Source organism: Streptomyces sp. NPDC052040 (assembly GCF_044548405.1).
Lineage (GTDB): Bacteria > Actinomycetota > Actinomycetes > Streptomycetales > Streptomycetaceae > Streptomyces.
In genome coordinates, this window is sequence record NZ_JBIUBV010000015.1 from 92335 (window position 1) to 149356 (window position 57022).

51 protein-coding genes, 1 tRNA gene, 2 pseudogenes and 1 riboswitch (1 of these 55 cut by a window edge) are annotated in these 57022 nt (G+C 69.9%); of the genes and pseudogenes, 27 read left to right on the forward strand and 27 right to left on the reverse strand.

The genetic code is table 11. From position 1 onward, the window contains the following. Window positions 1–130: 130 nt before the first annotated feature. Window positions 131–451 (reverse strand): hypothetical protein, encoded by a 321-nt coding sequence (locus ACIHAA_RS25445; RefSeq protein WP_399820973.1) that lies wholly within the window; start codon window positions 449–451, stop codon window positions 131–133. A gap of 306 nt (window positions 452–757) precedes the next feature. Here ACIHAA_RS25445 and rpsF point away from each other — a divergent pair, with 306 nt between their 5' ends. The 4 genes from rpsF to rplI all read left to right on the forward strand — a co-directional run bounded on the left by rpsF (window position 758) and on the right by rplI (window position 2488). After that, window positions 758–1048: a 30S ribosomal protein S6 gene (rpsF, locus tag ACIHAA_RS25450; protein ID WP_004985983.1), complete on the forward strand. Its 291-nt coding sequence runs from the start codon at window positions 758–760 to the stop codon at window positions 1046–1048. Between the two features lie 72 nt (window positions 1049–1120). After that, window positions 1121–1705, forward strand: a complete 585-nt coding sequence (locus ACIHAA_RS25455) for a single-stranded DNA-binding protein (protein WP_399820975.1) — start codon at window positions 1121–1123, stop codon at window positions 1703–1705. Window positions 1706–1786: 81 nt separating this feature from the next. Next, a complete protein-coding gene (gene rpsR, locus ACIHAA_RS25460; RefSeq protein WP_003949403.1) occupies window positions 1787–2023 on the forward strand; it encodes a 30S ribosomal protein S18 in 237 nt (78 codons plus the stop codon). An 18-nt stretch (window positions 2024–2041) separates the two neighbouring features. After that, complete coding sequence (gene rplI, locus ACIHAA_RS25465; protein WP_129308049.1) at window positions 2042–2488, forward strand: 50S ribosomal protein L9; 447 nt, start codon at window positions 2042–2044, stop codon at window positions 2486–2488. 210 nt (window positions 2489–2698) lie between these two features. On the opposite strand, the gene ACIHAA_RS25470 is transcribed toward rplI, so the two are convergent. After that, window positions 2699–4036 (reverse strand): MATE family efflux transporter, encoded by a 1338-nt coding sequence (locus ACIHAA_RS25470; RefSeq protein ID WP_399820978.1) that lies wholly within the window; start codon window positions 4034–4036, stop codon window positions 2699–2701. Window positions 4037–4495: 459 nt separating this feature from the next. Between ACIHAA_RS25470 and dnaB the strand changes: the two genes are divergently transcribed. Beyond that, window positions 4496–5971 carry a replicative DNA helicase gene (gene dnaB / locus ACIHAA_RS25475; RefSeq protein WP_399820979.1) on the forward strand — a complete coding sequence of 492 codons (1476 nt, stop codon included), beginning with the start codon at window positions 4496–4498 and terminating at the stop codon, window positions 5969–5971. 193 nt (window positions 5972–6164) lie between these two features. Continuing rightward, window positions 6165–6491, forward strand: a pseudogene (locus ACIHAA_RS25480) (TnsA-like heteromeric transposase endonuclease subunit); the annotation flags it as partial. 232 nt (window positions 6492–6723) lie between these two features. Here ACIHAA_RS25480 and ACIHAA_RS25485 read toward each other — a convergent pair. Further along, window positions 6724–7949: pseudogene (locus tag ACIHAA_RS25485) on the reverse strand (hypothetical protein). Window positions 7950–8258: 309 nt separating this feature from the next. On the opposite strand from ACIHAA_RS25485, the gene ACIHAA_RS25490 reads away from it, so the two are divergent. Then, window positions 8259–8855 (forward strand): hypothetical protein, encoded by a 597-nt coding sequence (locus tag ACIHAA_RS25490; protein WP_399820981.1) that lies wholly within the window; start codon window positions 8259–8261, stop codon window positions 8853–8855. A gap of 207 nt (window positions 8856–9062) precedes the next feature. On the opposite strand, the gene ACIHAA_RS25495 is transcribed toward ACIHAA_RS25490, so the two are convergent. Next, entirely contained in the window at window positions 9063–9251 is a 189-nt protein-coding gene (locus ACIHAA_RS25495; RefSeq protein WP_399820984.1) for a hypothetical protein, read from the reverse strand. Between the two features lie 114 nt (window positions 9252–9365). On the opposite strand from ACIHAA_RS25495, the gene ACIHAA_RS25500 reads away from it, so the two are divergent. Together ACIHAA_RS25500 and ACIHAA_RS25505 are read left to right on the forward strand one after the other, a co-directional pair. Then, window positions 9366–9659, forward strand: a complete 294-nt coding sequence (locus tag ACIHAA_RS25500; RefSeq protein WP_399820985.1) for a TetR/AcrR family transcriptional regulator C-terminal domain-containing protein — start codon at window positions 9366–9368, stop codon at window positions 9657–9659. Between the two features lie 144 nt (window positions 9660–9803). Next, window positions 9804–11195: a serine hydrolase domain-containing protein gene (locus ACIHAA_RS25505; protein ID WP_399820987.1), complete on the forward strand. Its 1392-nt coding sequence runs from the start codon at window positions 9804–9806 to the stop codon at window positions 11193–11195. A gap of 133 nt (window positions 11196–11328) precedes the next feature. On the opposite strand, the gene ACIHAA_RS25510 is transcribed toward ACIHAA_RS25505, so the two are convergent. Together ACIHAA_RS25510 and ACIHAA_RS25515 are read right to left on the reverse strand one after the other, a co-directional pair. After that, complete coding sequence (locus tag ACIHAA_RS25510) at window positions 11329–11781, reverse strand: GNAT family N-acetyltransferase (RefSeq protein ID WP_399820989.1); 453 nt, start codon at window positions 11779–11781, stop codon at window positions 11329–11331. Window positions 11782–11790: 9 nt separating this feature from the next. Further along, window positions 11791–12291 carry a MarR family winged helix-turn-helix transcriptional regulator gene (locus ACIHAA_RS25515; RefSeq protein WP_399820990.1) on the reverse strand — a complete coding sequence of 167 codons (501 nt, stop codon included), beginning with the start codon at window positions 12289–12291 and terminating at the stop codon, window positions 11791–11793. Window positions 12292–12432: 141 nt separating this feature from the next. Here ACIHAA_RS25515 and ACIHAA_RS25520 point away from each other — a divergent pair, with 141 nt between their 5' ends. Next, window positions 12433–13641, forward strand: a complete 1209-nt coding sequence (locus tag ACIHAA_RS25520; RefSeq protein WP_399820991.1) for an MFS transporter — start codon at window positions 12433–12435, stop codon at window positions 13639–13641. A 69-nt stretch (window positions 13642–13710) separates the two neighbouring features. On the opposite strand, the gene ACIHAA_RS25525 is transcribed toward ACIHAA_RS25520, so the two are convergent. Next, window positions 13711–14577 (reverse strand): GNAT family N-acetyltransferase, encoded by an 867-nt coding sequence (locus ACIHAA_RS25525; protein WP_399820994.1) that lies wholly within the window; start codon window positions 14575–14577, stop codon window positions 13711–13713. Window positions 14578–15875: 1298 nt separating this feature from the next. On the opposite strand from ACIHAA_RS25525, the gene ACIHAA_RS25530 reads away from it, so the two are divergent. Further along, window positions 15876–17048 (forward strand): globin domain-containing protein, encoded by a 1173-nt coding sequence (locus ACIHAA_RS25530; RefSeq protein WP_399821103.1) that lies wholly within the window; start codon window positions 15876–15878, stop codon window positions 17046–17048. Window positions 17049–17079: 31 nt separating this feature from the next. Here the strand turns inward: ACIHAA_RS25530 and ACIHAA_RS25535 are convergent, their stop codons facing one another. The 5 genes from ACIHAA_RS25535 to ACIHAA_RS25555 all read right to left on the reverse strand — a co-directional run bounded on the left by ACIHAA_RS25535 (window position 17080) and on the right by ACIHAA_RS25555 (window position 20884). Further along, window positions 17080–17562, reverse strand: coding sequence for an NUDIX domain-containing protein (locus tag ACIHAA_RS25535; RefSeq protein ID WP_399820996.1), 483 nt, complete (start codon window positions 17560–17562; stop codon window positions 17080–17082). A gap of 106 nt (window positions 17563–17668) precedes the next feature. Further along, a complete protein-coding gene (locus ACIHAA_RS25540) occupies window positions 17669–18574 on the reverse strand; it encodes a LysR family transcriptional regulator (protein ID WP_399820998.1) in 906 nt (301 codons plus the stop codon). Between the two features lie 284 nt (window positions 18575–18858). Further along, window positions 18859–20016 (reverse strand): cystathionine gamma-lyase, encoded by a 1158-nt coding sequence (locus ACIHAA_RS25545; protein WP_399821000.1) that lies wholly within the window; start codon window positions 20014–20016, stop codon window positions 18859–18861. Next, complete coding sequence (locus ACIHAA_RS25550; RefSeq protein WP_399821002.1) at window positions 20004–20495, reverse strand: low molecular weight protein-tyrosine-phosphatase; 492 nt, start codon at window positions 20493–20495, stop codon at window positions 20004–20006. Before ACIHAA_RS25550 ends, ACIHAA_RS25545 begins: the two co-directional genes overlap by 13 nt. A gap of 8 nt (window positions 20496–20503) precedes the next feature. Beyond that, window positions 20504–20884, reverse strand: a complete 381-nt coding sequence (locus tag ACIHAA_RS25555; RefSeq protein WP_399821004.1) for a phage holin family protein — start codon at window positions 20882–20884, stop codon at window positions 20504–20506. A gap of 59 nt (window positions 20885–20943) precedes the next feature. Between ACIHAA_RS25555 and ACIHAA_RS25560 the strand changes: the two genes are divergently transcribed. The 4 genes from ACIHAA_RS25560 to ACIHAA_RS25575 all read left to right on the forward strand — a co-directional run bounded on the left by ACIHAA_RS25560 (window position 20944) and on the right by ACIHAA_RS25575 (window position 23271). Continuing rightward, the gene (locus ACIHAA_RS25560; RefSeq protein WP_399821005.1) at window positions 20944–21261 is read left to right on the forward strand and encodes a cupin domain-containing protein; all 318 of its coding nucleotides are present in this window, start codon (window positions 20944–20946) and stop codon (window positions 21259–21261) included. Between the two features lie 164 nt (window positions 21262–21425). Further along, complete coding sequence (locus tag ACIHAA_RS25565) at window positions 21426–21638, forward strand: DUF5326 family protein (protein WP_399821007.1); 213 nt, start codon at window positions 21426–21428, stop codon at window positions 21636–21638. A 250-nt stretch (window positions 21639–21888) separates the two neighbouring features. Beyond that, window positions 21889–22734, forward strand: a complete 846-nt coding sequence (locus tag ACIHAA_RS25570; protein WP_399821008.1) for an IclR family transcriptional regulator — start codon at window positions 21889–21891, stop codon at window positions 22732–22734. Between the two features lie 99 nt (window positions 22735–22833). Next, entirely contained in the window at window positions 22834–23271 is a 438-nt protein-coding gene (locus tag ACIHAA_RS25575; RefSeq protein WP_399821011.1) for an SsgA family sporulation/cell division regulator, read from the forward strand. Between the two features lie 122 nt (window positions 23272–23393). Here the strand turns inward: ACIHAA_RS25575 and ACIHAA_RS25580 are convergent, their stop codons facing one another. Next, complete coding sequence (locus tag ACIHAA_RS25580) at window positions 23394–24785, reverse strand: YibE/F family protein (RefSeq protein ID WP_399821013.1); 1392 nt, start codon at window positions 24783–24785, stop codon at window positions 23394–23396. A 71-nt stretch (window positions 24786–24856) separates the two neighbouring features. Then, window positions 24857–25013, forward strand: a riboswitch (TPP riboswitch). Between ACIHAA_RS25580 and thiC the strand changes: the two genes are divergently transcribed. Further along, window positions 25006–26808 carry a phosphomethylpyrimidine synthase ThiC gene (gene thiC / locus ACIHAA_RS25585; protein ID WP_399821015.1) on the forward strand — a complete coding sequence of 601 codons (1803 nt, stop codon included), beginning with the start codon at window positions 25006–25008 and terminating at the stop codon, window positions 26806–26808. It overlaps the preceding riboswitch by 8 nt. Before the next feature lie 176 nt (window positions 26809–26984). Here the strand turns inward: thiC and ACIHAA_RS25590 are convergent, their stop codons facing one another. The 3 genes from ACIHAA_RS25590 to ACIHAA_RS25600 all read right to left on the reverse strand — a co-directional run bounded on the left by ACIHAA_RS25590 (window position 26985) and on the right by ACIHAA_RS25600 (window position 30542). Next, the gene (locus tag ACIHAA_RS25590) at window positions 26985–27872 is read right to left on the reverse strand and encodes a hypothetical protein (RefSeq protein WP_399821017.1); all 888 of its coding nucleotides are present in this window, start codon (window positions 27870–27872) and stop codon (window positions 26985–26987) included. A gap of 194 nt (window positions 27873–28066) precedes the next feature. Continuing rightward, a complete protein-coding gene (locus ACIHAA_RS25595) occupies window positions 28067–29176 on the reverse strand; it encodes a metallophosphoesterase (RefSeq protein ID WP_399821018.1) in 1110 nt (369 codons plus the stop codon). Window positions 29177–29429: 253 nt separating this feature from the next. Further along, entirely contained in the window at window positions 29430–30542 is a 1113-nt protein-coding gene (locus ACIHAA_RS25600; RefSeq protein ID WP_399821021.1) for a LacI family DNA-binding transcriptional regulator, read from the reverse strand. A 452-nt stretch (window positions 30543–30994) separates the two neighbouring features. Here ACIHAA_RS25600 and hisC point away from each other — a divergent pair, with 452 nt between their 5' ends. The 5 genes from hisC to ACIHAA_RS25625 all read left to right on the forward strand — a co-directional run bounded on the left by hisC (window position 30995) and on the right by ACIHAA_RS25625 (window position 39803). After that, window positions 30995–32074 (forward strand): histidinol-phosphate transaminase, encoded by a 1080-nt coding sequence (gene hisC, locus ACIHAA_RS25605; protein WP_399821022.1) that lies wholly within the window; start codon window positions 30995–30997, stop codon window positions 32072–32074. A 336-nt stretch (window positions 32075–32410) separates the two neighbouring features. Then, window positions 32411–33916: a cytochrome ubiquinol oxidase subunit I gene (locus ACIHAA_RS25610; RefSeq protein ID WP_399821024.1), complete on the forward strand. Its 1506-nt coding sequence runs from the start codon at window positions 32411–32413 to the stop codon at window positions 33914–33916. A 20-nt stretch (window positions 33917–33936) separates the two neighbouring features. Continuing rightward, entirely contained in the window at window positions 33937–34956 is a 1020-nt protein-coding gene (gene cydB / locus ACIHAA_RS25615) for a cytochrome d ubiquinol oxidase subunit II (protein ID WP_399821025.1), read from the forward strand. 60 nt (window positions 34957–35016) lie between these two features. Further along, complete coding sequence (gene cydD, locus ACIHAA_RS25620; protein WP_399821026.1) at window positions 35017–38550, forward strand: thiol reductant ABC exporter subunit CydD; 3534 nt, start codon at window positions 35017–35019, stop codon at window positions 38548–38550. Window positions 38551–38699: 149 nt separating this feature from the next. Beyond that, window positions 38700–39803, forward strand: a complete 1104-nt coding sequence (locus ACIHAA_RS25625; RefSeq protein ID WP_399821028.1) for a M23 family metallopeptidase — start codon at window positions 38700–38702, stop codon at window positions 39801–39803. Between the two features lie 37 nt (window positions 39804–39840). On the opposite strand, the gene ACIHAA_RS25630 is transcribed toward ACIHAA_RS25625, so the two are convergent. The 4 genes from ACIHAA_RS25630 to ACIHAA_RS25645 form a co-directional block, all read right to left on the reverse strand. Then, a complete protein-coding gene (locus tag ACIHAA_RS25630; RefSeq protein ID WP_399821031.1) occupies window positions 39841–40710 on the reverse strand; it encodes a Cof-type HAD-IIB family hydrolase in 870 nt (289 codons plus the stop codon). Window positions 40711–40859: 149 nt separating this feature from the next. Beyond that, window positions 40860–41762 (reverse strand): LLM class flavin-dependent oxidoreductase, encoded by a 903-nt coding sequence (locus tag ACIHAA_RS25635; protein ID WP_399821033.1) that lies wholly within the window; start codon window positions 41760–41762, stop codon window positions 40860–40862. Window positions 41763–41840: 78 nt separating this feature from the next. Further along, a complete protein-coding gene (locus tag ACIHAA_RS25640) occupies window positions 41841–42401 on the reverse strand; it encodes an RNA 2'-phosphotransferase (RefSeq protein WP_399821034.1) in 561 nt (186 codons plus the stop codon). Window positions 42402–42696: 295 nt separating this feature from the next. Then, window positions 42697–44451, reverse strand: coding sequence for an SDR family oxidoreductase (locus tag ACIHAA_RS25645; RefSeq protein WP_399821036.1), 1755 nt, complete (start codon window positions 44449–44451; stop codon window positions 42697–42699). A gap of 317 nt (window positions 44452–44768) precedes the next feature. On the opposite strand from ACIHAA_RS25645, the gene ACIHAA_RS25650 reads away from it, so the two are divergent. From ACIHAA_RS25650 to ACIHAA_RS25675, 6 genes are all read left to right on the forward strand, one after another. Further along, a complete protein-coding gene (locus ACIHAA_RS25650) occupies window positions 44769–45731 on the forward strand; it encodes an ABC transporter ATP-binding protein (protein ID WP_399821105.1) in 963 nt (320 codons plus the stop codon). Further along, window positions 45721–46629, forward strand: a complete 909-nt coding sequence (locus ACIHAA_RS25655) for an ABC transporter permease (RefSeq protein ID WP_399821038.1) — start codon at window positions 45721–45723, stop codon at window positions 46627–46629. The genes ACIHAA_RS25650 and ACIHAA_RS25655 overlap by 11 nt, the downstream gene beginning before the upstream one ends. A 49-nt stretch (window positions 46630–46678) precedes the next feature. After that, on the forward strand, window positions 46679–47590 hold the full coding sequence (locus tag ACIHAA_RS25660; protein WP_399821040.1) for an ABC transporter ATP-binding protein: 912 nt from the start codon (window positions 46679–46681) through the stop codon (window positions 47588–47590). Window positions 47591–47600: 10 nt separating this feature from the next. Continuing rightward, window positions 47601–48320 carry an ABC transporter permease gene (locus tag ACIHAA_RS25665; protein WP_399821041.1) on the forward strand — a complete coding sequence of 240 codons (720 nt, stop codon included), beginning with the start codon at window positions 47601–47603 and terminating at the stop codon, window positions 48318–48320. A 106-nt stretch (window positions 48321–48426) separates the two neighbouring features. Then, the gene (locus tag ACIHAA_RS25670) at window positions 48427–48666 is read left to right on the forward strand and encodes a hypothetical protein (protein WP_399821044.1); all 240 of its coding nucleotides are present in this window, start codon (window positions 48427–48429) and stop codon (window positions 48664–48666) included. 247 nt (window positions 48667–48913) lie between these two features. Beyond that, window positions 48914–49035, forward strand: a tRNA-OTHER gene (locus ACIHAA_RS25675). Between the two features lie 25 nt (window positions 49036–49060). Here the strand turns inward: ACIHAA_RS25675 and ACIHAA_RS25680 are convergent. The 7 genes from ACIHAA_RS25680 to ACIHAA_RS25710 all read right to left on the reverse strand — a co-directional run. Beyond that, window positions 49061–49879, reverse strand: a complete 819-nt coding sequence (locus ACIHAA_RS25680; protein ID WP_399821045.1) for an HAD family hydrolase — start codon at window positions 49877–49879, stop codon at window positions 49061–49063. Further along, window positions 49876–51153, reverse strand: a complete 1278-nt coding sequence (gene serS / locus ACIHAA_RS25685; RefSeq protein WP_399821048.1) for a serine--tRNA ligase — start codon at window positions 51151–51153, stop codon at window positions 49876–49878. Before serS ends, ACIHAA_RS25680 begins: the two co-directional genes overlap by 4 nt. 519 nt (window positions 51154–51672) lie before the next feature. Then, window positions 51673–52605, reverse strand: a complete 933-nt coding sequence (gene pheA / locus ACIHAA_RS25690) for a prephenate dehydratase (RefSeq protein WP_399821050.1) — start codon at window positions 52603–52605, stop codon at window positions 51673–51675. A gap of 135 nt (window positions 52606–52740) precedes the next feature. Further along, window positions 52741–54231 carry an iron uptake transporter deferrochelatase/peroxidase subunit gene (gene efeB, locus ACIHAA_RS25695; protein WP_399821051.1) on the reverse strand — a complete coding sequence of 497 codons (1491 nt, stop codon included), beginning with the start codon at window positions 54229–54231 and terminating at the stop codon, window positions 52741–52743. An 8-nt stretch (window positions 54232–54239) separates the two neighbouring features. Further along, a complete protein-coding gene (locus ACIHAA_RS25700) occupies window positions 54240–56435 on the reverse strand; it encodes a copper resistance CopC/CopD family protein (protein WP_399821107.1) in 2196 nt (731 codons plus the stop codon). 53 nt (window positions 56436–56488) lie between these two features. Then, a complete protein-coding gene (locus ACIHAA_RS25705; protein ID WP_399821054.1) occupies window positions 56489–56950 on the reverse strand; it encodes a copper chaperone PCu(A)C in 462 nt (153 codons plus the stop codon). After that, window positions 56947–57022 carry the final stretch of an SCO family protein gene (locus ACIHAA_RS25710; protein WP_399821056.1) on the reverse strand. Its footprint extends 605 nt past the window's final position, so the window shows 76 of its 681 coding nt (coding positions 606–681); the start codon falls outside the window, past its right edge — the gene reads right to left on this strand; it ends in the stop codon at window positions 56947–56949. Before ACIHAA_RS25710 ends, ACIHAA_RS25705 begins: the two co-directional genes overlap by 4 nt.

The window sequence follows — 57022 nt, forward strand, 5'->3', positions numbered from 1 at the left end:
GGGGGGCGGGGGCGGCGCCGGCGGCGTGCCCCAGGGCGTGGGGGGGGGGGGGGGGGGTGTCGGGGGGGGGGGGGGGGCGGGGGGCGCCCGGGCCCCCCCCCCCCCGCCCCCCCCCCCCCACCCCGGTGCCTCAGCTGCCGACGAGTCCCCCGAAGAGACCTCCGTGGGCCATGCCCAGGAAGAAGCCGATGGCCGAGGCGCCGAGCCCCAGGATCAGCCCGAAGCGCTGCCGGGTGGTGACGGAGATGAACTGGCCGTAGGCGCCGGTGAAGATCCCCACCAGGCCGGCCCAGGAGCTGACCAGATGCAGGTCGTGGGACACCAACGCCGAGATGAATGCGGTGAGCCCGAGCGCCAGGGTCACCAGGGTGAGGGTGTCCTCGACCGGATGGGCCTTGCCGTCGGTGGCGAACAGGGAGCCGGTGGTGTTGGGTCGCAATACCTGTGCCATGGGGGCACCTCCTGCGGAAGGCGGCGCATCGTAGCGCCGTGAACACCCGATGTGTACAGATTGACGGCCTTCGCGGCCGGATTTCAACCGGAAGCTCGTGTGCGGGTACTCTGTACCGTCTGCACCGGTGTCTGCCCAGGCCGTGCCCGCTCAATCGTCGACTGACCTCGATTGTCAGTGGCGGCTGATCTACTGACCCAGGTTGTCAGTGCGGCCGGCGTACTGACAGACACCGTTGCGTACGCATCACGACCCTCCTGCCACGGAACGACCGTGGCCGCTGAGTCCAAAGGAGGTGGGTTCCACATGCGTCACTACGAGGTGATGGTCATCCTCGACCCCGATCTCGAGGAGCGCGCTGTCTCCCCGCTGATCGAGAACTTCCTCTCCGTCGTCCGTGATGGCGGCGGAAAGGTCGAGAAGGTCGACACCTGGGGCCGTCGTCGTCTCTCGTACGAGATCAAGAAGAAGCCCGAGGGCATCTACTCGGTCATCGACCTTCAGGCCGAGCCTGCGGTCGTCAAGGAGCTCGACCGCCAGATGAACCTGAACGAGTCGGTCCTCCGGACCAAGGTCCTCCGTCCCGAGACCCACTGAGCTTCCGCTCGGTGATCCCGGGATTCGAGTAGCAGCAAGCAGCCAAGAGCAAACCCGCCGAGAGGTTCCCCCATGGCAGGCGAGACCGTCATCACGGTCGTCGGCAATCTTGTCGATGACCCCGAGCTGCGCTTCACCCCGTCCGGTGCGGCGGTCGCGAAGTTCCGCGTCGCGTCCACTCCCCGCACCTTCGACCGCCAGACGAACGAGTGGAAGGACGGCGAGAGCCTCTTTCTGACCTGCTCGGTCTGGCGTCAGGCGGCGGAGAACGTCGCCGAGTCGCTCCAGCGAGGCATGCGCGTCATCGTGCAGGGCCGACTGAAGCAGCGGTCCTACGAGGACCGTGACGGCGTCAAGCGCACGGTCTACGAGCTCGACGTCGACGAGGTCGGCGCGAGCCTGCGCAACGCCACGGCCAAGGTCACCAAGACCGCCGGCCGCGGTGGCCAGGGCGGCCAGGGCGGTTACGGCGGCGGTGGCGGCCAGGGTGGCGGCGGCTGGGGCGGTGGCTCCGGCGGCGGTCAGCAGGGCGGCGGCGCTCCGGCCGACGACCCCTGGGCCTCCGGCGCTCCGGCCGGTGGCGGCCAGCAGGGCGGCGGCGGCTGGGGCGGTGGCTCCGGCGGCGGTGGCGGCTACTCGGACGAGCCCCCCTTCTAGGCCTCTGTCCCGGGTCTTCGGATCCGGACGGGTCGAGGGTGGGCCGTAACCCCAACTTCTTGATCACACAGGAGATACACCATGGCGAAGCCGCCTGTGCGCAAGCCGAAGAAGAAGGTCTGCGCTTTCTGCAAGGACAAGGTCACGTACGTGGACTACAAGGACACGAACATGCTGCGGAAGTTCATTTCCGACCGCGGCAAGATCCGTGCCCGCCGCGTGACCGGCAACTGCACGCAGCACCAGCGTGACGTCGCCACGGCCGTCAAGAACAGCCGTGAGATGGCGCTGCTGCCCTACACGTCCACCGCGCGATAAGGGAAGGGTGACCGACACATGAAGATCATCCTCACCCACGAGGTCTCTGGCCTCGGTGCCGCCGGCGACGTCGTCGACGTCAAGGACGGTTACGCTCGCAACTACCTGATCCCGCGGAAGTTCGCTATCCGCTGGACCAAGGGTGGCGAGAAGGACGTCGAGCAGATCCGTCGCGCTCGCAAGATCCACGAGATCCAGACCATCGAGCAGGCCAACCAGGTGAAGGCCCAGCTCGAGGGCGTGAAGGTCCGTCTGGCCGTCCGCTCCGGCGACGCCGGTCGTCTCTTCGGTTCCGTCACCCCGGCCGACATCGCCTCCGCGATCAAGGCTTCCGGTGGCCCCGAGGTCGACAAGCGTCGTATCGAGCTCGGTTCGCCGATCAAGACCCTGGGCGCCCACGAGACGTCCGTGCGTCTGCACCCCGAGGTTGCCGCCAAGGTCAACATCGAGGTCGTCTCGGCCTGAGGCCGTGCTCGGTTGAGCAACTGAGAAAGGGCCGCACCCTGCTGGGTGCGGCCCTTTCTGCATGGTCCGTGCTGTCTCATGTCGTCGGCTGTCCTCATGCCGTCCCGGCCGACGGGGGGCCTGTTTCCGTGCCGGACGGATGCCCCTGTGGGGAAGACCGGGCGCGCTGTTTCACGTGAAACAGCGCGAGATGCGGTGGCCGGACAGGCCTCAGCGCGTGGCCCCTGTCACGATCCACCGGCCCGAACGGGAACGCAGCCACAAGGTGGCCATCCGCACGGTCATCATCAGTGTCATCGCCGCCCACAGGGCGGTGAGCCCGCCGCCGAGTACCGGGACCAGCAGGGCCACCGGGGTGAAGACGGCCAGAGTCCCCACCATGGCCCAGGCGAGATAGGGACCGTCGCCCGCGCCCATCAGCACGCCGTCCAGCACATAGACAATGCCGCAGACGGGCTGGGCGAGGGCCACCAGGATCAGAGCGGGCAGGGCAGTGTGGTGCACTGCCGTATCGCTGGTGAACAGTGGGAGGAAGAGCGGGCGGGCCACCAGGACCAGCAGTCCAAGGGCCATTCCCGCGGCGATGCCCCACTGGACCATGCGACGGCAGGCATCCCGGGCGCCCCCTGCGTCGCCCGCTCCGAGATGCCGTCCGATGATGGACTGTCCGGCGATGGCGATCGCGTCCAGGGCGAAGGACAGCAGGCTCCACAGCGACAGGATGATCTGGTGGGCGGCCATGTCCGCGTCCCCGAGCCGGGCGGCGACGGCGGTGGCGATCATCAGGACCGCCCGCAGGGACAGGGTGCGCACCAGCAGGGGCGCCCCGGCCTGTGCGCTGGCCCGGATACCCGCCGTGTCCGGGCGCAGCGAGGCGCCGTGGCGACGGGCGCCGCGGACGACGACGAACAGATAGACCCCGGCCATACCGCACTGGGCGATGACGGTGCCCCAGGCGGATCCCGCTATGCCGAGTCCGGCACCGTAGACCAGTCCGACGTTGAGGGCCGCGTTGGCGACGAAACCGCCGACGGCGACATACAGCGGTGTCCGTGTGTCCTGGAGTCCCCGCAGTACGCCGGTCGCGGCGAGCACGACCAACATCGCGGGAACACCGAGCATGGAGATCCTCAGATAGACCGTCGCATACGGGGCGGCCGTCGCTGAGGCGCCGAAGACGTCCACGATGCCGGGTGCCGTGGGCAGCACGAGGGCGATGACGGCGGCTCCTATCAGCAGGGCCAGCCAGATGCCGTCCATGCCCTGTCGGATGGCGGCTCGCAGATCGCCGGCGCCCACGCGGCGGGACACGGCGGCCGTGGTGGCGTAGGCGAGGAACACGAAGACGCTCACCGCGGTGGTGAGCAGCGCCGAGGCGACACCGAGTCCGGCCAGCTGGGCGGTGCCGAGATGGCCGACGATCGCACTGTCGGCCATCACGAAGAGCGGCTCCGCGACGAGTGCTCCGAAGGCCGGGAGGGCCAGCCGGACGATCTCCCGGTCATGTCGGCGTCGGGTGGCGTCGGGTGGCGCGGGAGTCTGTGTCACGGCCACCAATCTAATCGTCCACAGGTAAGAGCTGCAATGTGATTCTGGTCCTTACTCGCGCTCACCCGGGGCCGGACACGGTGTCCCCTTCGCGGTGATCTTGATCCTGCCGGGAAAGTTTTTCTTCTGCACAGCCGGTGGATGGTAAAGCCGCAGCTCAGGTGGCATCCCTCGGATCGCTTGAGGGCTTGTTCACAGGGCTGTCCACCGTGTCGTGCACAGGTTTCGCGGAGTTCTCCACAGCATAGGGGCCGTCGTCCACATGGCCTGTGGATAACCAGATTGGCTGACGCCTCCGAGGGGCCTAACGTGGTGCGGCGCCCACTCCCTCCTCCGCCTTTGGAAAGGACGCGAAAAGACGCGTCCGAACCGGAGCTGGGCATCTCGCTTTGTCAGTGTCGTGCCCTAGAAAAGAGGGGCACGGCGAGGTCCGCGCGGCGGACGGGAGGAGGCGGGCCGGTGAGCATTTCCGAGCCCTTGGACGGTCCGTGGGCCGACAGCGGTCCCAGCGATCGTGTTCCCGCCTCCCGCCGCGGCCGTGAGGGCGGCCGAGGCCGTGACGAGCAGCATGAGCGGGGCTCCGACGGCGGTGCCTGGGAGAGCGGCGGTGCCGCCTTCGAGCGGGTACCGCCGCAGGACCTGGACGCCGAGCAGTCGGTCCTGGGCGGCATGCTCCTGTCCAAGGACGCGATCGCCGATGTCGTCGAGGTCCTCAAGGGCCATGACTTCTACCGGCCCGCGCACGAGACGATCTACCAGGCGATCCTCGATCTCTACGCCAAGGGCGAGCCGGCCGACCCCATCACGATCGGCGCCGAGCTGACCAAACGGGGCGAGATCACCAAGGTCGGCGGCGCCCCGTATCTGCATACTCTGGTGCAGACGGTCCCGACCGCGGCGAACGCCGAGTACTACGCGCAGATCGTGCATGAGCGCGCGGTGCTGCGCCGCCTGGTCGAGGCGGGTACGCGTATCACCCAGATGGGGTACGCGGCCGACGGCGACATCGACGAGATCGTCAACACCGCCCAGGCGGAGATCTTCGCGGTCACCGAGCAGCGGACGGCCGAGGACTACCTTCCGCTCAGCGAGATCATGGAGGGTGCGCTCGACGAGATCGAGGCGATCGGCTCGCGGTCCGGGGAGATGACCGGTGTGCCGACCGGCTTCACCGACCTCGACCAGCTCACCAACGGTCTGCACCCCGGCCAGATGATCATCATCGCGGCCCGCCCCGCCATGGGTAAGTCGACGCTGGCCCTGGACTTCGCCCGCGCCGCGTCCATCAAGAACGACCTGCCGAGCGTGATCTTCTCGCTCGAAATGGGCCGCAACGAGATCGCGATGCGTCTGCTGTCCGCCGAGGCACGCGTGGCGCTGCACCACATGCGGTCCGGCACGATGACGGACGAGGACTGGACCCGTCTGGCGCGCCGTATGCCGGACGTGTCGGCCGCTCCCCTCTACATCGACGACTCGCCGAACCTGTCGATGATGGAGATCCGCGCGAAGTGCCGCCGTCTCAAGCAGCGCAACGACCTGAAGCTGGTCATCATCGACTATCTCCAGCTGATGCAGTCCGGCTCCAAGCGGTCCGAGAGCCGCCAGCAGGAGGTCTCGGACATGTCGCGAAACCTGAAGCTGCTGGCCAAGGAGCTGGAGCTGCCGGTGATCGCGCTCTCCCAGCTCAACCGTGGCCCCGAGCAGCGGACGGACAAGAAACCGATGGTGTCCGACCTGCGTGAGTCCGGTTCGATCGAGCAGGACGCGGACATGGTCATCCTGCTGCACCGCGAGGACGCCTACGAGAAGGAGTCGCCGCGCGCGGGCGAGGCGGACATCATCGTCGGCAAGCACCGAAACGGCCCCACGGCCACCATCACGGTCGCCTTCCAGGGCCACTACTCCCGCTTCGTGGACATGGCCCAGACCTGACGTCCGGCTTGTAGGGTCTCAGATTTCATGTCGGAATCTCATGGCTGATGTCGGGTCAGAGTCGGATGCGACACCGTCTTGAGACTCGCAGGTCATGTCGTCACTCGTTTGGGTGAAGCCCTGAGCGAGTGATCCCGCCCGGTGTGTCGTAAGCGGCAGCGTGCTGTCGAAGGCACCGGAGTGGGGTGGGGGCATGGAGGCTGCGGTCAGCATCCGCCGGCAGGACGGTACGGCTGAAGACCGAGCGTGGGCGTCCACGACAGCGCGGTCAATCGAGTCGGCTGCTCCGTGGCGGACGTTCCGCTGGTACATGGGGCAGAAGCACTACTCCGGCACGTACTGGTCGGCGACGGTCGGGGATCTCGTGATCTACGAGTCGCGACTGGAGCTCGCCCGGCTGTTGTTCGCCGACTTCGACGCTTCGGTACGCGGCATCGTGGCCCAGCCGTTCCTCCTGAAGAAGGTGGTGGAGGGGAAGGTCCGCAAGCACATCCCGGATTACTTCCTGGTGACCGAGGATGGCCCGATCGTCGTGGACGTGAAGCCGCGGCGGCGGCTGGACGATCCGGTCACGGAGCTTGTGACCGACCGGCGGGCAGCCGGGCCAGCGTTGCTGCCACAGATCCGTCAGAAGCACCCGCACATCTCCAGTCAGTGGAGCCGCGACTGGCCCCCCAAGCAGGGGAGGCCGCCGAGCAGGTGGGAGAGAGCGCGGTCAGTGGATTTGATGCTTTCTATGCTGGTGCCCACGTTCACTCGTTGGGGGACTCCGTTGCCGGTGGGATACCGCACCGCCAGCAGTCGTTCGCGTGGTCGTCCTGACAGACGTAGCCGATGGCACCATCCACGCACCATTCGGCGGCCTTCTCGGACAGCAGGTCGGGCCCGGCAAGGAGCAGCCGACGAAATTCCGTGGTGTCCGCAATGTCGGCCGGGCGGTTGGTGAACCACTCGTCGAACCAAGGCTTGTCCTGGTGTATGCGCCAGTGCGCATTCTCCCGGTCGTCGACAGCCGTAAGGAACCGATCGACGATGCGCCCCCAACTCGGTGCTCCGAACCAGCCGTTGTCGGACGCACAGAAGGATTCGATCAGGGTTCGCAGGCCGAACTCCTTCTCGCGAAGGCAGTACCTTCGCCCCCATGAGATCGCGACCTGTGCCATCTCTGCGAGTTCTTCCCGCGGATCAACCTCGTGCGCCGGGTCGTCAGGGTTGTGGCAGGCAAGCCCGAGCTCGAGTACGGACTGCCCTGTCGGTAGAACCCGGGACGGGTTGACGATCGCGAGACCGAGACCGATCCAGTCGACATGGTCGAACGACAGCATCGAGCGCACGAGTCGGGTGGTAGCCGTGTTGATCCGCATCATTGTGCCGTCGTGGAGCGGACTCTTCCCGGCATGCCAGTTCTCGACGGGTGTGTTGCGCCACACGGCGAGCGTGATGCGGGTGGCAGCGAGCCACAGCAGGGCGTCGTCGTCGAGGTGCCCGAACCGCTTGGCACACTCCTGGGCGCCGTAGGTGATCAACTCTTCCGGTTTCGGCCACCTGTGGCTGTCGGGCTCTTCAGGCCCTTCAGGCGCGTACTCGTAGTCGTCGGCGTACCGTCGAGGATCGCGCTCAACTCGGCTGCGCTGTAAGCCTCGCTGTACTCGGAGCTGTCCGGCTCCTCGACGGTGTACATGTCGTGGTCCCAGGAGACGTACACGTCGCCCCAGAGCACGACGTCATCGCACTCGCTGGCGTTGTCCGTCACAACCGGCCTGATGGTGATCGGGGCAGTACGCCCGTCGGTTCGCTCGCCGTCCTTCTTGGCGGCCCATGCGGTGATGATCCCGAGCGGCTTCGGAAGGAGAGGGCCGACCTCGGTGATGCTGAACGGCTCGTCGTCGTCATCGGTGTCGAACCGGCTGTTGACGAACGCGACCGCCTCGGACGGCGTGCTGACGATGGACTGGGTACCACTCTGGTTGTCAACCACTCGCCACAACGCGCTGTTCTTCACGATGCTCTCCGATCGCGGTGAATGCACCCGGGGCGGGTGCGATGCACCGGGTCGCTCGATACTGACTCCGACTAGGTACTCAAAGGGGCCGGGCTGACAGGCTGCACTCGTGGCCCTCAACGATGCCTGGACGCTGGTTGGGCCGAAACCACCCCCGAGCAGGCCAGGGAGGCTGCCGTTCTCCGGTGTTGGCGGCCTCGGGACCGGCCCCATCCCGCCGCACTCTAAGCGCAGGATCTGACAACTCCGGCCGGGCAGCACGTTCATGTGGTCGAAAATGAGCGCATGGACGTCCCTGAGCTGCTCGAAGCAGCTTTCCTGCTGGTTCCGGAAGAGACCGCCACCGAGAACGACATCACGGTGGGAGACGTCTGGGACTACCTCGTTCACGACGAGTGGGAGATCGCCCTGGGTCTGCTGGAGGAGTTTGGGCATGCTGGCTCGCTCCCTTTGGCTTTCTGGGAGAAGCTCGCCGAAGCGGCCGATCAGCTCCAGTTGGAGCGGAGTGCAGCTTGGTGCCCTTGGCGATGCTCCGAGCTTCGCAACGGCGTGATCAGGGCGGATTTGACGCTCCGCCCTGCCGCCGAGGCGCGACGCACGACGCCGATCTCCGGCGCGGGCGTTCTGCGGCCCATGTGGGACATCGGTCTCCTCTCACCCACCGGCGGACATGCGGTCAGCATCGCTGGGCTGTGGGTTGAGAACATGCCCATGCTGGAGCCCGGCGGGCGAGCCACGGTTCGCCTTGTGCCCCTCGCTCCCTCCCACTGGACACACGTCCAGCCCGGCCAGCAGATCAACATGCACGAGGACCGAGCCGTGGCCGGCACCGCAGTCATCCTGGAGGTTTGCCGCCCTGCCACCGCCACGCCCGCGCGATGACATGAACTGCTTGCCGGTGCACGTATCTCCATACGTGGTGGTGCACTCAGACCGGGACGCAGACGAGTGGTGCAGCCTGCTGGACAGCCTGAGGAAATGACACTGCTCTGAGACAGCCGCCCGCCGACACGTCGTGAGACCGAAGAGGAACGTCCAGGTCACAGCGTCGGCGCCTGACACCGAAAGTGAGAACCTACACGGCTCCCCTCAGCTCGCTTGGAAGAATGCGAGCGGGATCGCGCTGGTGGTGAACCAGTCCTCGGCGGTGTAGAAGCTCAGATAGATGCGTATGCGGCCGTCGCCATTGCGCTGCGCCGACAGGGACTGTCCATTGCCGAGCACCCAGTACCGCGCCGTCGGCGCCGACCAGCAGGTCATACGTCGCGCTGCTGCCATCGGTGAAGTGCAGCAGTTCCTCGTCGGCGAATTCGAACGTGCACCCCCAGCGCACCGTGTGCGGCGGGAGGGAGTCCGCACGCGCTGGCCAGGGGCGAGGCCGTGGTGGCCGCGTTGGACAGCTTTGAGGTGGACGCCATCATGCCGGTGGTCACCGCGGTCGACGCATATGTGATCGGCGCGGTGCGCCGGGAGATCGCCGAACGGCGTGCCGAGCGGGCCACCGGGATGGACGAGAGGCACTGGCAGGCCTCCCTCGGTCCCTATCTGGAGCGGGCCTTCGCCACCGGGCGATTTCCCGCGCTGGCCACGGTGGTGCACGATGCCGCCCATCTGGACGCCGACCGCACCTTCCGGATGGGCCTCGACTTCCTGCTCGACGGCATCGAGGCCCGTATCTCCAAGTGAGGGAAAAAACATCCCGGGGATCCGCTGGCCGGCTGAGTGGGATGCCCAGGGAGTCCTGGGCCCGCGCCGGTCACCACGGCGGTGATCCGCGACGCCCCGGAAATGGGCTCGACCCGGGCGTGCTCGCCGGGTGGACTTGGGGGCATGACGACAGCACAGGAAGAACTGCTTCCCGGTACCCGCCGGGCTCTGCTGCACCGTGTCGCCGTGGCGCAGGCCGAGGGGCGGGCCCCGTCCGTGGTCGCCGCGGTGGTCCGGGGCGGACGGACGGTGTGGCACGGCTCGTGCGCCTCGCCGGACGGGCGTGCTCCGGACGAGCATGTGCAGTACCGGATCGGCTCGATCACCAAGACCTTCACCGCCGTCCTCGTCCTGCGGCTGCGCGACGAAGGCCTGGTGGACCTCGGCGACCCGCTGGAGAAGCATCTGCCCGGCACCGGCGCGGGAGAGGCGACCCTCGCCGAACTGCTGGCGCACACGGGCGGGCTGGCGGCCGAGTCACCCGGGCCCTGGTGGGAGCGCACCCCCGGATCGCTGCGCCCAGACCTTGCGGATGTGCTCGGCCGGCAGCCGTTGCTGCATGCGGCCGGTCGGCGGTTCCACTACTCGAACCCCGGCTACACCTTGCTGGGAGCCCTGGTCGAGGAACTGCGCGGAGCCCCCTGGGAGGAGGTTCTCCGGCGTGAAGTGCTCGAACCTCTGGGCCTGCACCGCACGAGTGTCCATCCGGAGGCCCCGTATGCCGACGGCTGGGCCGTCCATCCCTGGGCCGATGTGCTGCTGCCCGAACCGGCCGAGGACCTCGGCCGGATGGCTCCGGCCGGACAACTCTGGTCCACCACGGGGGACCTGGCCCGCTTCGCGGCCTTTCTGGTCCAGGGGGACGACCGGGTGCTGGGCGCCGAGTCGCTTCTGGAGATGCGCACTCCGGCGGCTCCTCCCTCGACCGCCGATGTAGCAGCCGGGTACGCCTACTGCCTGGGGTTGGAGGTCCGGCGCTCGGGTGAGCGGCTCCTCGTCGGGCACACGGGGTCCCTGCCGGGCTTTCTCGCATGCCTCACCCTCGGCGTGGAGGACGATGTCGCCGCCGTGGTCCTGGCCAACTGCACCTCCGGACCGCTGCTGACGGCCGTGGGGGCCGATCTCGTCCGGATCGTGGCCGAGGCCGAGCCCAGGTTCCCCGAGCCGTGGTGCCCGCTGCGCGAGGCCGATCCAGCGGTCCTGGAGCTGGCGGGACAGTGGTACTGGGGGACCCAGGGCTTCGCTCTCCGGGTCACCGCGGACGGGCTCCTCTCGCTCGAACCGCTGTCCGGCTCCGGTCGGCGGTCACGGTTCCGGGCGAACGGCGACGGCACCTGGCGGGGACTGGACGGCTACTACACCGGAGAGCCGCTGCGGGCCGTACGGCGCCCGGACGGATCGGTGAGCCATCTGGACCTGGGATCGTTCGTCTTTACGCGTCAGCCGTACGAGGAGGGTGCGCCGGTCCCCGGCGGGGTGGATCCCCGGGGATGGCGGGGGAACGGGATCGGCTAGACATTGCCGTTCAGCAGTGCCGCCTGGCGGGGCGCGGTTTCACGTGAAACCGCGCCCCTTCGTGCCCTTCCAGGCATCTGTGCAGCTGTCCTGGGACCGGTCGCATCCAGGCCGTCCAGACCGTCCAGGCTGTTCAGAGCTGGAATTTGAAGCCCACATGGGAGGCTTCGAAGCCCAGGGCCTTGTAGAAGCGATGGGCGTCGGTGCGGCTGGTGTCGGAGGTGAGCTGGACCAACTGGCAGTTCTGACGCCGGGATTCGTCAAGGGCCCACTGGACGAGCCGGGTACCCAGACCGCTGCCGCGTTCTTCGGCGTGGATGCGTACCGCTTCGATGATCGAGCGGGTCGCACCCTTGCGGGACAGCCCCGGAATGATCGTGAGCTGGAGGGTCCCGATGATGCGCCCGTCGCGGACGGCGACCATCAGATGTTGGTTTGGGTCGGCGTCCACCCGTTGCAGCGCGGCCAGATAGGGCGTCGGATCCTCCGGGGACTCCCGTAGGGCACCGAGAGGGTCGTCCGCGAGCAGGGCGACGATGGCGGGGATGTCGTCCGCGAGGGCGCGTCGTATCTCAAGATCTGCCATGTCCGCAGCCTAGGGTCTGGGTGCCTCGGAGGGGGTGGGGAGCAGGCGGTTCCAGGTGGGCACATTCAGAGACTCGACCACCCGGACGAGGGGCTCCAGCTCCGGATTCTTCGCCGCCTCGTCGAGCGCCTCACGCAGCGCGGCGTCATTGGTGGGGCGGGCCTCCTCAAGGAGCCGGAGACCGGCCTCGCTCACCTGGGTGTAGATGCCGCGGCGGTCGGTGGGGCAGAGGTAGCGCGCCAGGAGGCCGCGGTCCTCCAGCCGGGTGACCAGCCGGGTCGTGGCGCTCTGGCTGAGGACCACCGCGTCGGCGACCTGCTTCATCTGGAGCATGCCGCCCACCCCGCTGCGCTGTCGGCTGAGCACATCGAGCAGCGAGTACTCCCGCACGCTCAGTCCGTGCCGGGCCTGAAGGGCTCGCTCGACATGGGCCTCGATCCTCCCGTGCAGCAGAGAGAGGGCGCACCAGCCCTGAGCGAGCGCGGTGAGCGCGGGGTCGGTCGCTGTCATGGCGTTCTCCTCCATCCCGGAGCGGCTCCTGACCAGGATAGAGCACGGCCGCAATAGACCGCTGTTGCATATATCAGGCGTCTGCAATTATTGTGTGAGGGCACAACGAGCCCATGCAATCGTTTGGAAGGTAACTGCCCGATGCCTCTCGCGCTTCTGGCCCTCGCCATGGGGGCCTTCGGAATCGGAACCACTGAGTTCGTGATCATGGGCGTGCTGCCCGAGGTGGCGGGGGACTTCGGGGTGTCCATTCCCACCGCTGGACTGCTGGTGACCGGCTACGCCCTGGGAGTGATGTTCGGCGCCCCGGTCATGACCGCGCTCGGGACCAGGGTGACCCGCAAGCGGATGCTGATGCTGCTGATGGGTCTGTTCATCATCGGCAACCTGCTCTCCGCCGTCGCCCCCACCTTCTGGCTCATGCTGGCCGGCCGGGTGGTGGCCTCGCTGGCCCACGGTGCCTTCTTCGGTATCGGCTCGGTGGTCGCGGCCGAACTCGTCGCTCCGGAGAAGAAGGCCGGCGCCATCTCGATGATGTTCAGCGGTCTGACCGTCGCCAATGTCGTCGGAGTCCCGCTCGGCACGCTCATCGGACAGTCCGCGGGCTGGCGGATCACCTTCGCACTCGTTGCCGCGCTCGGCGTGCTCGGACTCCTCGGTGTCGCGAAGCTCGTCCCCGAGATGCCCAAGCAGGAAGGCGTCCATCTGCGTCATGAGCTGGCCGCCTTCAAGAATGTGCAGGTGCTGCTCGCCATGGCGATGACCGTTCTCGGCTTCGGCGGTGTCTTCGCCGCCATCACCTACATCGCGCCGATGATGACGCATGTGGCGGGCTTCGCCGACGGCTCGGTCACCTGGCTGCTGGTCCTCTTCGGCCTCGGCATGGTCGGGGGCAACCTCGTCGGCGGCCGTTTCGCGGACCGCGCGCTGATGCCGATGCTCTACACATCGCTCGGCGGGCTCGCCCTGGTGCTCGCGCTGTTCACGATGACCGCGCACCACAAGGCCCTCGCCGCTCTCACCATCGTGCTGATCGGCGCCCTCGGCTTCGCGACCGTGCCGCCGTTGCAGAAGCGGGTCCTGGATCACGCCCACGGTGCCCCGACTCTCGCCTCGGCCGCGAACATCGGCGCCTTCAACCTGGGCAACGCCCTCTCGGCCTGGCTCGGCGGCATCGTCATCTCCGCCGGTCTCGGCTACACCGCCCCGAACTGGGTGGGCGCCGTACTCGCCCTGGCCGCCCTGCTGCTCGCCTTTCTCTCGGCCGCTCTGGAGCGCCGTGAGACGCACTCGGCAGCGGCCCCGGCCATGGGGACGCCGAGCGATCGACAGGCTGCCATGCAGCGTTGAGCGGGTCCTCCCGCGCATGGGGAACGTGTGCCTCCGAGTCTCGGAGGCACACGTTCCGTGCTGTTGGGCTCAGCCCGCCGCGACGGTCACCGGAGCGAAGCGCCGTGTCCAGTCGCCCGGCAGATCCGGGATGCCGCAGGTCATGACCGTGTTCAGGCCGACGGAGGCGAGACCGCGCTCCTTCAGCCAGGCCAGCAGTTCCTTGTGCCGCACATCGACATCCGTGCGCAGGGGGCGGTCGGTACGGGCGGCGAGTGAGGCAATGAGCGCCTTGGCCGTGTCGGTGTCCCGGGCGATGAGCGGACCCACGACCTGCGTCTCCATATTGGGCCATGCGGCCGCGTACCCGGTGATCCGCCCGTTCTCCTCGGCCACCCGCAACTGGTCGGCGAAGGCGGGCAGTCGTGTGATCACATGGGTGCGGTCGGCGCCGAAGACCTCCTCGTCGAGCCGGACCAGCGTGACGAGGTCCTCTCCGGTGGCCGGGCGGGTGTGAACGGGGGACGGTGGCCCGCCCGCCGTGAAGTGCCCCAGCACCATCTCGGAGCTTCCGATGGCCTTGAAGCCGAGTTCCTCGTAGAGAGGGCGGCCGAGCGGGGTCGCATACAGGGTGAGGGGGGTGGCGCCCGCCTCCGTCACCAGCTGCCGCATCAGCCGATGTCCCACGCCCTGGCGGGCATGCCGCCGGGCGACCAGCACCATGCCGATGGCCCAGAGGTCCGGACGGTACTGAGATCCGTACTCGGTGACGACGCAGGCCGCGACAAGTCCGCCTTCGGGGTCGTCGATGCCGTATCCCTTTCCGGCGGCCAGGAGCAGGCCCCATTTGTGTTCTTCCCGGGGCCACCCCCGGTCCTCGGACAAGTCGGCGCAGACGGTGAGATCGCGAGGCGCCAGACGGCGGATGGGCAGAGCGCTGAGGGGAGGTGTCGACACGCAGGTCAGGCTGTCCGACAGGAGCCACTGACGTCCACCGCTTTGCTGAGGAACGCACACGCTTTTGGCCATGCCATGCCCCAACTCGGCGCGGAGACAAGCGTTTCACGTGAAACAGAGAGGGGCGGATCCGGGCTTCCTCCGAAGGGCGTGCCTGAATTGGTTCGGGGAACGCCGTAGTTGAGGGAATTGCTTGCCGGGACGGCTCTTCTTTGCCCGGAGGCCAAGGGGGTACTTGTGTATGAGACGGCGACCGGTATGGTCGAGTCCAGTTCGTGTCTGGTGCGATGTGCACATGTTCCATCGGGCAGGAACACAGGCCGATGCAGCTTAACCGGATGGAGAGATCGAAGACCCGCATTTTCTGTTAGACGGCCGGACTGGGGTCCGGGGTGCGATGCTGCGGTCCGAGTACTGCGGCCAATGTCACACTCTCGCCTTACTTGTCCGTACGCAGCGGGAACACGGGTTGAATGAGGCCGCATTGACCATCAGGGACTGAACGGGGAAAAGACGCAAGGCCCACGGCGTGGAAACCGACGCGCGTCGACAGGGAAAGTGCGGGGACCGACCGAAAGATGTTCGAGGCGAGGCAGACCATGGACGCTCCGACCACCACATCGGCCGACAACGGCACGTCCGGTGGCAGCGGCGGAGGCGGCTGGTTCACGCCCCGCAAGCAGCCCCAGACGCCCCCGAGCGGTGAGCAGGAGACACCCGAGGGCAGCCGCCTGGCGGCGATGCGTCCTGTCGGTCGGCAGACGGCGGAGGACACCGGCGAGCGGTCACGAATACCCCGCACCGCCCCCGAGACGGCTCCGCCGCCGCGCTCCCTCACCGAGCCCGAACCGTCCCATGAGACGGCCGCCCCGGCAGCCCACCCGAACCAGCCGGTGCCGGGCCCCTCCCAGGACGCCACCCCCGCTTCCGACCCTTCAGAGAGCGCGGACTCCGACGCCCCGCGGACCGAGGTCTCCGCCGCTCCCGAGGTCTCCCGGGCCGAGGCTCCCACCGCCTCCGGCCGCCCGCGGTCCGCCGAGCCGGAGTTCGCAGGCTGGACGCGGTCCGCCGAGCCCGAGGTTGTCGGCTGGTCGCGAGCCGCCGAGCCCGAGGTCCCCGGCTGGTCTCCACCCGCAGTCCCCGGCGCCCCCGGCCTCCGGTGGACCACCGACCCCCTCGGCACAACCCCCCGGACCGGTCCCACCGACCCCACGGAGTCCTCCTCCGCCCTCCCGCCGGAGATACCGGTCGACGCCCTGGCCGCCGAACCGGCTCCCGCGGAACCGGGCACCGACGGCCTGGGCGAGCCGGGAGCCGCCGTTGGAACACCGGACCCCGAGCCCCAACCGTCCCCCGACGCCGTGCTGGTCCGGCGCACCATGGCCGAGGTCGGACCCGTGGCCGACAAGGTCACCTCGTACTTCTACGCACTGCTCTTCGTCCGTCACCCCGATCTGCGGTCGCTCTTCCCCGCCGCGATGGACACCCAGCGGGACCGGCTGCTCAAGGCGCTGCTGACCGCCGCGGAGCACATCGACAACACCGAGGTCCTGGTCGCCTATCTCCAGAACCTCGGCCGCGGACACCGCAAGTACGGCACCCGGGCCGAGCACTACCCGGCCGTCGGGGAGTGCCTCATCGGAGCGCTGAGCAAGTACGCCGCCGCGATCTGGGACGACGAGACCGAGGCCGCGTGGGTGCGGACGTACACCACGATCTCCCAGGTGATGATCGACGCGGCGGCCGCGGACGAGTTGCGTGCCCCGGCCTGGTGGTACGCGGAGGTCGTCTCGCACGACCTGCGGACGCCGGACGTCGCGGTGATCACCGTCCGGCCCGACCAGCCGTACCCGTTCCTGGCGGGCCAGTACACCAGCCTGGAGACGCCCTGGTGGCCGCGGGTGTGGCGCCACTACTCCTTCGCCTCGGCACCGCGGTCCGACGGACTGCTCACCTTCCATGTGAAGGCCGTCCCGGCGGGCTGGGTCTCCAACGCGCTGGTCCACCGGGCCCGCCTCGGCGACATCATCCGGCTCGGCCCGCCCACCGGCACCATGACCGTCGACCACACCACGGACAGCGGACTGCTCTGCCTCGGCGGCGGCACCGGCATCGCGCCCATCAAGGCCCTGGTCGAGGATGTCGCGGAACACGGTGAGCGGCGCCGGGTCGAGGTCTTCTACGGCGCCCGCACCGGCCACGATCTGTACGACATCGACACCATGCTGCGGTTGCAGCAGAGCCACCCCTGGCTTGCGGTCCGACCGGTCGTCGACGAGCAGGCGCACGCCCAGCTGCCGGACGTCATACGCGACTACGGCCCGTGGAACGAGTACGACGCCTATCTCTCGGGTCCGCCCGGCATGATCCGCAGCGGTGTGGACGCGCTCCGGCACATCGGTGTCCCCTCGGAACGGATTCGCCATGATGCGGTGGAGGAACTGGCGCTCGCTGGTGCGCAGGATCTCTAGGGTTGCGTCCCCGAACGCCGTGTCCTCGGTATCAGCCCAGGTCGGGGGCGTGCATCGCGCGTACGCCCTCGATGTTGCCGTCCAGATAGTGCCGTAGCGACAGCGGTACGAGATGGACCGACGCGATACCCACGCGGGTGAAGGGCACCCGTACGATCTCGTACTCGCCGCTGGGCTCCTCGACCTCGGGACCGTGCCGTAGACGCTCGTCCATGGACTCGAGACGACAGACGAAGAAGTGCTGGACCTTCACACCGGTCGATCCGCCGTTCTCACCGATGTGCTCGACCGTGTCCACAAAGCAGGGCACCACGTCGACGATCTTGGCCCCGAGTTCCTCGTGCACCTCACGGTGGAGCGCGTCGACCACCGTCGTGTCCGTGGGCTCCACCCCGCCGCCCGGGGTGACCCAGTAGGGGTCGACTCCGGGCTTGGTCCGCTTGATCAGGATCAGGTCGTCACCATCGAGCAGGATGGCGCGGGCAGTGCGCTTGACCACGGGGCGAACGGTCATGGGTGAAATGTGGCCCCGCATGTTCCACGTGAAACATCCCCCACCCCACATGGCGCCGAACCCGATGTGAACAAGGGGTGGACCGGTGCGGATTCCTGCCCGGCGCTCAGCCCCAGGAGGCCGCCGTCCGCAGCAGCCACTCATGGGCACGGGCGATCGGGGGCATGGCCAGCGTCCCCGTGCGGACCGCCAGGAAATAGGTCCGCAGCGGAGGCACCGCCGGTTCGTACAGGGCGATGATCTCGCCCCGCTCCAGCGCGGAGGCACAGAGATAGCGCGGCAGCACGGCGAGCCCGGCTCCGGTGGCCGCACAGGCGAGCACCGCCCGCAGATCGGGGACGATCACCGCGCCGGGGGAAGTCGGCCGTGAGTCGAAGACGGAGGCCCAGTAGCGGGTGACAAAGGGCAGCGACTCATGGACCTCGACCACCGGAAGGTTCTCCAGCAGCCGCGCGTCCCGGTGATGGCCCCCCGAGGAGCCGATACGGGAGACCCAGCGGGGGGCCGCGACCAGGATGTGCTCCTCGTCGCAGAGCGGGGTCGCGGTGAGCAGGGCCCCGCGCGGGCGTGTCGTGGTGATGGCCAGGTCGTGGTGCCCGGCGGCAAGCCCTTCCAGGGTCTCCTCGGCGTTCCCGAAGGAGGCGCGGAGGGCGGGTCCCTGGCCGTCCGACCCGGTCAGCTCGGCCAGTGCGGGAAGGGCCCGCTCGGCGGTGAACTCCGGCGGCCCCGCCAGATGGAGCGTGCGCAGCGACGACCGCTCGTCGAGCCCGGCCTCGGCGATCTCGACCAAGGCGTCGAGATGCGGGGCGGCCTTGTGCGCGAGTTCGTCGCCGATGGACGTGGGGGTCACGCCACGGGCCTGGCGCAGAAAGAGGGGGCGGCCCAGCTGTCGTTCGAGGGTGCGTATCTGGGAGGTGACCGCGGGCTGCGAGAGGCCGAGCAGTGCCGCGGCGCGGGTGAAGGAACCGGCCCGGTGCACCGTCACAAAGGTGCGCAGCAGGGCCAGATCCATGGTGCTCCCTCCCGTCCCCGCACCTCGCCGTCGCGCGTTCCGGCACCGCGCGATGCTGCCCCACTATAAATATGTCGATAGGCCTCTGTCGCTACCGTGATTGGACACTGACACAGAGTCAACTAGCCTTGTTGGCGCGGTTCTCCGCGCAGGGAACCGGGACGGTCCGAGCCACGAGGGGGGAGGTTCGGACCGTCCGTTCTGCGTAGCGGGGTCCGCCGGGAACCGTAGGGGTCCTGGACGGGCCCGCGGCCCGGCCGCGCGCCGTGGAACGGGCGACCCGGTCACTCCGCCGATGTGTCGAGCGCGCCCAGCAGGTCGGCCACCAGGTCCTCGGGATCCTCGGCGCCCACCGAGAGGCGGATGAAGCCCTCCGGGACCGCGTCGCCGCCCCAGCGGCCGCGTCGTTCGGCCGTGGACCGCACCCCTCCGAAACTGGTCGCGTCGTCGACGAGACGAAGGGCGTCCAGGAAGCGGTCGGCCCGGGCCCGGCTGGGCAGGGTGAAGGACACCACACACCCGAAGCGCCGCATCTGCCGCGCCGCGATCCGGTGCGAGGGATCGTCGGACAGGCCCGGATACCGCAGCCCCGACACCTCGGGGCGGCCGCGCAGCGCCTCCGCCACGGCCAGCGCGGTGGCCGACTGCCGGTCCGCGCGCAGACGCAGGGTGGCCAGTGAGCGATGGGCGAGCCAGGCCTCCATGGGCCCCGGGATCGCACCGACGATCTTGCGCCAGCGCCGTACGGCGGCCATCGCCCCGGCGTTGGCGGAGGCCACATAGCCGAGCAGGAGGTCGCCGTGCCCGGTGAGCATCTTGGTGCCGCTGGCCACGGAGAAATCCGCGCCCAGCTCCAGGGGCCGCTGGCCGAGCGGTGTCGCCAGGGTGTTGTCGACGGCCACCAGAGTTCCCCGGGCGTGTGCCGCTGCCACCAGGCGCCGTATGTCGCAGACGTCCAGCCCCGGGTTCGACGGGGTCTCGATCCACAGCAGCCGTGCCCCCTCCAGCACATCGAGCTGGGCGTCGTCACCGGTCGGCGCGGTGCGCACCTCGATGCCGAACGCGGTCAGCTGCTCGGCCACCAGCGGAAGCACCTGATAGCCGTCACTGGGCAGGACCACGCTGTCGCCGGCGCGGAGCTGGGAGAAGAGCACCGCCGAGATCGCGGCCATGCCCGAGGCGAAGGCCAGCGTCTCGACGCCCTCCTCACCCGGTGCCTCCAACTCGCCGAGGGCGCGCTCCAGATGCGTCCAGGTGGGATTCTCGTCCCGCCCGTAGGTGTAGGGGCCGGTCGGCTCACCGGGCAGATGGAAATGGGCGGCGAACACCGGACCGGGCAGGGTCGGTTCGTGTCTCACCGGCTCGGGCAGCCCGGCCCGGACCGCCCGGGTGCCGTCGCCGTATGCCGGACCGGTGGTCTCCCCTGTGGTCATACCGCCCATCCCTCCAGCTGCTCGCGTACCGCGGCGAGCAGGCCGGGGCTCGCCGCCTCCATCATCTCAAGACAGGCCTCGAAACCCTCCGTGCCCCCGTAGTACGGGTCGGGCACATCGAGGTCGTCGCCGACGGCCGGGTCGTACGAGCGCAGAAGCCTGACCTTGGCGGCGTCCTCGGGGCCGGGGGCGAGGCGGCGGAGCGCCTTCTGATGGCCGGAGTCCAGGGCGATCACCAGATCGAGCCGGGAGAACCAGGAAGCCTGGAACTGGCGGGCGGTGTGCTCGCCGTCATAGCCGTTCTCCTCCAGTACGGCGACGGTGCGCGGATCCGCCCCGTCCCCCTCGTGCCAGCCGCCCGTGCCGGCGCTGTCGACCTCGACCAGGCCGTCGAGACCGGCTTCCGCCAGCCGGGCACGGAAGACGGACTCCGCCATCGGGGAGCGGCAGATATTGCCGGTGCAGACGAAGCAGATGCGATAGGTCATACGGTCACTCAGTCCTCGTCGTCGGGCAGTATCAGATGCAGCGCCCAGGAGACGATCGAGATGATCAGGCCGCCCAGGACGGCGGTCCAGAAGCCCTCGACATGGAAACTCAGGTCCAGTTTGCCCGCCACCCACGAGGTGAGCAGCAGCATCAGCGCGTTGACGACCAGGGTTATCAGGCCGAGCGTCAGGATGAAAAGGGGAAAGGTCAGTATCTTCACGACCGGCTTGACCAGGAAGTTCACCAGTCCGAAGATCAATGCGACCACGATCAGCGTGCCGATCTTCCGGCCCGTTCCCGAGCCGGTCAGGGTGATCTTGTCGAGAACCCAGACGGCGACGGCCAGGGCCCCCGCGTTGGCAAGCGTCTTGACTACGAAATTCTTCATGTGTCTGATCGTGGCAGATGTGACCGGGGACAAGTGGCGAGCAAGGACGGGCAGGAGCGATGAAGGCTTTCCGGCTGGACGAACTGGAGGCGGAGCGCGCCGCCCATGACGGCGCCTACCTCCAGTTCCTGCGGGAGCGGAACATGTCCGTCGGCCTGTACGCGCTCGACGCCGGGGACCTCGACCCGCAGAAGCCGCACCGGCAGGACGAGGTGTACTTCGTCGTCAGCGGCCGCGCCTCGATCACCGTGGGCCTGGAGACCACCCAGGTCGCACGCGGAAGCGTCGTCTATGTGCCCGCCGGGGTCGTCCACAAGTTCCATCACATCACCGAGGATCTGCGGGTGCTGGTGGTGTTCTCTCCGCCGGAGAGCTGAGCTCCGTCTCGGGGTTCTCTCAGGGGACGATCAGGGGAGGACAAGGGGCGCGAGACCCGCGTTCCGCCGCTGGGCGGCCCTAGCATCGAGTCAGGAAGAAAGACCCGGGTGCCAAGCTCCGCACAAGAACGCGGGGCGACGGGCGGACAGACAAGGACAGGGCGATGCGGGAGATCTTCACGGGGTTGCCGTGGTGGGTGAAGTGGATCGCGGTGCCGGTCATCGCCCTGGTCGTCTTCGGCAGCGTGATAGCGACCGTCGTGGGGTTCGTCGTCATGCTGCTGTTCAAGGTGCTGCTCTTCGTCGCCCTGGTCGGCGGACTGATCTACGTCGTACGGAAGTTCATGTCGAGTTCGTCGTCGCACGGCGACTGGTGAACCTCCCGGGGAGCACCCGGACCGAGGGCGCTCCGGGGAACGGCACAGGGATCTGCCGGCGGCCGTCACCGGGCCGCCGGTAACAGGAATCCGGGGTTCCCTCGGGCGGGGGAAGTTTTGCCCGGGACGCCGTCGAGGGCCGGTGGACGGCCGTTAAAGTCCGGAGCCCGGCGCGCGGCAGGCCCCGCGCGCGGTGCATCCCCTCCCGTGTTCTCGCACGGGAGGCCACCTCGTGCTCCGGGAGTTTCCTTTGGCCACGGTTGGCACCGCACCCGCATACTCGGCTGCCCCGCCCGCACAGCGGCGCACCTCGCCCGCGGAAGCGGACCTCTCGCCCGCACCGGCGCAGTCCACCACCCTGATCGGATCGGTGCAGCGGGCGATGCGGCTGCTGGAGGCCGTCGCCGAGCACGAGTACGGCGCTCCCGCCAAGCAGTTGGCCCGCGAGGTCGGTCTGGCGCTGCCCACCGCCTACCACCTGCTGCGCACCCTGACCCACGAGGGCTATCTGCGGCGGGAGAAGGGCCTGTTCTTCCTCGGGGAGGCCGTCGAGCGGCTGAGCGGCAGCGCGACCCAGCAGAAACGTCGCAGCATGATGAATGACGCCCTCGCACAATGGCGTGATTCGATCGGTGCACCTGTCTACTGCGCGGTCTATCGCGAGGGTGAGATCGAGGTCGTCGGAGTTGCCGACCGTCCGGACATCCCGGCGGTCGGGGCATGGGCCGACTTCCGGGAGACCGCGCATGCGCACGCGCTCGGCCAGAGCCTGCTGGCACAGCTCGACGAGGAGGCCCGCAAGGACCATCTCGACCGCTATCCGGTGCGGCCCCTCACCCCGTACACGGTGCGTGACAACCGCAGCCTGCTGAGCCGTCTGGGGCAGCTGGGGCGGAGGGAACCGGCCATCGAGCGGCAGGAGTACGCGCTCGGTACGGCCTGTGCCGCGGTCCCCCTCGCCGTCGGTCCGACGGCGGTGGCCGTGGCCATCTCCCTGCCGTCCTGCCAGTCCGACCGGCTGCTGTCGGCAGCCCGTCAGCTCCAGGCGGAGGTCGACCGGCTGCCCGGGACGCTCGGCCTCTCTATCAGCATCTGAAAACTCACTCCTTGTGATCTGCTGTGCACTTTCAGCAAACTTCCAGCAGGTGTCAGGGGTCCATTCCTGGCCAGTCGACGGCTACTGACGGGGTAGACGATGCGCGAGTCGGTGCAGGCAGAGGTCATGATGAGCTTTCTCGTGTCCGAGGAGCTCTCATTCCGCATTCCGGTGGAGCTGTGTTACGAGACCTGTGATCCGTATGCGGTGCGTTTGACCTTCCACCTGCCCGGGGACGCCCCGGTGACCTGGGCGTTCGGGCGTGAGCTGCTGGTGGACGGAGTGGGCCGGCCGTGCGGCGACGGCGATGTGCACATCGCCCCCGCGGAGTCGGACGCCTTCGGTGAGGTGCTGATCCGGCTCCAAGTGGGCCCCGACCGGGCCCTGTTCCGCTCCGGAGCGGTGCCTCTGGTGGCGTTTCTCGACCGTACCGACAAGCTGGTCCCGATCGGGCAGGAGGGTTCTCTCGCCGACTTCGACGCGCATCTGGACGAGGCGCTGGACCGGATCCTGGCGGAGGAGCAGAGCGCGGGGTGAGGCGCCATGCGGCGCTGTAACGGTTCCTCAGGCCGGTACGGCGTCCCGGGGCGGTGCGGGTGCGCCGGGGTGCCGTAACGCTTCTGCGGGGGTGTTTCCCGGCCGTGCAGGCCCCGGGGCGGTCAGCGCTTGCGGCGGCGGCCCCGTCCGCCGCGGGACGGGGCCGCCTCGCCCGTCCCCGGGCGGTCGGCCGAGACGACGGCGGCGGCCAGCAGCGTGGTCACCGGCACCGAGGCGACCAGCCCGATGGAGCCGATCAGTGTGCGCACGATCTCCTCGGCGACCAGCTCGCTGCCCGCGACCGAGGCCACACTGCTCTGCGCGATCGAGAAGAGCAGCAGCAGCGGCAGAGCCGCACCCGCGTACGCCAGGACCAGTGTGTTCACCACCGAGGCGATGTGGTCGCGGCCGATGCGGATGCCCGCGCGGTACAGGCCGCGCCAGCCCATCGACGGGTTGGCCTCGTGCAGCTCCCAGACCGCGGAGGTCTGGGTGACGGTCACATCGTCCAGGACACCGAGCGACCCGATGATGACTCCGGCCAGCAGCAGACCGCTCATGTCGATATGCGGGTACAGGCCGTGGATCAGGCCGGTGTTGTCGTCCGTGTTGCCCGTCAGGGCGGCCCAGCCGATGAACTCCGAGCCCAGAAGACCGATCAGCGACAGGGAGATGAGCGTGCCGAGTACGGCCACGGAGGTGCGGGCCGAGAGCCCATGGCACATATAGAGGGCGATCAGCATGATGGCGCTGGCCCCCACCACGGCCACCAGCAGCGGATTCTCGCCCTGGAGGATCGCGGGCAGGATGAAGAGGCTGAGCAGCAGAAAGCTCACCGCCAGGGCGATGAGCGCCATCACGCCGCGCATCCGGCCCACGACCACCACGGCCACCGCGAAGAGTCCGGCGAGCAGGGCCATGGGGAACGTGCGGTTCACATCGGTCACCGAGTACTGAAGGTCCCGGGGCGCGGAGGGCTCGTACGCGGCCACGACCTTCTCGCCCTGGTGCAACTGCCGGGACTGGTCAGGCTGGACGATCTCGGTGAACGTACGTCCCTTGTCCTTGCCGGTGTCCACCCGGACCGTCGCCTTCTTGCAGGTGCCGGTCCGCCCCGCCGGGGGCGATGTGCTGCCCGAGGGGGAGGTGTCACCCGCCGAGGTCCCGCCGGAGGCGTTCACGGACGCGCAGTCCACCGCCACCACCCTGGTGACCGTGGCCTGCTGGGTCTGCCGGTCGAAGCCGACCCCTGACCGTTTGTGCGAGGGGACACCGCCGGGCCACAGCACCGCCAGCCCGACCAGCACCGCCGCGGTGAACGGGATGAGGATCGCGGCGATGACGCGGCGCAGATGCCGGGACACGGGGGCCGCGGGGCCATGGCTGTGGGAGTGGCTGTGTCCACCCCCGGACCCGGGGCCATGCCCGTCTCCGGGACCGGGTCGGTCGCCCGGGCCGTGGCGGTGCGGGGGCTTGGACGGCGGGTGCGCGGGGGGATGCTGCGTCGGGGGCACCGCCCGATCATCGCAAGAACCCGGGAGGCCCACTGTGCAGCTTGCCCAATGAGACGCTAGCGTGAAGGGACCTTTGCACACGCGGGAGCTCGGAGCACCGGGCTGAGAGGGCGCTGACCTCCGCAGGCGCGATGTTTCACGTGGAACATCAGCCGACGGACACGGCTGCGTCGACCGCTGAACCTGTTACCGGGTAATGCCGGCGTAGGGAGTAGGTCTCATGACCAACAAGGACGCACGCACGCCTGTCTCCGTTCAGGGTGAAGAGCCCCAGGAGGCCGGGAAGTCCATCGGCTGGCACAAGGCGTACGTCGCGGGCTCGCGCCCCGATCTGCGGGTGCCGGTCCGTCAGGTGCATCTCACCAACGGGCAGTCGGTCACCCTGTACGACACCTCCGGCCCGTACACCGATCCGGCCGTCGGGACCGACGTCCGCAGGGGCCTCGCACCGCTGCGGGAGAACTGGATCATCGCCCGCGGCGACACCGAGGAGTACGCGGGCCGTCCCGTCCGTCCCGAGGACGACGGGATCAAGCACACCTCGCCGCGGGGCGGACTGCGCAACCTGGACGCGGTGTTCCCGGGACGCCCGCGCCAGCCGCGCCGCGGCCGGGACGCCACCGCGGTGACGCAGCTCGCGTATGCGCGCCGCGGGGAGATCACACCGGAGATGGAGTTCGTGGCCCTCCGGGAAAATGTCTCGCCCGAGGTCGTCCGCAAGGAGATCGCGGCGGGCCGTGCGGTGCTCCCGGCCAACGTGAACCACCCGGAGATCGAGCCGATGATCATCGGCAAGCGGTTCCTGGTGAAGGTCAATGCCAATATCGGCAACTCCGCGGTGACCTCCTCCATCGAGGAGGAGGTCGAGAAGATGACCTGGGCGACGCGCTGGGGCGCCGACACGGTCATGGATCTGTCCACCGGCCGCAATATCCACACCACCCGTGAATGGGTGCTGCGCAACTCCCCCGTGCCGATCGGCACGGTGCCGCTCTACCAGGCGCTCGAGAAGGTCGACGGCAAGGCGGAGGAGCTGACCTGGGAGATCTACAAGGACACGGTCATCGAACAGGCCGAGCAGGGTGTGGACTACATGACGGTCCATGCGGGGGTGCGTCTGGCGTATGTCCCGCTGACGGCGAACCGCAAGACCGGCATCGTGTCGCGCGGCGGCTCGATCATGGCGGCCTGGTGCCTCGCCCACCACAAGGAGTCGTTCCTCTACGAGAACTTCGAGGAACTCTGCGAGATCCTCGCGGCGTACGACGTCACCTACTCGCTGGGCGACGGGCTGCGGCCCGGTTCGATCGCGGACGCCAATGACGCGGCACAGTTCGCGGAACTGCGCACCCTCGGCGAACTCGGCCGGACCGCAAAGCGGTTCGACGTCCAGACGATGATCGAGGGCCCGGGACATGTCCCGATGCACAAGATCAAGGAGAACATCGACCTCCAGCAGGAGATCTGCGACGAGGCCCCGTTCTATACGCTCGGCCCGCTGACCACGGATGTCGCTCCGGGGTACGACCACATCACCTCGGGCATCGGCGCTGCCATGATCGCCTGGTGGGGTACGGCCATGCTCTGCTACGTCACGCCCAAGGAGCATCTGGGGCTGCCCAACCGGGACGACGTCAAGACCGGCGTCATCACCTACAAGATCGCCGCCCATGCGGCCGATCTCGCCAAGGGGCACCCGGGTGCGCAGGAGTGGGACGACGCGCTGTCCGACGCGCGCTTCGAGTTCCGCTGGGAGGACCAGTTCAACCTGGCTCTCGATCCGGACACCGCCCGCGAATTCCACGACGAGACCCTCCCCGCCGAGCCCGCCAAGACGGCTCACTTCTGCTCGATGTGCGGTCCGAAGTTCTGCTCCATGAAGATCAGCCAGAGCATCACGGAGCGGTTCGGCGGTGCGATGGCGGAGGGTGCCACGGCGGAGGAGGTCGCCGAGGGGATGCTCCAGAAGTCGAAGGAGTTCGCGGAGAGCGGGAACCGGGTCTATCTGCCGATCGCGGACTGACCGTCCCGTCCCGGCCGTGCCCGGGGCTCGTCAGGCCATGGGCCGGGCGGCTCCAGGACCGCGCGGCACCGGCCCGCACCCTCTGGCGAGGGGCGGGCCGGACGTCCGTGCGGGCAGCGATCGGGGCGGCCCCGGGGCAGCAGGCGTCGGCCTGGGGCACCGGGGGACCGGGCCCCTCACTCCGGCCGGTGTTCCGGTCCCCCGAAGTCCGGACTGCTGAAGTCCGGGCTGCTGAACCGCGGCCTCGAGCTCCCCGCCGAGTTGCTGTCCGGGCCGCTGAAGCCCGGGCGGTCGTAGCCGAGGTGCGGGATGCGGCTGGGCGTCGGTTCCGGTGTCCGGTGGCTCAGCGCGGCCGTGCCCGGGTCGGCGAGGGCCTCGCGGAGGAACGGCAGGATGCCGCGCTCCAGCAGCGCCTCGTGCCAGGCCGCGCGGGCCCGGGCCACCTCCATGGCCAACTCGCCCCGGGCACCGGCGTCACGGGCCGAGGAACTGTTGCGCAGGGCCGTCAGCAGCAGGCCGGTCGCGGCGACCAGGATCGCCACCGCGGTCACCGCGCCGAAGACCCACCCGGTGGTCAGCAGGGTCCGGGCGAAGGCCTGGTCGGGGTTGACCGCCTTGAGGACGTAGCCCACGAGCAGGAAGATCACGGCGGCGGCCCCGGCGAGAAACGGGGCGAGAACGGCGACGACGGCGGCCGCACCGGCGCTCGCCGTCGCCTCCCCCACCACGGTGGCGAGCCCATGCCCCGTAGCCTCCGTGTCCGGCTCCGCGGAGTCGTCCCCGCCGGTCTCGACGGTGTTCTGCTGGACGGGTGGGCCGGACGGTGCGGGCCGGCGCAGATCCTCCCGGACCGTCACATAGTGCTGGTATTCGGCGGCCGCCGCCGCGGTGATGAGGGCGGTGGCGCTCAGTGCCATGGTGCGCAGCTGCTCGGAGTTGAGCCGCTGTCCGACAGCGGCCAGATCCGGGTGGTGTGGTGCGGAGCGCAGCGCCTCACCGAGGATCCGCTCGAAGTCCGGGCGGTCCTCGCTCAGCAGGTGCTGCGGAACGCTGTTCATGTGCATCCCCCGATGCTCCGTAGGGCTTGTGGCTCGGCATGCTGACGAGCCGTCGGGCAGAAACGGAGGGGAGCCTGCTACGGATAAGCCGATGGTAGAGCGGCAACGGGCCGCGGTGACAGGGGCTTTACGGAAATTGCCCTACGGCCGGGTACTCCCCGGAAGGGCCTCCGCCGGGGAACTGCCCGTCCTTCGAACCCTCAGATCTCCAGCGGGAGCTGCTGGACCAGCAGCTTTCCGGCCATGGTCACTCCGCCGTCCATCGCGATCGCCAGCCCGTCGGCGTAGACATGGGGGCCCTCGACGACCGGGGGCGCGGGATCCTCGCCATCCTCCGAGCCCACTTCGCCGAGCAGATAGGGGATGGGGCTGTGGCCGTGGACGATCCGTGTGCCGCCGTAGGTGTCCAGCAGGGACCGTACGGCGGCGGCGCCGCCCTCGTCCCGGAAGGAGAAGCGCTTGGTGAACTTCCGGAAGAGATCCCACACCTCGTCCGCGTCATTGCGGGTGAGGGCCTCGCGGATGGTGTCGTTGACCGCCTCGATGGAGTCGCCGTAGTCGAGGTAGGCGGTGGTGTCCGAGTGGACCAGAAGATGTCCGTCGACCTCCTCCACCGCGTCCAGACGGGCCATCCACTGGAGGTGGTGGTCCTGAAGGCGGTCCATGTCCGTCTTCTGGCCCCCGTTGAGCAGCCAGGCCGCCTGGAAGGTGGCGGTGCCCGCGCCCGAGTTGACGGGTGTGTCCGCGAACCGCTTGGCGCCCAGCAGCAGCAGCTCGTGATTGCCCATGAGGGCCTTGCAGTAGCCCCCGGCCGCGGCCGCCTCCGCGGACAGCCGCATCACCAGGTCGATCACGCCGATGCCGTCGGGACCGCGGTCGGTGAAGTCGCCGAGGAACCACAGCCGCGCCGTGCCCGCGGACCACTGGGCCTGGTCGTCGATGAGCCCCTTCTCCCGGAGCGCCGCCAGCAGCTCGTCGAGATAGCCGTGGACGTCACCGACCACGAACAGCGGTCCGGGTCCCTCGGCGGGGATCGGGTCGGGGACGGCCGCCGGGTCGACGGCCACCTGGAGGGTGTCCCCGCGGCTGATCACCGGGAGGTCCCGCTCGGTGGGGGTGTACGCGTCGGAGTAGTCCGGGGGGAACGCCTCGGGTGGTGCGGCGGGGCCGGTGGCCTCGCCGGGAGGGGTGCTCTGGGCGTACGGACCGGTCTCGTGCACATACGCGGGCACCCGGAAGTCGCGCAACGTCCCCGTCCGTTCCGCCTCGGGTCCCTGACCGGCCCCCTGAGTCATCGACCCCTCCACCATCGCGCCGCATCTGCACCGCATCGGACTGCCTGGTCGCAGCGGTCCGCGGTGTCGTGGGCCCATCATAGGAATGCGGATCGCGCCGTGTGATGACCCAGGGGTGGTGAATCGGGGAAGGACCCCGCGCCACCGCGGCTTTCGCCCTATATGGGCGGGGCTTTCCCCGGCCGCGACCAGGGAGGTCACCCGCCGGGGTGATCTGCGTTTCACTCGCCCGAGGGCACCCCGGTGTCACCGTCGGATCACCGACGGCTCATGCCTCCTCGGGCGAACGGGGCGGACTGACCGTGGTGCGGGGCGGCCGCCGCTGGGACGAGGTGCGCACGATCAGCTCGGTCGGTATCACCTGCTCGACCGGCTGGTCCGACTCGATGCCCTCGATGGCGTCGATGAGGAGCTGGACCACGGCGGTGCCGATCCGGCGGGGCTTCAGGGAGAGCGTGGTGACGGGCGGCTCGGTGTTCGCGTACACGGCGGATTCGCTGCAGCAGACGAGCAGCAGGTCCTCGGGGACGCGCAGCCCGTAGCGGCGGGCGGCGGCGAGCAGATCGGTGCCGTTCGGGTCGAAGAGTCCGTAGACGGCGTCGGGGCGGTCGGGGCGGGCCAGCAGCCGGTCGGCGGCGACGGCGCCCGCGCACGGGTCGTGGGCGGGATAGGCCTCGTAGACCGGGGTCTGCCCGACGCGTTCGCACCAGTTCAGATAGGCGGTCGTGGACAGATGGGTGTAGGTGTCCGTCGTGGTGCCGGTCAGCAGGCCGATGCGACGGGCACCGGCGGCGGCCAGATGGTCGAGGATGCCCAGGACCGCGGCCTCGTGGTCGTTGTCCACCCAGGCGGTGACCGGGAGGGTGCCGGCGGGCCGGCCGTCGGAGACCACGGGTAAGCCCTGCCGGACCAGCTCGCTGACCACCGGGTCCTGGTCGGACGGGTCGATGACGACCGTGCCGTCCAGGGCGACGTTGGACCACACGTCGTGGCGCGAGGTGGCGGGCAGGATGACCAGGGCGTAGCCCCGGGCGAGTGCCGCGGAGGTGGCGGCCCGGGCCATTTCCGCGAAGTACGCGAACTCGGTGAAGGTGAAAGGTTCATCCCCGTACGTGGTCACGGTCAGGCCGATGAGGCCCGACTTGCCCGTGCGGAGGGTGCGGGCCGCGGCCGAGGGGCGGTAGCCCAGCCGGTCGGCGACCTCGCGGACATGGCGTCGGGTGGCGTCCGGCAGTCGGCCCTTGCCGTTGAGGGCATCGGAGACGGTCGTGATGGACACTCCCGCGGCAGCGGCCACATCTCTGATGCCCGCCCGGCCGGGCCGACTGCCTCGGCGGGAGGTTTCCGCCCGGCTCACCTGGTGCTTCCCTGCTGCTGTCATGGCGAGCCGATAGTAGGGCTCAGGCGGTGGGGTAGTGCGGACGCATATGCACGCGTTGACAGGCACGTTTCTGCATGGTGAGAAGGAGGGAAATGCCTTGGAATGTAAGGGGCTTGAACGATCCAAGGGCAGTACGTGACGTGTGGGCGCGCATGAGCCTGCCAAGGTCGCCATATTTCGAAGAGGTCTCAACTCACCTTCACGGGGGATGCGCGCCAGGGCGTGAGCCACCGGCGCATACGACAAATGGTGATGCGCCCCCCGATCTGGACGCCATCCTGTGGTGATGCGCCCGGGTTCGTCCGGGGTTGCGGCCTGGCGCACCGGGCGGCGGGCCCGTGCCCACCGGTTTGTCCACAGCCCATTCGCAGCGGCGCCGAATCCTCATAAGGTGAGAAGCATTGGAAGCCGGTGGCGGTCATAGGACCGGTACGTGCGCGAGGAGGACTGCGGTGAGCGAGACAAGCCCGAGGCTGCGTGCCGAGCTGGAGGGTATCCCCACCTACCGGCCCGGCAAGCCCGCCGCGTCCGGCGGCCCGGCGGCCTACAAGCTCTCCTCCAACGAGAATCCCTATCCGCCGCTGCCGAGTGTGATGCAGAGCGTGATCGAGGCGGCCGGCTCCTTCAACCGCTACCCCGACATGGCGTGCGCGGGCCTGCTGGCGGAGCTGTCGGAACGCTTCGGCGTGCCGCAGTCCCACCTCGCGACCGGCACGGGCTCGGTGGGCGTCGCCCAGCAGCTGCTCCAGGCGACCTGCGGCCCGGGCGACGAGGTGATCTACGCCTGGCGGTCCTTCGAGGCGTATCCGATCATCACGCAGATCAGTGGTGCGACCTCGGTGCAGGTGCCGCTGACCGGAGGCGAGGTGCACGACCTCGACGCGATGGCGGACGCGATCACGGACCGGACCCGCCTGATTTTCGTCTGCAACCCCAACAACCCGACCGGCACGGTGGTGCGCCGTGCCGAGTTGGAGCGCTTCCTCGACCGGGTGCCGGGCGATGTGCTGGTGGTGCTGGACGAGGCCTATCGGGAGTTCATCCGCGACCCCCAGGTCCCGGACGGGGTGGAGCTGTACCGCGAGCGGCCGAACGTGTGTGTGCTCCGCACCTTCTCCAAGGCCTACGGCCTCGCCGGGCTCCGGGTCGGTTTCGCGATCGCCCATGAGCCGGTGGCGGCGGCGCTGCGCAAGACGGCGGTGCCCTTCGGGGTGAGCCAGCTGGCCCAGACCGCGGCGATCGCCTCGCTGCGCGCGGAGGACGAGTTGCTGGGCAGGGTCGGCTCGCTGGTGTGCGAGCGCACACGTGTGGTCGAGGCGCTGGGTGCCCAGGGCTGGACGGTGCCCGAGACCCAGGCGAACTTCGTGTGGCTGCGGCTGGGGGAGCGCACGATGGACTTCGCGGCCGCGTGCGAGGGGGCCGGTGTGGTCGTCCGCCCGTTCGCGGGCGAAGGGGTGCGGATCACGATAGGCGAGTCGGAGGCCAACGACATTCTGCTGAAGGTGGCCGAGAGCTTCCGCAGGGATCTCTAGTCCCCGGGGCGATCACCGGCCCCAGAGGTGATCTTTGGCCCCATGACATGAACCGAACGAAGAGGCGGCTCCGCTACGGGGCCGCCTCTTCGGCATCTTCGCATGTCATGCATATGACAGTCATCGTCATTTGACCAGGTCAGGGGCCATGGCGGCCTTTGGCTGGATTGTGCCACCAGCCGTCGGACACGGTGCGGGCCCCCCACCCCTCCTGCATCGAACTCATATGCGCCATAATTGCTTGTGAATGTGAACGCGTTCACAAACCCCTTCGTTGGGTGCGCCAAACGGGGGCTATGTGCCGCTTGTGACCACGGCGACGTAAGGAGAGACGACGTGGACCTGGCTTTGGCGCCGGAGACTCTGGCGCGATGGCAGTTCGGCATCACCACCGTCTACCACTTTCTGTTCGTCCCGCTGACGATCTCGCTGGCCGCGCTGACGGCCGGACTGGAGACCGCCTGGGTGCGGACGGAGAAGGAGAAGTACCTCCGGGCGACGAAGTTCTGGGGCAAGCTCTTCCTGATCAACATCGCGATGGGCGTGGTCACGGGCATCGTCCAGGAGTTCCAGTTCGGCATGAACTGGTCCGACTACTCGCGCTTCGTCGGTGACATCTTCGGGGCGCCCCTCGCCTTCGAGGCCCTCATCGCCTTCTTCTTCGAGTCGACCTTCATCGGGCTGTGGATCTTCGGCTGGGACAAGCTGCCGAAGAGGCTTCACCTCGCCTGCATCTGGATGGTCTCCATAGGCACGATCCTGTCGGCGTACTTCATCCTCGCGGCCAACTCCTGGATGCAGCACCCCGTCGGCTACCGGATCAACAAGGCCAGGGGCCGCGCCGAGCTGACCGACTTCTGGCACGTCCTGACCCAGAACACCGCGCTCGCCCAGGCCTTCCACACGCTGACCGCGTCCTTCCTCACCGGTGGCGCCTTCATGGTCGGTATCGCCGCCTACCATCTGGCCCGTAGGAAGCACATCCCGGTGATGAAGACCTCGCTGCGGCTGGGCCTGATCACCGTGGTCATCGCCGGACTGCTCACCTCGGTCAGCGGCGACGTGCTGGGCAAGGTCATGTTCAAGCAGCAGCCGATGAAGATGGCCGCCGCCGAGGCGCTCTGGGACGGTCAGAACTCCGCCCCGTTCTCGATCTTCGCCTACGGCGATGTGAGCAAGGGCCACAACTCCGTCGAACTGTCCGTCCCCGGAGTGCTCTCCTTCCTCGCCAACGACGACTTCACGTCGTACGTCCCCGGTATCAACGACACCAACAAGGCGGAGCAGCAGAAGTACGGCCCCGGCGACTACCGCCCCATCATTCCCGTCACCTTCTGGGGCTTCCGCTGGATGATCGGCTTCGGCATGGCGTCCTTCGCCCTCGGCGCGGCCGGGCTCTGGCTCACCCGCAAGAAGTTCATGCTGCCCGCGCAGCTACGGGTCGGTGATGACGAGGTGCCGCATCTGGTCCTCTTCTCCAAGCCCCTCAGCCCGGCGCTGACCACCTGGTACTGGCGGATCGCCGTGTGGACCCTGGCATTCCCCCTGATCGCCAACTCCTGGGGCTGGATCTTCACCGAGATGGGCCGCCAGCCCTGGGTCGTCTACGGCGTACTGCGCACCCGTGACGCGGTCTCCCCCGGCGTCTCCCAGGGCGAGATCATCACCTCGATGACCGTCTTCTCCCTGCTCTACGCGATCCTCGCGGTCATCGAGGTGAAGCTCCTCGCGAAGTACGTCAAGGCCGGACCTCCGGAGCTGACCGAGTCCGATCTCAACCCGCCCACCAGGATCGGCGGCGACTCCCAGGACGCCGACAAGCCGATGGCCTTCTCGTACTAGGCCGAGGGAGCGCTCACATCATGCAACTTCACGACGTCTGGTTCGTCCTCATAGCGGTCCTGTGGATCGGCTACTTCTTTCTGGAGGGCTTCGACTTCGGGGTCGGCATCCTCACCCGGCTGCTGGCCCGCAACCGGCCCGAGCGGCGGGTGCTGATCAACACGATCGGCCCGGTCTGGGACGGCAACGAGGTGTGGCTGCTCAGCGCGGGCGGTGCGACCTTTGCCGCCTTCCCCGACTGGTACGCGACCCTGTTCTCCGGGTTCTATCTGCCGCTGCTGGTCATCCTGGTCTGTCTGATCGTGCGCGGTGTCGCCTTCGAGTACCGGGCGAAGCGGCCCGAGGAGAACTGGCAGCGCAACTGGGAGATCGCGATCTTCTGGACTTCGCTGCTCCCCGCCTTCCTGTGGGGCGTGGCCTTCGGCAACATCGTCCGGGGCGTGAAGATCGACCAGCACATGGAGTACGTCGGCGGCTTCTGGGATCTGCTCAACCCCTTCGCCCTTCTCGGCGGACTGGTGACCCTGTCCCTGTTCACCTTCCATGGAGCGGTGTTCACGGCGCTCAAGACGGTGGGGGACATCCGCCGACGGGCCCGGAAGCTGGCTCAGGGAGTCGGCCTGGCGGCCGCGGTGCTGGCGCTGGCCTTCCTCGGCTGGACGCAGCTCGACCAGGGCGACGGCACGAGTCTGGTCGCCCTGGGGGTGGCGGTCGCCACTCTGGTCGCGGCACTGGTGACCAACCGGATCGGGCGGGAGGGCTGGGCCTTCGCGCTGTCCGGTCTCACCATCGTGGCGGCCGTCGCCATGCTCTTCCTGACGCTCTTTCCGAACGTCATGCCCTCCACGCTCAACCCCGACTGGAGCCTGACGGTGACCAACGCATCGTCGAGCCCCTACACCCTCAGGATCATGACCTGGTGTGCAGGTGTCGCGATGCCGATCGTGCTGCTCTACCAGGGCTGGACCTACTGGGTGTTCCGCAAGCGCATCGGAACGCAGCACATCGCCGGCGAGGCGGCTGCCGGAGCTGTGCACTGAGTCCGTCGGGTGGGGTGTTTCACGTGGAACACCCCACCCGGACCGAAGGGCGTGTTTCACGTGAAACCGATCGATCCCCGTCTCCTCCAGTACGCCCGTGCCACCCGCCTCTTCCTGGTCGCGGTGGTGGTCCTCGGCGCCCTCGGTGCGGCCCTGGTCATCGCCCAGGCCATGCTGATCGCCGAGGTGGTGGTCGGCGCCTTCCAGCACCATGACCCGGTCGCCACGCTCCGTACCCCGCTGCTGCTTCTGGCGGCCGTCGCGGTGGGCCGCGGGCTGGTCTCCTGGCTCACCGAACTCGCCGCCCACCGGGCCAGCGCGGCCGTGAAGTCGGAACTGCGGGGCCGGTTGCTGGAGCGGGCGGGGGCGCTCGGTCCCGGATGGCTGAGCGGGCAGCGGACCGGTTCGCTCGTCGCCCTGGCCACCCGGGGGGTCGACGCCCTCGACGACTACTTCTCCCGCTATCTCCCCCAACTGGGCCTGGCGATCGTCGTTCCGGTGGCCGTGCTCGCGCGGATCGTCACGGAGGACTGGGTGTCGGCGGCGATCATCGTCGGCACACTGCCGCTGATCCCGCTCTTCATGGTGCTCATCGGCTGGGCCACACGCTCCCAGATGGACCGTCAGTGGCGGCTGCTCTCCCGGCTGTCCGGGCACTTCCTCGATGTGGTCGCCGGGCTCCCGACCCTGAAGGTGTTCGGCCGGGCCAAGGCGCAGGCGGAGTCGATCAAAAAGATCACCGGCGAGTACCGGCAGGCGACCATGCGGACCCTGCGGATCGCCTTCCTGTCGTCCTTCGCGCTGGAACTGCTGGCCACGATCTCGGTCGCGCTGGTCGCGGTGACCATCGGCATGCGGCTCGTCCACGGCGACATGGACCTGTACATCGGCCTGGTCATCCTGGTACTCGCCCCGGAGGCCTATCTGCCGCTGCGCCAGGTCGGTGCGCAGTATCACGCGGCAGCGGAGGGACTCGCCGCGGCCGAGGAGATCTTCACCGTCCTGGAGACCCCCGCGCCGACCCCCGGCACCCGGCGCCTTCCCGACGGGGAGATCGCCGTCGAGGACCTGACCGTGCGCTACCCGGGACGGTCCTCCGACGCCGTGTCCGGGGTGTCCCTGACCGTCGCACCGGGGGAGACGGTCGCCCTGGTCGGACCGAGCGGCGCGGGCAAGTCGACCCTGCTGCACGCCCTTCTCGGATTTGTGGAGCCCACCGGGGGACGTATCCGGGTCGGGGGCGTCGATCTCGCCGCGGCCGACCTGGAGGACTGGCGCTCCCGGATCGCCTGGGTGCCGCAGCGGCCGCATCTGTACGCGGGGACCATCGCCGAGAACGTACGGCTGGCACGGCCCGCCGCGGACGACACGGCGGTGCGGAGCGCGCTGGCCGACGCCGGGGCACTGGACTTCGTGGACGCGCTGCCCGCCGGGGCCGACACCGTGCTCGGTGAGGACGGGGCGGGACTCTCCGCCGGTCAGCGGCAACGGCTGGCCCTGGCCCGGGCCTTTCTCGCCGACCGGCCCGTGCTGCTGCTCGACGAACCGACCGCGTCCCTGGACGGGGCGACCGAGGCGGAGGTCGTGGAGGCGGTGCGCCGCCTCGCGGCGGGACGGACGGTGCTGCTGGTCGTCCACCGCCCGGCGCTGCTCGGCATCGCCGATCGGATCGTGCGCCTGGACCTGGACGGCTCCCGCCCGGAGGGACCGCGGCGGACCGAAGCCGCACCACTGCCCGGACCCCGGGCGCCGGAGGCGGCCCCCGCCCACGAGGAACGGACACCCGCCCCTGCGGCGGCGGGGCACGGCGGTGCGCTGGCCCGGGTCCGCGGAGCGGCCGCCGCACGCCGGGGCCGACTGGCGTTCGCCCTGCTCCTCGGGAGCCTCGCGCTCGGCAGCGCCGTCGGGCTGATGGCCACGTCCGGCTGGCTGATCTCTCGGGCTTCGCAGCAGCCGCCGGTGCTGTATCTGATGGTCGCCGTGACGGCCACACGGACCTTCGGCATCGGGCGGGCCGTGTTCCGGTATGCGGAACGGCTGGTGTCGCACGACGCGGTGCTGCGGATGCTGGCCGACACCCGGGTCGCCGTCTACCGGCGTCTGGAACGCCTCGCACCGGCCGGGCTGCACACCACCCGACGGGGAGATCTGCTGTCGCGGCTCGTCGCCGACGTGGACGCCCTCCAGGACTACTGGCTGCGCTGGCTGCTGCCCGCCGGTGCCGCGCTCCTGGTCTCGGCGGGCGCGGTCGGCTTCACCGCCTGGCTGCTGCCGGAGGCCGGTGCGGTCCTCGCCGCCGGTCTGCTGGCGGCCGGAGTCGGCGTACCGCTGGTGACCGGTGCGGTGGCGCGCCGGGCGGACACCCGGCTGGCACCGGCCCGGGGTGTGCTGGCGACCCGGGTGACCGATCTGCTCACCGGCACCGCGGAACTGACGGTCGCGGGGGCGCTGCCCGCGCGGACGGACGAGGCACGGCGGGCCGACGGGGTCCTCACCCGGATCGCCTCCCGCGCCGCGACCGCCACCGCGCTGGGCGACGGGCTCACCGCGCTGGTCACCGGCCTGACCGTCGCGGGCGCGGCCCTGGTCGGGGCGCAGGCCGTGGCCGGGGGGCGGCTCGACGGCGTCCTCATGGCCGTGGTGGTGCTCACCCCGCTGGCCGCCTTCGAGGCGGTACTCGGGCTGCCGCTCGCCGTGCAGCACCGGCAGCGGACACGGCGGAGCGCCGAGCGCGTCCACGAGGTACTCGACGCCCCGGAGCCCGTTCGGGAGCCGGAACACCCGGCGCCGCTGCCGTCGTCGCCCTTCCCGCTCGTCCTGGAGGGGGTGGCCGCACGTCACGACGGTCAGGAGCGGGACGCCCTCACCGGACTCGGGCTGACCCTGGAACAGGGCCGCAGGATCGCCGTGGTCGGTGTGTCGGGTGCGGGCAAGACGACGCTCGCCCAGGTGCTGCTGCGGTTCCTGGACCCGGCCGCCGGGGTCTACACGCTGGGCGGAACGGATGCCCGGGCACTGGACGGGGACGCGGTTCGGCGCATGGTCGGCCTGTGTGCCCAGGATGCGCATCTCTTCGACAGCTCGGTACGGGAGAACCTGCTGCTCGCCCGGAAGGACGCGAGCGAGGGGCAGTTGCGTGACGCGCTGGCGCGGGCGAGGCTGCTGGAGTGGGCCGACGGACTGCCCGACGGCCTCGACACCCTGATCGGTGAGCACGGAGCACGGCTGTCCGGGGGGCAGCGCCAGCGGCTGGCCCTGGCCCGCGCCCTGCTCGCCGACTTCCCCGTCCTCGTCCTGGACGAGCCCGCGGAACACCTCGACCTGCCCACGGCGGACGCCCTCACCCGGGATCTGCTGGCCGCCACGGAGGGCCGTACGACACTGCTGATCACCCATCGGCTGGCCGGTCTTGAGGCGGTCGACGAGGTGATCGTGCTCGCGGCGGGCCGGGTGGTCCAGCGCGGCTCGTACGGCGAACTCGCCGCGGTGGAGGGTCCCTTGCGCACCATGGCGCGCCGGGAAGCCCGCGGAGACCTGCTGGGCGAGCGCGCCGGGCAGCCGGACACGGGGGTGCCGGCCCTCTCCGGAGCCTGACCGGAGGGACCGCCGGGGGCGGGTGGCCGTCCGGGGGACCCCGCGGGCACCCGCCCGGGGGACATCGCTGAGCCATCCGTGGCCGCCCGTTCCGCCAGCAGTGGGACGTCGACAGGACTGCTGCCGGGACACGGGCCACGATCATTGACATGCCTTCACTTCTCCTTTCTCCCCTCCTCGTTTCCCTCCTCATCGGCACCGCCGGACTCGGCACAGCTGGACTTGGTACGGCCGGACTCGGCACCGCCGGAGCCCTGCCCGCCCGGGCGGCCACGGCCGGTGGCGGCGGAGCGGCGGCCGACAGCGCGTACGCCGCTGCCAGCGCCCGGGTGGCACGGCTGTACACGGACGCGGCCGCGCTGACCCGGCAGTACGACGCAGGACGCCGGGAGGCCGCGAAGCAGCACGCCATAGCCGGGCGGGACGACCAGCTCCTCACCCGGGAACACGGGCTGATAGCCGCCCTGCACCAGGATCTCGACCGGCTGGCCCGGCCCCCGTACCCACCGGACGACGGACTGCCGTACACCGCCCGGACCCTGCTCCCCGTCGGTGCCGAGGAACTGATAGCGAGTCAGAGCACCCTCGCCCGGGTGGATCTCGGGGACACCGACGCGGTCATCCGCAGCCGGCTGACGGAGGCGGGCCTCGCCGCGGAGCGGGCCCGGGCCTCGGCGCGGTGGCAGGCGCTGAACAGGCGGAACGAGCAGCTGGCCGCGGAGCAGCGGACCGTCCAGACCAAGCTGGAAGCGGCGCGCTGGGTGCTCCAGAGCCAGGCCAGCGCGGCCGCGGCGGCGGGGGTCTGCCGGGGGGCCGTCCATCTGGACCAGCCGCGGCACGGGCCCGGGCGCAGTTGGATCACGCCCGTGGAGACGTACCGGCTCTCGGCGGGCTTCGGCAGCGGCGGCAGCCACTGGTCGCACGGGCACACGGGCCAGGACTTCGCGGTGCCCATCGGGACGCCGGTGCGTGCGGTGGGGGCCGGGCAGGTGGTGCGGGTGAAATGCGGGGGCGCGTTCGGCATCGAGGTCGTGATCAGGCATCCGGGCGGCTACTGCACCCAGTACGCCCATCTCACCGCCGTCACGGTCGGCGCGGGGGACCGGGTGTCGACCGGCCAGCTGATCGCCCAGTCGGGCACGACCGGCAACTCCACCGGACCCCATCTGCACTTCGAGGTCCGGTCCACTCCGGAGTGGGGGTCCGGTATCGATCCCGTGCCCTGGCTGAAGGCGCACGGCGTGCGGGTCTGACTCCCCCGACGATTCCCCCGCCGACTCTCGCGGCTGCCTACGGCTGGGCGGCGAGGATCTGTTCGATCACCACGGCCACCCCGTCCTCGTTGTTGGCGACCGTCCGCCCGGACGCGGCGGCCACCACGTCCGGATGGGCGTTGCCCATCGCGTACGACCGGCCCGCCCAGGTGAGCATCTCCACATCGTTCGGCATGTCGCCGAAGGCGACGACCTCCTCGTGGGAGATGCCCCGCTCGGCGCAGCACAGGGCGAGGGTGCTCGCCTTGGAGACTCCGGGACCGCTGATCTCCAGCAGGGCGCTGGGGCTGGACCGGGTGATGGACGCGCGGTCGCCGACGGCGATCCGGGCGAGCGTGAGAAAGGCGTCCGGGTCCAGCGTCGGGTGGTGGGCGAGGATCTTCAGCACGGGTTCCCCGGCACCCGGCGCGTCCGGCGCGAGCAGTTCCTCGGCGGGCGCCAGCAGGTCCGGGATCTCCATGTGCAGCTTGGGGTAGTCCGGCTCCTGGTAGAAGCCGTAGGTCTGCTCGACCGCGTACACCGTGCCCGGCGCGGCGTCCCTCAGCAGCCGCACGACGTCGAGGGCGTTCTCCCGGGCCAGCTCCCGTACCTGCACGAACCGGTGGGTGCCAGGACCGCCGTGCAGGTCCACCACGGCCGCGCCGTTGCCGCAGATGGCCAGGCCGTGCCCGTGGACATGGTCACTGACCACGTCCATCCAGCGGGCCGGGCGACCGGTGACGAAGAACACCTCGATACCGGCCTCCTCGGCGGCGGCCAGGGCGGCCACCGTCCGCTCGGAGACCGACTTGTCGTCGCGCAGCAGTGTGCCGTCGAGATCGGTCGCGATCAGCCGGGTCGGGACGGTGGGGGCCGGGGTCTCGGGCTGCCGGGTCGCTGAGGTCACGGGCGTCATTCTCGCGCACACGACCGTACGCGTGTGCGTGAGTCCGCACACGTGAGTGGTGACACTGCTCACCAGAGCGGTCACACCCCGTCTGCCCAGGCGCACCCCGCACGCCCCGCCCCAGGCGCACCCCCGCATGCCCGCCCTGCTCAGTCCAGCTGAGCCGGGGCCTCCATGGCGATCTGCTCGAAGACTTTCTCGTCCGCCGCGAAGTCGGAGTCCGGGATGGGCCAGTGGATCACGATCTCGGTGAAGCCGAGTTCCGCATGGCGTCCGGCGAAGTCGACGAACGCGTCGAGGGACTCCAGGGGCCGCGCCCGGTCCGGGGTGAAACCGGTGAGCAGGATCCGGTCCAGCTCCCGCGCGTCCCGGCCGACCGCGGCGCAGGCCTCGGCCAGCTTCTCGGTCTGACCGCGCAGGGCCTCCACCGACTGCTCCGGGGTGCCGTTCTCGTACAGCTTCGGGTCGCCCGTCGTCACCCACGCCTGGCCGTGCCGGGCGGCGAGCCGCAGACCGCGCGGCCCGGTCGCGGCCACCGCGAAGGGCAGCCGGGGGCGCTGGACGCAGCCGGGGATGTTGCGCGCCTCATGGGCGGAGTAGTGCGTGCCCTCGAAGGAGACGGAGTCCTCGGTGAGCAGCCGGTCGAGCAGCGGTACGAACTCGGCGAACCGGTCGGCGCGCTCACGCGGCGTCCAGGGGTCCTGACCGAGCGCGGTGGCGTCGAAGCCGGTGCCGCCCGCCCCGATTCCCAGGGTGATCCGCCCTCCGGAGATGTCGTCGAGGGAGATCAGCTCCTTGGCGAGGGTGACCGGGTGCCGGAAGTTCGGGGAGGTCACCAGGGTGCCGAGGCGCAGCCGGTCGGTGACGGCCGCAGCCGCGGTCAGGGTCGGCACGGCGCCGAACCAGGGCCCGTCGCGGAAGGACCGCCACGACAGATGGTCGTAGGTGAAGGCGGTGTGGAAGCCGAGCTGCTCCGCGCGCTGCCATGCGGAACGGCCGCCCTCGTGCCAGCGGACGTGGGGCAGGATCACGGTGCTCAGACGCAGACTCATGCCATCGAGCGTAAGCGGAGGCCCGTGTTTCCCGGCGCGAGCCTGATCACACGGGTTCCGCGACGGGAAGGCGGAGCGTCAGCGCGGCTCCCGGAACCGCAGATACCGCGGCGGGACGCTCCGGGTGAGCCACACCCCGTTCGCGCTCACCTGGAAGACATGGCCGTCGCGGTGCATGGCACCGGCGTCGACGGTGAGGACCACGGGGCGGCCGCGGCGGGCGCCGACCCGGGTGGCGGTCTCCCGGTCCGCCGACAGATGCACGTCGTGCCTGGTCATCGGCCGCAGACCCGCCTCCCGGATGGCGTCCAGACTGCGGGCCACGGTCCCGTGGTAGAGGTACTCGGGCGGGGTCGCCGGGGGCAGTCCCAGATCGACGTCGACGCTGTGTCCCTGGCTGGCCCGGATGCGGGTGCCCTCGATCGCGAAGCGCTGCTTGTCATTGGTGGCGACCACCCGGTCCAGCTCCGCCCGGCTGATCCGGAAGCCGTGCGCGGCGGCCGCGGCGAGCAGCGTCCCGATCTCCACCCAGCCGCCCTCGTCGAGGGCCAGCCCGATCCGCTCGGGCTGGTGCCGCAGATGTTTCGAGAGGTACTTCGACACCTTCACGGTGCGTCTCTCGTCGTCCTCGTCTGTCACCCTTCCAGCGTGCGGGAGAGATGCGGATCACGCACATGATTTTGCTGCCGAGGTTTGATCCACAAGTAAGTAGAGTTATCCACAAGGAAATTGACGTTACTGTGGACAACTCCCTGTGACGGATGAGGCGTTCGTCAACAGATGCTGCACAGACGTGCACTTGGGGCGCATGATGCCAAAGGTGCCGGTGGGAAGAGCGGGTTGGGTGACAGGCGCCCCGTCATGGCGAGTTGGCGATGTTCATCATGAGGCGTAGATCATTGTCATGAATTGACGATATGTCAGATCAGTGACGTCACACCCTGGGCTGCCAACGAGCCAGTGCCCGAAGCACCCTTGGGGCGACATGGGACAGCAGGTGGAGCGCGCGGGCCTCCGGAGTGACCGGTACGACGGCCTGGTTCCGTACGACGGCCCGGAGGATAGCGTCCGCGACCTTCTCCGGCGGATACCCCCGCAACCCGTAGAGCCGTGAGACCCGTTGCTGCCTGCGCTTCTCCTCCACCCTGTCCACACCGGTGAAGCGGGCGGTGGCGGTGATGTCGGTGTGGACGAAGCCGGGGCAGATGGCCGACACCCCGATGTCCTGACCGGCCAGTTCGGCGCGGAGGCACTCGCTCAGCATCAGGACGGCCGCCTTGGAGGTGCTGTAGGCGGGAAGGGTCCTGGAGGGCTGATAGGCGGCCGCGGAGGCGACGTTGACGATATGGCCGCCCTCGCCCCGCTCGGCCATCCGCTTCCCGAAGAGGCGGCAACTGTGCAGGACACCCCACAGGTTGACGTCGAGGACCGAACGCCAGTCCTCGGCGGTCGTGTCGAAGAAGGAGCCCGACAGACCGATCCCCGCGTTGTTCACCAGGACGTCCACCACCCCGTAGTCCAGGGTGACGCGTTCGGCGAGCTTCTCCATGTCCGCCTCGTCCGCCACATCGGCCTGCTCGGCCCAGGCCGTGCTGGCGCCCCGCAGCCGGGCCTCTTCCGCCGTGGCCGTCGCGCTCCGCTGGTCCCGGTCGACGGCCACCACCCGCGCTCCCGCCGCCGCGAACGCCAGCGCCGTGGCCCGCCCGATACCGCTGCCCGCGCCGGTGACCAGCACCAGCCGGCCGCCGAACCGGTCCGCGTACCGTCCGCGCGTGGCCGGTGACGGCCGTCCGGCCTCGACGGACGTCACGAACTCCCCGATCCAGGAGGCGACCTGCTCGGGGCGGGTGCGCGGGATCCAGTGCCCCGCCGGAAGCGTCCGCCGGGTCAACTGCGGAACCCAGCGGTCCAGTTCGTCATGGAGCCGCTCCGACAGAAATCTGTCCCCGACCGGGGTGATCAGCTGGACCGGGGCGTGCGCATAGGCGTCGGTGCGCGGATGGCGCAGCCGGGGCCGCACATTGTCGCGGTACAGCCAGGCACCGTGCGCCGCGTCCGTGGGCAGGGACGGCGCCGGGTAGGCGCCGCCGGGCACCCTCTCGACCCGGCGCAGGACGCCCGCCCAGTGCTTGCCCAGCGGGCCGCGCCAGGCCAGCTCCGGCAGGGCGGGGGTGTGCAGCAGATACACGTACCAGGAGCGGGCGCCCTGGCCGAGCAGCTGGGCCGCCCGGCGCGGGGTCGGCCGGTGTGTCCGCCGCTTGATCCAGTGCCCGAGGTGGTCCAGGGACGGCCCCGACATCGAGGTGAAGGACGCGATCCGGCCCTCGGTGCGGTGGACGGTGACGAACTCCCAGGACTGCACCGAGCCCCAGTCGTGCCCCACCAGATGCACCGGTCGGCCCGGGCTGACCGCGTCCGCGACGGCCAGGAAGTCGTCCGTCAGCTTCTCCAGGGTGAAGCCGCCCCGCAGCGGGCTCGGCGCCGTGGACCGGCCGTGTCCGCGCACGTCGTAGAGCACCACATGGAAGCGGTCGGCCAGCCGGGCGGCCACCTCGGACCAGACCTCCTTGCTGTCCGGATAGCCGTGGACGAGCATCACCACGGGCTGCCCGGGATCCCCCAGCTCGGCCACGCTCAGCTCGACCCCGCCCGTCCGCACCCGGCGCTCCCGCGCACCCTCAAGAGTCACTTGCCCCTCCGCCCGGCCCCGTGGACGCGGCGGCCCGGCCGTCCCTCCCGCGACCGCACCGCCGTCCGCGAAGACCCCGTATCGGTGTCCGTTCCGTGACATCGGCGAATGTGACAGTTGTTAGAGAACGCGTCAACAGGGCGGGGTCCATCTGTGGACAACTTCGGCGACGGCGGACGAGCCGGGCCGGTCCGGGCGCTCGGCCGTTCGACCTGAGAAGGATCCCTACGGGCCCGTACGACTGGAGGCTGACCCGCAGACAGCTCTGCGGTCTGACGACTGCCGTGGTAAGTGTCACTACCGTCAGGGGGGTGACTGTGATCGTGACCGAAAGTCTGAGCAAGCGGTACCCCCGGGTGACCGCGCTTGACCGGCTCTCCATGGATGTCGGGCCCGGTGTGACAGGGCTCGTCGGCGCCAACGGAGCCGGCAAGTCGACCCTGATCAAGATCCTGCTGGGTCTGTCCCCCGCCAGCGAGGGCCGCGCCGAGGTGCTCGGCCTGGACGTCGCCACCAGGGGCGGCGAGATCCGCGAGCGGGTCGGCTACATGCCGGAGCACGACTGCCTGCCGCCCGATGTGTCGGCCACCGAGTTCGTTGTGCACATGGCGCGGATGTCCGGGCTGCCCCCGACCGCCGCCCGGGAGCGCACCGCGGACACCCTGCGCCATGTCGGCCTGTACGAGGAGCGCTACCGCCCCATCGGCGGCTACTCCACCGGCATGAAGCAGCGCGTGAAGCTCGCCCAGGCTCTGGTCCACGACCCCCAGCTGGTCTTCCTGGACGAGCCGACCAACGGCCTCGACCCGGTCGGCCGCGACGAGATGCTCGGCCTGATCCGCCGGGTGTACACCGACTTCGGCATCTCGGTCCTGGTCACCTCGCACCTGCTGGGCGAGCTGGAACGCACCTGCGACCACGTCGTGGTCGTCGACGGCGGCAAACTGCTGCGCTCCAGCTCCACCCGGGACTTCACCCAGACCACCACGACCCTCGCGATCGAGGTCACCGACACCGGCGAGCACCCCGACGGCACCCGCGCGGTCCGCGAGGCGCTCCTCGCGCGCGGGGTCACCGCCCACGACGGCAGCGGCCTGCCCGGCGCCGGGCACATCCTGCTGCTCACCGCGGACGGCGAGCAGACCTACGACCTGGTCCGGGACGTCGTCGCCGACCTGGGCCTCGGGCTGGTCCGGATGGAACAGCGCAGGCACCAGATCGCGGAGGTCTTCCAGGACAGTGACGAGCAGCGGAAGGAGGCGGTCGGCCATGGCGGTTGAGCAGCCCACGGCCCGTGAGGCCGAGCAGACCCGGATCCACAACATCGGCTATCGCTCCTACGACGGCCAGCGCCTCGGGCGCGCCTACGCCCGCCGCTCGCTCTACTCGCAGTCCCTGCGCGGCGCCTACGGCCTCGGCCGCTCGGTGAAGTCCAAGGTGCTGCCGATGCTCCTCTTCGTGGTGATGTGCGTCCCCGCGCTGATCATGGTCGCGGTCGCGGTCGCCACCACGGCGAAGGACCTGCCCGTCGCGTACACCCGCTACGCGATCATCATGCAGGCGGTCATCGGCCTCTACGTCGCCTCCCAGGCACCCCAGTCGGTCTCCCGGGACCTGCGCTTCAAGACGGTGCCCCTGTACTTCTCGCGCCCCATCGAGGCCTCCGACTACGTCCGCGCCAAGTTCGCGGCCCTGGCCTCCGCGATGTTCGTCCTGACGGCCACCCCGCTGCTCGTCCTCTATGTGGGCGCGCTGCTCGCCAAGCTGGACTTCGGCCACCAGACGAAGGGCTTCGCCGAGGGACTGGTCTCCGTGGCCCTGCTCTCCCTGCTGTTCTCCGGGATCAGCCTGGTGGTCGCCGCGGTCACACCCCGGCGCGGCTTCGGCATCGCGGCCGTCATCGCCGTGCTGACCATCTCCTACGGGGCCGTCTCCACCATCCAGACCATCGCGAACACACAGTCCGGCGACACCACCGCCGTCGTCTGGATGGGCCTGTTCTCGCCCGTCACGCTGATCGACGGCCTCCAGACCGCCTTCCTGGGCGCCAAGTCCTCCTTCCCCGGCGGGGAAGGACCCTCGTCCGCACAGGGAGTCGTCTACCTCCTCGTCGTCCTGGGACTCATCGCGGGCAGCTACGCGCTGCTGATGCGCCGCTACCGAAAGGCCGGACTGTGACCGCCCACCCGTCGCCCCTCACCACCCTTCCCAGGAACGGGCTGCGTCCATGAGCACTCTCTCCATCGACCATGTCTCGCGCTGGTTCGGCAACGTGGTGGCCGTCAACGACGTCACCATGACCATCGGCCCGGGCGTCACCGGTCTGCTGGGCCCGAACGGCGCCGGAAAGTCCACCCTCATCAACATGATGGGCGGCTTCCTCGCCCCCTCCACCGGCTCCGTCACCCTCGACGGGCAGCCTGTGTGGCGCAACGAGGAGATCTACCGGCACATCGGCATCGTCCCCGAGCGCGAGGCGATGTACGACGTCCTCACCGGGCGCGAATTCGTCCTCGCCAACGCGGAGTTGCACGGGCTGGGCGCGAAGGCCGCCGGGCGGGCGCTCGCCACCGTCGAGATGGAATACGCCCAGGACCGGAAGATCTCCACCTACTCCAAGGGCATGCGCCAGCGGGTGAAGATGGCGTCCGCGCTGGTGCACGACCCCTCCCTGCTGCTGCTCGACGAGCCGTTCAACGGTATGGACCCGCGACAGCGGATGCAGTTGATGGACCTGCTGCGGCGCATGGGCGCCGAGGGCCGTACGGTCCTCTTCTCGTCCCACATCCTCGAAGAGGTCGAGCAACTCGCCTCGCACATCGAGGTGATCGTCGCCGGACGGCATGCGGCGAGCGGTGACTTCCGGAAGATCCGCCGGTTGATGACCGACCGCCCGCACCGCTATCTGGTGCGTTCCAGCGACGACCGCGCGCTCGCGGCCGCGCTGATCGCCGACCCGTCGACGTCGGGCATCGAGGTCGACCTCGCGGAGGGCGCGCTGCGCGTCCAGGCGGTGGATTTCGGCCGGTTCACGGCCCTGCTGCCGAGGGTCGCGCGTGAGCAGAGCATCCGGCTGCTCACGGTCTCGCCGTCGGACGAGTCCCTCGAGTCCGTGTTCTCGTATCTGGTCGCGGCGTAGGAGGCCCAAGATGTACGACCCCACAGTCGCCCGGCTCACCTACCGGGGCCTGCTCGGCCGCCGCCGGGCCCTCATCCTCGGCGCACTGCCCGCGCTGCTGATCGTGATCTCCGTGATCGTCCGGACGCTGACCGGCGCCGACGACCAGGTCGCCCATGACCTGCTCGGCGGTTTCGCGCTCGCCACCATGGTGCCGATCATCGGCGTCATCGCGGGCACCGGCGCGATCGGGCCCGAGATCGACGACGGCTCGGTGGTGTATCTGCTGTCCAAGCCGCTGAAGCGGTCCACGATCATCACCACCAAGCTGTTTGTCGCCGTCGCGGTCACCATGGCGTTCTCGGCGCTGCCCACCTTTGTCGCGGGCCTGATCCTCAACGGCAACGGCCAGCAGATCGCGGTCGCGTACACGGTGGCGGCGCTGGTCGCCTCCATCGCCTACGCCGCCCTGTTCCTGCTCTTCGGCACGGTCAGCCGCCACGCGGTGGTCTTCGGACTGGTGTACGCACTGGTCTGGGAGGCGCTCTTCGGCTCGCTGGTCTCCGGGGCGCGCACGCTCAGCATCCAGCAGTGGGCGCTCGCCGTGGCCCAGAAGGTCACCGGCAGCTCGCTCGTCACCTCGGAGGTCGGACTGCCCACCGCCGTGGTGCTGCTGGTCGTGGTGACCCTGGCCACCACCTGGTACGCCGGTCAGAAGCTGCGGACGCTGAAGCTGGCGGGCGAGGAGTAGAAGCCCCGCGGCCGGCCGTCCCGGTGGGGGCGGGCGCTCTTGACGGCGGCTTCACCTCTGCCCGGGCACACTGGACAAAGGGGATGCAGCGCGGAAAGGACCGGGGATGACAGCGGAGGCACCTGGGGGCGAGGGGCCGGGCGAGACCGGCGACACCTGGGACGGCGCCGTGTTCGACGAGGACTTCATACGGTCCGCGCCGACGACGGAGCCGTCGGCGCGGGCCAGGATGCTGGCCGCGCGCTGGCGCGGCCAGGTGCCCGATCCCCAGCCCTGGCGCTCCGACGAGCCACCCGCCGGCTGGTTCTTCAGCAAGGCCCGTCGCCGCAGACGGCGCCGCCGGTAGCACTCCCGCCCCCGTCTGGCCGGGTGCTCTTATTCGGTGGCGTCCGATACGGCGTACGGGCACAGTGGAGCCCACGACGCCGGACCGGCCGGCGCCACATACCGGGAGAGGAGCCGCCCGGCTCCCGGCAGGGCAGCCCGCGGCAGGCTCAGGAGTAGTCACGCCTCCGTCGAGCCCGCCCCGCACGGGGAGCTGCCCGGGGCGGCCGCTTCGAGCACGCGACGCGTTTCGCGTGGGCCGCCCACCCGGAGGATTGGCCGAGTGGCAAGGCACCGGCCCGCGTCATGTCCGATCACCGTCAGGTGGTCGCCCATGGGCGGGCTGCGGTCGGGGTCAGCCCCCGCGCGCGTTCGATCCGCGCATCCTCCGCGATTCCGGCACGGTCCGGGAGGCTCTAGCCGAGCAGTCGTTCCAGTACCACCGCGATGCCGTCCTCCTCGTGGGACAGCGTCACCTCGTCCGCGACCGCCTTCAGCTCCTCGTGCGCGTTGGCCATGGCCACACCGCGGCCCGACCACGCGAACATCGGTATGTCGTTCGGCATGTCGCCGAAGGCGATGGTGTCCGCGGCCTTCATGCCCAGGCGGCGGGCCGCCAGGGACAGCCCGGTGGCCTTGGTCAGGCCCAGCGGCAGGATCTCGACTATCCCCTCGCCCGCCACGGTCACTCCGACCAGGCCCCCGGCGGCGCCCCGCGCCGCCTCGGCCAGTTCGTCGTCGCCCAGGGTCGGGTGCTGGAGGTACACCTTGTTCAGCGGCGCCGACCACAGATCCGCCGCGTCCCTGATCGGCTGGTAGGGCAGCGGCCCGTCGTGGACCCGGTAGCCGGGGGCGACCAGGACCTCTCCGTCCAGTCCGTCCCGGCTCGCCGCCAGCAGCAGCGGGCCCACCTCCGCCTCGATCTTCGCCAGCGCGAGCCCCGCGAGCTGCCGGTCCAGCGTCACGGAGGTCAGCAGACGGCGCTCCCCCGCGTCGTAGACCTGTGCGCCCTGGCCGCACACCGCGAGTCCCCGGTAGCCGAGGTCGTCGAGGACGGGACGGGTCCAGGGGACCGCGCGGCCGGTGACGACGATGTGCGCCGCGCCCGCCGCGGTGGCCGCGGCGAGCGCCGCACGCGTACGCGCGGAGACCGTCCCGTCGGAACGCAGCAGCGTCCCGTCGAGGTCGGTCGCGATCAGTCCGTAGGGAAGTCGTGCGGAGTCGGCCGTGCTCACTGGGCGACGGGCTCCAGCAGCTCCCGGCCGCCCAGGTACGGGCGCAGGACCTCGGGCACCCGTACGGAGCCGTCGGCCAGCTGGTGGTTCTCCAGGATCGCCACGATCGTCCGCGGTACGGCGCACAGCGTGCCGTTCAGCGTCGCCAGCGGCTGCACCTTCTTGCCGTCCCGCATGCGGACCGACAGACGGCGGGCCTGGAAGCTGTCGCAGTTGGACGCCGAGGTCAGCTCGCGGTACTTGCCCTGGGTGGGGATCCAGGCCTCGCAGTCGTACTTGCGCGAGGCGGACGCGCCCAGGTCGCCCGACGCCACGTCGATGACCTGGAACGGCAGCTCCAGCGCGGTGAGCCAGTCCTTCTCCCACTCCAGCAGGCGCTTGTGCTCGTTCTCCGCGTCCTCCGGGTCGATGTACGAGAACATCTCGACCTTGTCGAACTGGTGCACACGGAAGATGCCCCGGGTGTCCTTGCCGTAGGTCCCGGCCTCGCGGCGGAAGCAGGGGGAGAAGCCCGCGTAGCGCAGCGGCAGCCGGTCCGCCTCGACGATCTCGTCCATGTGGTACGCGGCGAGCGGGACCTCGGAGGTGCCGACCAGGTAGTAGTCGTCCTTCTCCAGGTGGTACACGTTCTCCGCGGCCTGGCCGAGGAAGCCGGTGCCCTCCATGGCGCGCGGGCGGACCAGGGCGGGGGTGAGCATCGGGGTGAACCCGGCCTCCACGGCCCGTGCGATCGCGGCGTTGACGAGGGCCAGCTCCAGCAGGGCGCCGACGCCCGTCAGGTAGTAGAAGCGCGAGCCCGAGACCTTGGCGCCGCGCTCCACGTCGATCGCGCCGAGCGCCTCGCCCAGCTCCAGGTGGTCCTTGGGCTCGAAGCCCTCGGCGCCGAAGTCACGGATGGTGCCGTGCGTCTCCAGGACGACGAAGTCCTCCTCGCCGCCGACCGGGACGTCGGGGTGCACCAGGTTCCCGAGCTGGAGGAGCAGGCGCTTGGCCTCCTCGTCGGCCTCGTGCTGCTCGGCGTCGGCCGCCTTGACGTCGGCGGCGAGCCGGCCCGCCTTCTGGAGCAGTTCGGCCTTCTCGTCGCCGGAGGCCTTGGGGATCAGCTTGCCGAGCGCCTTCTGCTCGGAACGGAGCTCGTCGAAGCGGACGCCGGACGACCTGCGCTTCTCGTCGGCGGAGAGGAGGGCGTCGACGAGCGCGACATCCTCACCACGGGCGCGCTGGGAAGCGCGAACACGGTCGGGGTCCTCACGGAGCAGGCGAAGGTCAATCACCCCTCAAGGCTACCGGTGCCGAGTTCCGGCCCACGACTCCGTTTATCGATCCGTGGCGGATGTTCTGTTGTGGCGCAATTACACAGTGTGTCAAGAAATAGGGACACTGTCCCCGGAAGGGGGCGCTCCGGGCGTGCTCGGTTGACCGGAAACCCTTGTGGGCAGCGGGATTTGAGGTCTGCTTGTCCACAGGCCGCCGGGGGCTCCAGGAAGTTATCCACAGGCTGTGCGGAAGATCTGTGGATTTCGGAACTGATCATTCCGAAGATCCCTCCCGGGGCGGAGAATTCGCCGCACAAACCCCCATCACTTCCACTTTCAGGTGGAAAAGGGTCGCCCCAAAGAGTTGATCGAGAGAAACAGGTGGACAACGGTACGGGACGCGACGATGGACGACCGGGGGGTCGACCGAGGGAAGCGTGAACCCCGACGGGCAGTCTTGTCGACTTGTCCCCAGATCGAGAAGGCGCCTGTGGATAACTTCTGTGGACAGTGAAAATCCGCAGGTCGTACCAGGCGCTAGAACCGGCCGTCCTGACAGCGCGCCACCCAGTCGGCGGCCGACACGAACTCCTCGTCCGAGGTCCCCGGCCGGAGGGTGCGCATCTCGGCCGGGGTGATGTCCGCGCGCGGATACGAGCCGAGGTAGCGCACCTGGAGGCAGATCCGCTTCAGCCCCATCAGGGCCTCGGCCACCCGGCGGTCGGAGATATGGCCCTCGGCGTCGATGCAGAAGCAGTAGTTCCCGATTCCGGCTCCCGTCGGGCGGGACTGGAGCAGCATCAGGTTGACCCCGCGGACGGCGAACTCGCCCAGCAGATCACGCAGCCCACCGGGGTGGTCGTCGCGCTGCCACAGCACCACCGAGGTCTTGTCCGCGCCCGTCGGAGCCGCCGGGCGGGCGGGCCTGCCGACCAGCACGAAACGCGTCTGGGCGTTCTCGGCGTCATGGATGTTCGTCTCCAGCGCTTCCAGCCCGTAGCGCGCGGCGGCGAACTCGCCCGCGAAGGCGGCGTCATAGCGCCCCTCCTGGACCAGCCGGGCGCCGTCCGCGTTGGACGCGGCGGACTCCCAGAGGGCGTCCGGGAGATGGGCCTTCAGCCAGTTGCGCACCTGCGGCTGCGCGGCCGGGTGCGCGGTGACCGTCTTGATCTCGGAGAGCTTGGTGCCGGGCCGGACCAGCAGCGCGAAGGTGATCGAGAGGAGCACCTCCCGGTAGATCATCAGGGGCTCACCGGCGACCAGTTCGTCGAGGGTGGTCGTGATACCGCCCTCCACCGAATTCTCGATCGGCACGAAGGCGGCCTCGGCCTCACCGCTGCGGACGGCGTCGAGCGCCGCCGGGACCGAGACCATCGGCACGAGCTCCCGGGTCGCGGACTCCGGCAGGGTGCGCAGGGCGACCTCGGTGAAGGTGCCCTCGGGACCGAGATACGCATAGCTGGCTGGCATGACCTCACCCTAATGGGCCCGGCGAAACCCGGCTGGAATCTGTGGAAAACGATGTCCGGCCCCCGTGGCTCCCGGTCGGCCCTCCGCCTCCCGGTCAGCCGTCCGCGTCTCCGGTCGGCCCTCCGCGGCTCCCGGTCAGCCCTCCAGCAGCCGCTGCCCCACGTACTCCCCCTTCGCCGCACCGCCCGGCACCGCGAACAGACCGCTCGCCTCGTGCCGGATGAACTGCGACAGCGCGTCCCCACGGTCCAGCTTGCGCTGGACGGTGACAAAGCCGCGCAGCGGGTCCGCCTGCCAGCAGACGAACAGCAGGCCCGCGTCCGGCTTCCCGTCAGCGTCGAAGCCGTCGTGGAAGGAGAACGGCCGGCGCAGCATGGCCGCGCCCCCGTTCTGGTCGGGCCGGGTGATGCGCGCGTGCGCGTTCAGTGGGACCACCGGATTGCCGTCCGCGCCGGTCTTCTCCAGGTCCATCGCGGTCGTCTCGGTGCCGCCGGTGAGCGGCGCGCCGTCGGACTTGCGGCGCCCGATCACCGCCTCCTGGGCCGGGACCGAGAGCTTCTCCCAGTCGTCGAGCAGCATCCGGATCCGGCGTACGACGGCGTAGGAGCCGCCCGCCATCCAGGCCGGGTCGCCGGAGGCGGGGACGAAGATCCGCTGGTCGAAGTCGGTGTCGGCGGGCTTCGGATTGCGGGTGCCGTCGACCTGGCCCATCAGGTTGCGGGCGGTCATGGGGTGCGCGGTGGCGCCCGGGGTGCGGTTGAAGCCGTTCATCTGCCAACGCAGCCGTGCCGCGCTGCCCGCGTCCTTCTGGATGGCGCGCAGCGCGTGGAAGGCCACGAGCGCGTCGTTGGCACCGATCTGCACCCAGAGGTCGCCGTTGCTGCGGGACTTGTCCAGCTGATCGGAGGAGAAGACCGGCAGCGGGTCCAGGGCGGAGGGACGCTGCCGCTCCAGGCCCGTACGGGAGAAGAAGCTGTTGCCGAAGCCGAAGGTGAGGGTCAGGCCGGAGGGACCGGCATCGCGGGCGACATCGGTGTCGTCGTGCGGTGCCGACTCGCCCGCCATCAGCCGCTCTGCGGTGGCCGACCAGCGGCGCAGCAGTGCGGCGGCCTCCGTGCGCCCGGCGCCCGGTGCCAGATCGAACGCGGCGAGATGGCCGCTCGCCTGGAGGCCCTCGGTGATGCCGGGCTGATGTTTCCCGTGAAACATTGCCCGGTCCGCGCCGAGCGAGGTCAGCGGCAGGCCCTTCTCGGAGGGCGCCGCCGCGTATCCGGCGGCTCCGCCCGCGGCGCCCAGCACCAGCCCGGTGGCACCGGCTGTCCCGAGCAGCCGCCGCCGCGAGATCGCCCCCCGGGAGGCGTCCGCGGGGGCGGTCTCCGGCGGGGCGCTCCTGCCGGGGGCCGTCTTCGCGGGGGCACTTCTGCCCGTGGCACCCCCGCGGGCGACACCGGCGGAAGCCTTCCCGGACTTCTTGCCCTTGGCCCCCGATGCGGCCTTGGCGGCCGGTGCGCCCTTGGTGCCCTGTGCGCTCTTGGCTCCCGGTGCGGCCTTGGCGGCCGGGTGGTCCGGCGATGTCTGGGAGGGGATGCCCTCCGGGGACGCCTCCGAGGTGGACTGGTCAGCCATGGTGGGGTTCAGCCGATCTTCGCGTTCTTGGTCACGGTGGTCTGGTCGATGTCGGAGGTCCGGACGGTCACCGCGATCTCCCACTCGCCCGCCATCGGGATCTGCACCCCGCTCGCCGACCAGTGGCCGGTGGCGATGCGGTCGGGTGTGATGGGGAGCGGTCCGATGCTCTTCGCCTTCAGGGTGAGGGCGACCTCGACCTCGGGGACATCGAACGCCTTCCCGCCCGGCCGCACCACATAGATGTGCATCTCGTTGTTGCCCACCCGGGCCGGGTCGAGGGTGACCTCCATGGTGCCCTTGCCGTCCTGGCCGCCGGTGTCGAAGGGCATCTTCAGCGACAGCGGTCCGGACCGCTGGGAGGCGGACGCGGTGGCCGCCTTCACGGCCTCCTCCGTACGCCCCGGCTCGGTCGTGGTCAGTACGGTGGTGACGGCGAGGAGGACGACCGCGACACCCGCCTCGGCGAGCACGGAGCGGCGCAGCCCCGAACGGACGGGGTCGGCCTCGCGGTCGCGCCTGGCCTGCGTGGCGGCCACGGCGGCCTGCTGCCGGGCCAGTTGCGCGGCCCGCTCCGAACGAGCCCCGCCACCCCGGCCGCTGCCCTTGCCCGAGGACGTACCGGACGGCTTGCCGGACGCCGCGTCCGAGGGCTTGCCGGTGGACGTGCCCGACGACGTGCCCGAGGCCGTCGCGAAGGCCTTCTCCGAGGTCTTCCCGGACGCCTTGGCCACCTTGGCCACGTTCGCCGAGGTCTTCCCGGAGGCATTTCCCGAGGCGTTCCCCGCTGTCTTCCCGGAGACGTTCCCCGACGCCTTCGCCGCCCCTGCCGCGCGCTTCTTCCCGCCCGCGCGCTCCTTCTTCGCCGCCGTCCCGTTCTTCGCCGCCGTCCCGGCCGGTGCGTCCACCAGCCGTGCCGTCCAGCGGCGGGAGAACCAGGCGATGCCCACCAGACCGGCCACCAGGGCGACCTTGACCAGCAGTAGCTGCCCGTACGACGTCCCGGTCAGGGCGGACCACGAGCCGAGCTGCCGCCATGCCTGGTAGACACCGGTCGCGGTCACGGCGACCACGCTGCCGAAGGCGAGGCGCGAGAAGCGGCGGACGGCCGCCGACTCGATGGAGGGATCCCGGCAGAGCGATACCAGCAGCGTGGTGAGACCGCCCAGCCAGACGGCGACGGCCAGCAGATGCACGATGTCGACCGGCATCGCCACCCCGGTCTGGATGCCGGTGGAGGCGTGCTCGGCCATGGCCCAGGTCGCCGCGAGCCCCGCCGCCACGACCGTCCCGCCGAGGGCGAGCCCGAAGGTGAGGTCCCGCTTCTCCGCGGCCCGGTCGTCGGCTCCGTCGGCACCGTCGGACTCGGCGCCCCCGGCCGCGCCCTCGGCCTCTTCGTCCCGCCGTACATACGCCCCGAACAGCACCGCAATGAACAGTGCCGCCGCCGCGAGCAGCAGCAGCCGGGAGATCAGAGCGGCCCCCGTCCTGGTCTGGAGCACCTGCCCCATCAGGGACAGGTCGAAGATGTCCGCGACCTTGCCCGAGCCGGTGTACGAACCGCGCAGCAGCAGCAGCGCGAGCGTCGCCGAGGTGAGGGCCACCCATCCGGAGACCACGAGCCGCTGCACCGGCCGCACCCCGGCCCCCCGCTGCCAGCAGGCCAGAACGAAGGCCGCCCCGCCGATCAGGACGATGAAGCCGGCGTAGGAGACATACCGTGCGAAGCCGTAGAGCGCCCCCACGATCCCGCCGCCCGTGGGTGGCGCGGCGTCCGAGACCGAGGTCGCGGACGGCGCGCCGATGGAGAAGGTGAAGGCACCGGAGACGGGATGGCTGTCCGCGGACACCACCTGGTAGGTGACGGTGTACGTGCCCTTGGGCAGCCCCGGGCGCACCCCGATCCCGTAGATCGTCCCGCTCAGGTTGGACGGCTTCCCGGTGTCGACGCGCTTGCCCCGCGGGTCCAGGACCTGGAGCGACGCGTCGGAGAGGCCGACCTTCTCAGAGAAGGTCAGGGTGACCTGGGCGGGTGCCGTGTCGACCACCGTTCCCTGCGCGGGGTCGCTGCCGAGCAGCGCGGCGTGCGCGGAGGCCGGGGCGGCCCCGCCGAAGAGCACGCCCAGGGCGGCCAGCAGCAGCGCCAGCAGCGCCGGGACGGCCCTGGCCGCCCGGCGCGGGCGGGCGGGCGCCGGGCCGGTGATTCTCCGCGTGTGCGTGTCGGGGGCGATGGCCTGCGTCACGGTGATCCCTCTTCTCAGTGCCCGGTCATCGGGTTGTACGTCGCCGACTTCACCGGCATCTCGACCGTGACCGTTCCGGACTTGGCAAAGTGCAGCTGCACCGGAACCTTTTCGCCCTGTTTCGGCTTGTGGGTGAGCTTGTCGAACATGACATGGTTGCCGCCGCTCGCGAAGTCGAGCGTGCCGTTCGCGGGCACGGCGAAGGACTTCTCCTCCTCCATGGCGCCGTTCCTGGTCGAGTGCAGGGTGACATCACCGGCGAGCTCGCTGGTGGCGGATGTCAGGGTGTCGGCGCCGCCGGAGTTGGCGACGGTGAAGAATCCGGCCGCCATGTCGCCGCCGGAGGGTGCGGGCATATAGGCGCCGGTGATCTTCAGTTCGGGCTTGGCCGACGAGCCGCCGCCCGAGCCGCCGCAGCCCGCGAGTATCAGGGCCGCTGCCGTCAGGGCGGTGATCCGGCCGGGACGGAGCTTCACGGGTTCTCCCCCTTGATGATCTTGGGGAGGTCCTTGGTGTAGTCGTCCACGGTGGCGTTCTGGCCGTAGAGC

Coding starts and splice junctions, on each gene's coding strand:
- ACIHAA_RS25445 (WP_399820973.1), bottom strand. CDS start 451: ATGGCACAGGTATTGCGACCCAACACCACCGGCTCCCTGTTCGCCACC.
- rpsF (WP_004985983.1), top strand. CDS start 758: ATGCGTCACTACGAGGTGATGGTCATCCTCGACCCCGATCTCGAGGAG.
- ACIHAA_RS25455 (WP_399820975.1), top strand. CDS start 1,121: ATGGCAGGCGAGACCGTCATCACGGTCGTCGGCAATCTTGTCGATGAC.
- rpsR (WP_003949403.1), top strand. CDS start 1,787: ATGGCGAAGCCGCCTGTGCGCAAGCCGAAGAAGAAGGTCTGCGCTTTC.
- rplI (WP_129308049.1), top strand. CDS start 2,042: ATGAAGATCATCCTCACCCACGAGGTCTCTGGCCTCGGTGCCGCCGGC.
- ACIHAA_RS25490 (WP_399820981.1), top strand. CDS start 8,259: ATGGACGTCCCTGAGCTGCTCGAAGCAGCTTTCCTGCTGGTTCCGGAA.
- ACIHAA_RS25495 (WP_399820984.1), bottom strand. CDS start 9,251: ATGGCAGCAGCGCGACGTATGACCTGCTGGTCGGCGCCGACGGCGCGG.
- ACIHAA_RS25505 (WP_399820987.1), top strand. CDS start 9,804: ATGACGACAGCACAGGAAGAACTGCTTCCCGGTACCCGCCGGGCTCTG.
- ACIHAA_RS25510 (WP_399820989.1), bottom strand. CDS start 11,781: ATGGCAGATCTTGAGATACGACGCGCCCTCGCGGACGACATCCCCGCC.
- ACIHAA_RS25515 (WP_399820990.1), bottom strand. CDS start 12,291: ATGACAGCGACCGACCCCGCGCTCACCGCGCTCGCTCAGGGCTGGTGC.
- ACIHAA_RS25520 (WP_399820991.1), top strand. CDS start 12,433: ATGCCTCTCGCGCTTCTGGCCCTCGCCATGGGGGCCTTCGGAATCGGA.
- ACIHAA_RS25535 (WP_399820996.1), bottom strand. CDS start 17,562: ATGACCGTTCGCCCCGTGGTCAAGCGCACTGCCCGCGCCATCCTGCTC.
- ACIHAA_RS25540 (WP_399820998.1), bottom strand. CDS start 18,574: ATGGATCTGGCCCTGCTGCGCACCTTTGTGACGGTGCACCGGGCCGGT.
- ACIHAA_RS25545 (WP_399821000.1), bottom strand. CDS start 20,016: ATGGGCGGTATGACCACAGGGGAGACCACCGGTCCGGCATACGGCGAC.
- ACIHAA_RS25550 (WP_399821002.1), bottom strand. CDS start 20,495: ATGACCTATCGCATCTGCTTCGTCTGCACCGGCAATATCTGCCGCTCC.
- ACIHAA_RS25555 (WP_399821004.1), bottom strand. CDS start 20,884: ATGAAGAATTTCGTAGTCAAGACGCTTGCCAACGCGGGGGCCCTGGCC.
- ACIHAA_RS25560 (WP_399821005.1), top strand. CDS start 20,944: ATGAAGGCTTTCCGGCTGGACGAACTGGAGGCGGAGCGCGCCGCCCAT.
- ACIHAA_RS25565 (WP_399821007.1), top strand. CDS start 21,426: ATGCGGGAGATCTTCACGGGGTTGCCGTGGTGGGTGAAGTGGATCGCG.
- ACIHAA_RS25575 (WP_399821011.1), top strand. CDS start 22,834: ATGCGCGAGTCGGTGCAGGCAGAGGTCATGATGAGCTTTCTCGTGTCC.
- thiC (WP_399821015.1), top strand. CDS start 25,006: ATGACCAACAAGGACGCACGCACGCCTGTCTCCGTTCAGGGTGAAGAG.
- ACIHAA_RS25590 (WP_399821017.1), bottom strand. CDS start 27,872: ATGCACATGAACAGCGTTCCGCAGCACCTGCTGAGCGAGGACCGCCCG.
- ACIHAA_RS25595 (WP_399821018.1), bottom strand. CDS start 29,176: ATGGTGGAGGGGTCGATGACTCAGGGGGCCGGTCAGGGACCCGAGGCG.
- ACIHAA_RS25600 (WP_399821021.1), bottom strand. CDS start 30,542: ATGACAGCAGCAGGGAAGCACCAGGTGAGCCGGGCGGAAACCTCCCGC.
- cydB (WP_399821025.1), top strand. CDS start 33,937: ATGCAACTTCACGACGTCTGGTTCGTCCTCATAGCGGTCCTGTGGATC.
- ACIHAA_RS25625 (WP_399821028.1), top strand. CDS start 38,700: ATGCCTTCACTTCTCCTTTCTCCCCTCCTCGTTTCCCTCCTCATCGGC.
- ACIHAA_RS25635 (WP_399821033.1), bottom strand. CDS start 41,762: ATGAGTCTGCGTCTGAGCACCGTGATCCTGCCCCACGTCCGCTGGCAC.
- ACIHAA_RS25655 (WP_399821038.1), top strand. CDS start 45,721: ATGGCGGTTGAGCAGCCCACGGCCCGTGAGGCCGAGCAGACCCGGATC.
- ACIHAA_RS25660 (WP_399821040.1), top strand. CDS start 46,679: ATGAGCACTCTCTCCATCGACCATGTCTCGCGCTGGTTCGGCAACGTG.
- ACIHAA_RS25665 (WP_399821041.1), top strand. CDS start 47,601: ATGTACGACCCCACAGTCGCCCGGCTCACCTACCGGGGCCTGCTCGGC.
- ACIHAA_RS25670 (WP_399821044.1), top strand. CDS start 48,427: ATGACAGCGGAGGCACCTGGGGGCGAGGGGCCGGGCGAGACCGGCGAC.
- pheA (WP_399821050.1), bottom strand. CDS start 52,605: ATGCCAGCCAGCTATGCGTATCTCGGTCCCGAGGGCACCTTCACCGAG.
- efeB (WP_399821051.1), bottom strand. CDS start 54,231: ATGGCTGACCAGTCCACCTCGGAGGCGTCCCCGGAGGGCATCCCCTCC.